A 57,671-nucleotide genomic window follows, 5' to 3' on the forward strand; every position below is an offset into this window, starting at 1 on the left:
TACCATATGGATGGTGCTTTGCCTGTCGTCTCTTTCATAAGAGCCGCGCAAAGTCTTGCCATCAATGGCGACGACTTCACCACAGGTTAACTTGTGCAAGGCTTTCATCCAGGCGAGAAAACAATCGCGGAATTCAGCGGGATCGATATTTGAAATCAGACGAGCAAAGGTATCATCAACGGGCACACCTTTTTCAAACAAGCCCTGTTTAAGGAACCAGTCATGGTGGCCCAGAACGTACTCACGAATGTCAGTCCAGCCCTGACCTCCCGCTATCACTGCGCAGATTGAAGCAAACAAAATATCAAACAGTGGGTAGTCCACTTTTGCGCTTTGTCGTTCGTCTCGGATGATACTGAAATGCGCTTTGATGGTATCTAAATTCATGGTCACTCCTCAAAAGAGGAGCATAAGGTCATAGTCGATTCGTCAGGGGCTTTGTTGAATAAATCGAACTTTTGCTGAGTCGAAGGACCAGAGCACACACCATCCTGATAACATAGGCAGTAATATGGCAAAGCAGAAGTTCAAAATAATCAACTGGAAAACCTATAACCACGCGCTCCGTCAACGGGGTTCTCTGATCCTACCCACGTAATGTGGACACTGCCCTAAGCGAGGTTCTGGTTTTCAAATTGTTCTGGGCTGAGACCGCCGCAAGCACTGTGGCGTCGCCACCGATTGTAATCACATTCGATATAATTAAACACCGTCGTCCGCATCATTTCCCTGATGACAACGCGTTCTCCGTAGAGACATTCCACTTTCAGTGAATGGAAAAAACTTTCCACACAGGCGTTATCGTAACAACAGCCCTTTGCACTCATGCTGCCCTGTAGATTATGTCGTTTCAGCAGGCTCTGGTAATCTCCTGAACAATACTGACTGCCACGATCGGTATGAACAATAACATTTTTCGGGCGCTTACGACGCCAAAGCGCCATTTCCAGCGCATCACAAGCCAGTTGCGCCGTCATGCGTGACGACATATCGACCAGCCAATCACCGCGCGTGACCACAGGTCAATGACCACCGCGAGATACAGCCAGCCTTCATCTGTGCGAAGATGCGTGATGTCGCCTACCCATTTCTGGTTCGGCCCGCTGGCGCTGAAGTCCTGCTTCAGTCGGTTTTCCGATACCGGCAGACCATGCTCACAGTAGCTGACCGGACTAAATTTACGGCTGGCTTTCGCTCGCAATCCCTGACGACGCAGACTGGCTACTGCGGGCAACCCGAAACATCCGACACATCACGTTGATACTGAACTCTGCCTGATGGTTTTCGATGAAGACATACATTATTTCAGGCGCTTCGCAAAGTATGTCGCGGCTTTTTGGAGGATGGCCAGTTCTTCATCGCGCTCCGCCAATTGGCGCTTGAGGCGGGCATTTTCGGCAGCCAACGCGTTTTCGCGCTCAGACGAGGTCAGTTGTTGCTGTTGCTTGCTGCGCCAGTTGTAGAGCTGGGATTCATACAGGCTGAGTTCACGAGCAACTGCAGCGACACCGATACGCGCAACCAGTTTCAGGGCTTCATTGTGAAATTCGGGCGTGTACTATTTACGGGATGTTTTGCTGGTTGGTGTTGTTTTTGTCATGAGTAATCACCTCTGATTGAGAGTTTACTCACTTAGTTGCCTGTCCACTAATGGTGGGTAAGATCAAAGTTGAACGTTCCCAAAAAACAGACAAAGTTGAGTTTTACGCTATCGTAAATCTGTCAGATGCTGACCTGAAGGAACGACTGGCTTACTATAACTGGGAACGTCCTCATAGCGCTCACAACGGTAAAACTCCGATGGAGCGCTACTTCGAACTTGCTGAGCAAACGCCATACTGCGATGCTGTTCACGCAAACTATCAGCCCAGCGAAGAGCATATGCAGGAACAGAATTACAAGCTGAGAAAATTGAAACGATGTCTATGAATCACACAGCTAAATCGTCTTTTTCAGCGATCCTTTCCAGTTAGATAACGTAATATCCAATCCCTTAATTTTCTCACACGATAATGAAGAGTATTGAGGTCGATGTGCTGGGGTAGGGTAGTGTTCCGTCGAGATCTCAGTCACCTGTGGGATTTTATCAATAACGCCTTGCTGTTCTGCCATTTCGAAGATGGTTTTTGCAAACTCATACCAACTCACCTCTTTATCCCCACAGTAGTGATAAATCCCACCTTCAGCATTTTTTTCAAGAAGAGAAATAATTGCCTGTGCGAGATCTCCTGCATAGGTTGGGCAACCACGCTGGTCATTGACAATACTCAATGTGTCCCGTTCTTTGGCTAACCGTAGCATGGTTTTCACGAAATTATTGCCGTATTCGCTAAAGACCCAGGCGGTACGCACAATAATTGCCTCGGGTGAAGCTTTTGCTACCGCCTGTTCACCCGCCAGCTTGGTTTTACCGTAAACACTTAGCGGATTGGTTGTACTGTCTTCGCGGTAAGGCTCTGTGGCATTCCCATCAAAAACATAGTCAGTGGAAACGTGGACTAACCGAATACCTTGCTTGCTGGCGACAATGGCTAAATTCTCTGGCCCTATAACGTTAATTTTTGCTGCGAGTTCAGGTTCTGATTCAGCTTTATCCACGGCGGTGTAAGCCGCTGCGTTTACGATGGCATCAGGTTGAAAATTTTTTACTACCTCTTCAACGCGTTCCAAATCCGTAATGTCGAGTTCCGCAGAATCGGTTGCTAAAATTTCCCATCCCACAGGTAAACGATCTTGAAAGCAGCGACCCAGTTGCCCGTTTGCCCCTGTCAGCAATATTCTCATTTGGTGAGATCCTTGAATAATTTTCCTAATTTATCTTTCTCAGAGAGCAAAGGGTCTGCTATTGGCCATTCAATGCCAACTTCAGGATCGTTCCATAACAGGCAACCTTCATCGCTAGGATCATAATAATCCGTACACTTATATTCGAAATCAGCGATGTCAGAGAGCACAACAAAACCATGTGCTAAGCCGGGCGGTAACCAGAACTGGGTTTTGTTTTCTTCCGACAGCGTTACACCGCACCATTCTCCGTAGGAAGGGGAGTCTTGGCGAATATCAACTACAACGTCAAATACTTCGCCGCGGACCACACGAACCAGTTTTCCCTGTGGATTCGTTTTCTGGAAATGCAGGCCCCGTAAGACGCCTTTACGTGAGCGAGAATGGTTATCCTGAACAAAGTCTACGTCGATATTCAGCATCTTCTGATAACGCTTCTTTTCAAACGTTTCGAGGAAAAAACCTCGTGCATCGCCGAATACTTTTGGCTGAATGATCTTTGCGCCGTGAACAGCAGTATCAATAATTTGCATGTTATTTTTCTGAAATGAGTTGGTTTAAATATTGCCCATATGACGTTTTGAGCATTACTTTGGCCTCTTCGGCAACTTGTTGGCGAGAGAGCCAGCCTTTGCGGAAGGCGATCTCTTCCAGGCAAGCAACTTTCAACCCTTGGCGCTTTTCGATGGTATGAATAAATTGTGAGGCTTCAATTAAGCTGTCGTGTGTGCCGGTATCCAGCCAGGCGAAACCTCTTCCCAGCAGCTCAACATTCAACGTGCCTTGCTCAAGATACATTTGGTTCAGCGTAGTGATTTCTAATTCGCCGCGGTGCGACGGTTTGACCTGTTTCGCCATTTCTACAATGTTCTTATCGTAGAAGTAGAGCCCAGTAACAGCCCAGTTTGATTTCGGTTTTGCGGGTTTTTCTTCTATCGACAGGGCTCTGAAATCTTGATCAAATTCGACGACGCCAAAGCGTTCAGGGTCGGTGACCTGATAGCCGAAAATCGTCGCACCTTCTTCTTTTGCCGCGACAGACTCTAGTTTTTTGCCAAAACTCTGTCCGAAATAGATATTATCGCCGAGTACCAGTGCACAGCGTTCCCCATTGATAAATTCTTCGCCGATGATAAAGGCTTGAGCTAACCCATCTGGACTAGGTTGAATCGCGTAGCTAAGCTCAATGCCAAAACGGCTCCCATCACCTAAGAGTCGTTGAAATGCAGGCATGTCTTCAGGCGTAGTAATAACCAGTATTTCACGGATACCTGCCAGCATAAGAACAGAAATCGGGTAGTAAACCATTGGTTTATCATAGATTGGCAATAGCTGCTTAGAAACGCCGCGAGTAATCGGGTATAAGCGAGTGCCACTTCCCCCTGCTAGCACGATCCCTTTCATCAATAACTCCACCTTTAATAAAAACTGTCTTTAAATAATCGCTCTAGTATACCACCCAGTTTCATCAGAATTGTCCTACCTGTCAGAAAAAGTAACTGATACAGAGCAAGTGTATCTTTGCGCTTGTGGCTCGGTAATCCCTCAGAAAAAGTCAGATACCAGAGATCGCTTTATGACTGATTAGGTGTAATCTTAGTGTCATGCGTGGTGTAGTGGTATTACGCTGCCAGATGTAAGTAAATAGATAAAAAAACCAAAACCATCAGATTGAAGAGAGTCAATCCATGACATCATTGAAAGCGATTATCCCTGTAGCAGGTTTAGGGATGAATTTGTTACCGGTGACCAAGGCCATCCCTAAGGAAATGTTGCCGCTGGTTGACCGCCCGGTGATCGAGAAGATCGTCAACGAGTGTGTGAGGGCGGGGATTAAAGAAATTGTTCTGGTGACGCATGCGTCTAAAAACGCGATCGAAAACCATTTCGATACTTCGTTTGAACTTGAATCGTTGCTCGAAGAGCGCCAAAAGCGTCAGCTACTGGATGAAGTACAATCTATTTGTCCAAAAGGTGTGACGATCATGAACGTTCGTCAGGGGGAAACGCTGGGATTAGGGCATGCGGTCTCCTGCGCGCGCCCAATCATTGGCGATAGTCCGTTTGTGGTGGTGTTGCCCGATGTAGTGCTGGATGAAAGCACGGCCGATCAGACGAAGGAAAATCTGGCGCTGTTGATCTCTCGTTTTGAAGAAACAGGGCGCAGCCAGGTGTTGGTGAAACATCGTCCTTATGAAGTGCTGCCAGAGTATTCTGTCGTTGATTGTGACAAACCGCTGGTGAACCCAGGTGATGCCGCTGCGATTACGTTGATGATTGAAAAACCCGAGGCACCGTCTGAAACCGGGTCTGACCTTTCCGCTGTAGGGCGCTATGTGTTAACCGCCGATGCCTGGCCATTGCTGGATAAAGCCGAACCAGGCGCCTGGGGACGTATTCAGTTGACGGATGTGATTGCCGATATGATTGCGACTCAACAGGTTGATGCCGTGCAGATGTCGGGCAAGAACTTTAACTGTGGTCGTAAGTTGGGTTACGCGCAGGCGTTTGTGTCCTATGGATTGCGCAATCCTGAGTTTGGTGCCGAATTTAAAGAAAGTATTAAGGCACTGCTGAAAAAGTAATATTGAGCGATAACTCGCTGCAAAACCGCAGATCGTTGAATCGTTCTGCGGTTTTTTCTTTTCCCTGCCATATGTTTCGATTGGGTGAGCTTTCGCTATCAAACCAATCACTACCCACTCGCGCAAAGCTGAGTTACCATGTTGCCCTGTTTTTAAATTGCTTGCGAGGTCGCAGCGCGAGGCGTTGTCGCCGTTGTAGGCAGGTTATCCTTCAGACAGGAGTTGCTTTAATGTCCAAACAGCAAATTGGCGTTGTCGGTATGGCGGTGATGGGGCGCAATCTGGCGCTGAACATTGAGAGCCGTGGCTATAGCGTTTCCATCTTTAACCGTTCTTCCGATAAAACCGATGAAGTTATCGCGGAAAATCCAGGCAAAAAACTGGTGCCTTCTTACACCGTTGAAGCGTTTGTCGAATCCCTGGAAAAACCCCGCCGTATTCTGCTGATGGTGAAGGCTGGTGAAGCAACCGATAAAACGATTGAATCGCTGAAACCTTACCTGGAAAAAGGCGATATTCTGATCGATGGCGGTAATACCTTCTATAAAGATACTATTCGCCGTAACCGCGAGCTGTCCGCTGAAGGGTTTAACTTCATCGGAACAGGCGTATCCGGTGGGGAAGAGGGCGCGCTGAAAGGGCCTTCTATCATGCCGGGTGGCCAGAAAGAAGCTTACGAATTGGTTGCGCCGATTCTGGAACAGATTGCTGCGCGTGCAGACGGCGAAGCCTGTGTGACCTATATTGGCGCGGATGGTGCGGGTCACTACGTTAAGATGGTGCATAACGGCATCGAATACGGTGACATGCAGCTGATTGCTGAAGCTTATGCATTGCTCAAACAGGCTCTGAATCTGGACAACGACGAGTTGGCTACGACGTTCTCTGAGTGGAACAAAGGCGAGTTAAGCAGCTACCTGATTGAAATCACTGCTGATATCTTCAAGAAAAAAGATGAAGAAGGTAAATACCTGGTTGACGTGATTCTGGATGAAGCGGCTAACAAAGGTACCGGTAAATGGACCAGCCAAAGTTCTCTGGATCTGGGAGAACCGCTGTCTCTGATCACCGAATCCGTTTTTGCCCGCTACCTTTCCTCTCTGAAGGAGCAGCGTGTTGCGGCGTCTAAAGTGCTGACAGGCCCGACAGCTCAGCCATTCGGTGGCGATAAAGCCGAGTTTATTGAGAAAGTGCGCCGTGCGCTGTATCTGGGTAAAATTGTTTCTTATGCTCAAGGCTTCTCACAGCTGAAAGCGGCATCAGACGAAAATAGCTGGGATCTGAACTACGGTGAAATCGCCAAGATCTTCCGCGCGGGTTGCATCATTCGTGCGCAATTCCTGCAAAAAATCACTGATGCGTACGATCAGAAAGCGGATATCGCTAATCTGCTGCTGGCACCTTACTTCAAGAAAGTGGCTGATGAATACCAACAGGCGCTGCGTGACGTGGTTTCTTTCGCTGTTCAACAAGGTATCCCGACCCCAACGTTCTCTGCGGCCATTGCCTATTATGACAGCTATCGCTCAGCCGTGCTGCCCGCTAACCTGATTCAGGCTCAGCGTGACTACTTCGGTGCGCATACCTATAAGCGTACGGATAAAGAAGGCGTATTCCATACCGAGTGGCTGGAATAGTCATTTCTTATGCTTAGGTAATGTTTTTTTAATAAAACGCCAGATTAGGAAATGTCTGGCGTTTTTATATTGCTGAATGAACACATAGATATCATTAGGATATCTATGACTTTTTTTCTGAAATACTGTAAATTTCATTAAAGAAATCTGCTTTTTTACCGAGATCATTGCTGTTTATTATATCGGGATCTTGCTATTTTTAACGTTGTTGCAAAAATTGGGCTGTAGTTTTGCTTTCTGGTGTTGCTTATCAGAGTGAGTTTTATCTCATAGAGAGTTTCAGCGCCATTGCATTGTAACTGATTACTGGGGGAGATCCCGGTAGCGGTCAGTAACAAGGTGAATAGCATGTATTTGCCATCGTGCTGACTGGAATGAAGGACGGGGTATGGTCTTTTCGACGGTACTCCACCCTGAAGTACTTCATGTTAAAAAGGAAATCGTAATGAAGAAAACGTTAATCGCGCTGGCCGCTGTTCTGGCCATGTCGTCAAATGCGTTTGCTGTTGATGGTGTCTCCAGTGCCACCGCTGCGGGTACCTCTACCACCACGACCACCAGCGCTGCTGCTGCGGGTGCGGCGGGTGCTGGTGGTGCTGGCTTTGCTGCTGGTACCACTGCTCTGATTGCTGTCGGTGCTGCTGCGGCGATCGGTGTTGCTGTTGCGGTTGCTGTTTCCAGCAACGATAACAGCACGCCAGCGACCACGACGACAGGGACCTGATGTCTCGCTAATCCCAAGGCCACTTCGGTGGCCTTTCTTTTTCCAGGCTGCGCTGTTCAACGAGAACTGCATTTCATGACAAAAATAAAACGAATGGCGAAGGCGAGAGCGCTGATTGCCATACCTCTTTTATCGATTGTGCTGGCTGGCTGCTCCCAAAATGTGGAGCAGGTGGGGAAAACGTTCAAACTGGCGTTTTTTGGGCAGGATGACACCCATGTGACGGCCAAACAGGTTGCCAATACGCCCTATGCCTCGGCTTATCTGAAAGTGGGTAAAGCGCCGCAGGCGTTTGTGGTGCTCGCGTTTGTCGAGCAGAATCAGTTGAAATGGATCGGGGCCGATAAAAATATGGTCTCGACCCAACATGGTCGTTTAGTGAAAACGCAGGGCTTTGGTGAAGACATTATCTATGTGGATAACCTGCAACAGGACCCCCTGACGTTAGGCCTATTGAAGGCATCGACGCCAATGACATGGCAGAGCCGGGTTGAGTGGGCTCAAGTCTTCCGCGGTGGTTACGAAACCACGTCCGTTTTTCAGGCTCGTGGCAAAGAAACGATAAAAATTTTAGACACCTCGCGTGAGCTGCTGCGTTTTGATGAACGAGTGACCGTCCCCACCTTGGATGAATCTTACACCAATAGTTACTGGCTCGATCCGGCTAACGGCAGTGTAGTGCAAAGCCAACAGTATATGGGGCCGGGCATGGCATTGGTTACATTCACCGTATTAAAACCCTACGTACAATAAGGGGCTGCAATGTTGGCACTCAATCGTATCGCTACCTTGTTGCTGCTGGTTTCCGGCCTCGCGACGGCGGCGCAACTGACGGTGAAATCCCCTCAAGAGACGATTGCTGTCGTTAAACTGGACGATGGTACGCGGCTTGACAAATTTTATGAACAGGTGTCCTGGCCACAGAACATCAACTGGAAAACGGCATTTATTTCTGATTTCGCGACGACGCAGAAGATACGAGCGCAGGGCGATGTCTTGCTGCAAAAGCTGGCAGAGCTGGAAACACGCTGGCGCAACTCGGGCGATGGCGATCTGGCGATCTCAGCCTGGCTGCTGAGAAAGTCCATCAGTCCGATCAATGTTGCGGGGCGTATCCGTACCGATCTGGACCCTGACCGTGTACGTGTCTATATCCAGAATAACCGCCCTTTGGTAGGGGAATATGCGCTGTATGTGGCGCCTCATGATGACAGCGTGTCTCTGATTGGTCTGGTGAATACCTCTGCTGATGTTGGAGAGTTGGAAACATCGGGGAAAGTGGCGCTGCGTGCCGGGTGGTCGGTTGAAAATTATCTCTCTGGACGTCGGTCTCTTGCGGGGGCTGATAACAGTTACGGCTATCTGATTGGGGGAAATGGCACGTGGCGTAAAGTACCGCTGGCGCTGTGGAATCGTCAGCATATTGAACCTGCTGCGGGCGAAACGATCTTTATCGGCTTCGATCCTTCTGTTTTACCTCAGGATATGTCATCACTTAACGATCAGCTTGCTGACTATCTGGCTAACCGGACCCCACTCGAATGACCAAGAACAGAAACGTTAAATTAAGCTGTCTGTCGTTGGCGATTGGCGGCATCTTGAGTGCACAGACAATGGCGGCGGAGACAGAAAGCAGCCGTGCTGTAACCAATCAGAATACGCGTTTTCAGCCTGTGGGGGTATCACAGACTGATTTTGGCGGTACGGGGTTGTTGCAGATGCCGACGGCGCGTATGGCGGAAACGGGCGAGTTTAGCCTCAATTACCGTGACAATGAGGAATACCGACGCTATTCCCTATCCCTCCAGCTCTTTGACTGGCTGGAAACGACGGTGCGTTATACCGATACGCGCACGCGGCCATACAGCCAAAGCACTGCTTTTAGTGGCGATCAGACGCAAAAAGATAAAGGCTTTGATATAAAAGCGAGGTTGTGGCAGGAAAGCTACTGGCTGCCAGATGTGTCGCTGGGGTTGCGTGATATTGCGGGAACGGGGCTGTTTGATAGCGAATATTTGGTAGCGAGTAAGCGTTTCGGTCCGTTTGATTTCACCCTAGGTATGGGGTGGGGCAATATGGCTGAGAGCGGCAATATTAAAAACCCGGCATGTTCATTCAAAGCTAGCTTCTGCCAGCGTAGTACTTCTTTTAAAGCCGGTGGGGGACAGTTTGAATTTGAGAACTTTTTCCACGGTTCGGCCGCGCTGTTTGGTGGGATTGAGTACCAGACGCCGTGGGACCCGTTGCGTTTAAAGCTTGAATATGATGGCAATGACTATAGCCGTGAATTTGCTGGTGCTATTAAGCAGGATTCCCCCTTTAATATCGGTGCGGTCTACCGTATTGGTGACGCGTTGGATACCACGCTGTCATGGCAGCGCGGCAATACTCTGATGTGGGGTTTTACCCTACGTACCAACTTTAACAGCCTGAAGCCGAACTACTTAGACGATGCGCCACCGGTCTACGCGCCGGTGAAGGATGGTAAAGGCACCAACTGGCAGCTCGTTTCGAAGGAGCTGAATGATAAGGCCGGATATAAAGACGCTGATATCTACGCGGATCAAAAACAGGTCACCATTGTTGCTGAGCAAACAAAGTATCGTGACAGCGAAGAAGCAACACAGCGCGCCGCTACGGTATTGGCAAACCATGTTCCGGGCGGTGTTGATGAATATCACATTGTCCAGCGTAGCCAGCGTTTACCGATTGCCAGCACGGAAGTGGATGCCAAAGCCTTTAGTCAGGTGCAATTATCAGCCGTTCCGCTGGGTCAACCGGAACCTGAAACACATCGTAAAGAGCCGGTATCCGACGTGCGTGGTCAACAGGTGCTGTTTGCAGAACCCGATCGCCTGACGTATTCATTAGATCCCTCATTGGTGCAGTCTTTTGGTGGTCCTGAATCCTTCTACATGTACCAGATTGCGCTAAAAGGTAACGCTGACTACCGCCTGAGCGATCACTGGAGCGTGGGGGGAACCGCAACGCTGAATCTGGTGAATAATTATGACAAGTTCAATTTTAAAGCACCACCGGCTGATGGGGCTGCGCTGCCGCGCGTCAGAACCTGGGTGCGTGAATATGTCACCTCCTCGGATCTGTTGTTGACCAACCTGCAATTGACCCGCAGGGATAATCCAGCGCAGGACTGGTATACCCAGGTTTACGGCGGCTATCTGGAAATGATGTATGCGGGTGTCGGATCTGAAGTGCTGTATCGTCCGTTTGGTAAAAGCTGGGCGCTGGGGCTGGACGTCAACTATGCCAAACAGCGTGACTGGAACGATATCATGAGAATGGCCGATTACGATGTGGTAACCGGTCATCTGACGGCGTACTGGGAACTGCCGTTTGTGGAAGGTGCAGTCGCGAAGGTGAGCGTAGGTCGTTATCTGGCTGGAGACAAAGGGGTAACCCTCGATCTGTCTCGCCGCTTTGACAGTGGAATTATTGCCGGTGCTTTTGCGACCAAGACCAACGTCAGCGCGGCGGAATATGGTGAAGGGAGCTTTACCAAAGGCTTCTATGTCTCGATACCGTTTGACCTGCTGTTCACCGAACCAACGGTGAAACGTGGCGCTGTTGGTTGGGTACCGCTAACGCGCGATGGTGGTCAGATGCTTCAGCGTCGCAGCCCGTTGTATGACGTTACCGCTCACTAACCGTTCTTAGTTCGTTTAGGGTGAATCAAGCCCGTCATGGTGAATGCCATGGCGGGCTTTTTTGTGCGCGTTTGCTTTACAGATCAGTATTGCCATCTAATAACCAATGTAAACTATTTCATTTGGTCATTGTTTGTATCCTAATCACCAGAAAGCTAATGTTGTGCTTCTGGGGGGGTATTCCGAAGTCGCTTGTAATTTAGCGACTTAATAGCGAATGTCGCGACAGACTGGGCACTTTTTAAGAAAAAGTGTGTCCTGTGAGTAATGATTGAAATAGTTACGTCATGGAAGATTCATATTGCGAAACCTATTATCTCCTGCCGCGATGGTGAAATAAAAATATAGCCATAGACCTTCATGGTAGTGCTGACAGGAGAATGCAATCCGATGAATTTGCCTATTTCCGCTGTTATCTCGTTAGTGATGAGCTCTGTTTGGTGTGTTCCTCTGTATGCCGTAACGCAGGACAATCCTCTTGGTATCTATCAGTTGATTCAGGAGAGGATGGTGCTCATGAAAGATGTTGCGGGGTATAAGGCTCGTCAACATCTACCCGTTGAGGATCTGAAGCAAGAGGAACGTATTTTGAGTAAGGTACAGGAGCAATCTGTTGCCGTTGGTTTATTCCCTCAGAGTACACAGCTGTTTTTTACTTCATTAATGAATGCCAGCAAAGCCATTCAGTATCGCTACATGGCGGACTGGCTTGCGACACCGGAGAACGGCTGGACGCCCCTTTCGTTGAACGACACGATCAGACCCACGTTACTCACGATTGACGACCAACTCTTGGTCAGCATTAAACGTTACCTCGCGGATGGCGGGCATTTTGCGCCTCAGCAAGAGGACGCTTTTCTTTCTTCTATTAATGTTGAGCATCTGTCACAGAACGACAAACGCCAGATTTATGCGGCATTGAGTCAAATTGAACCAGACGGCAAGTAGCCGAGTGGGGGAGAAGACGATGACTTATCAATTATTGAAAGGGAGCGAGCGCGGACATATCGCTGATGCAGCGTACCGCGAACGCTGTAATATTAATGAAAACGTCAGAGTCATGCTGGTGCTGCGTTTTACTATGCCAGATGATGAATATTACACCGAATTGCACGATAGTATCGATCCGCAATTTGGTGGGATCAACGCCAACAGGCCGCTGTCGAGAGCCAGTTATGCCAGAAAATTCAGCGCTGATGAGGCCGATATAGAACATGTCCGTGCGTTTGCACGCCATTATCGGTTATCTATCGAACGTGAACATCCTGCCAGCCGTACCGTCTTTTTAACGGGGACAGTGGGGCAGATGGAGCAAGCGTTTCGCGTTAGCTTAGCTCGGTACGACCACAAGCAGGGAACATTTCGTGGGAGATCCGGAGGGATTTATCTGCCGGAATATCTACAGGGCGTCGTGATTGCCGTACTCGGTCTTGATGACCGTCTGGCAACGAATTGCTGCCTGCATGTGAATGAGGCGTTCTCTACTGTGGCAAAACGTCCGTCAGGTTACACGCCGCTAGAGCTGGCAGAGCATTATCATTTTCCAGAACATGACGGGGCAGGGCAGTGTATCGGCATTATTGAACTGGGTGGCGGATATCACTTACCGCAGTTGAATCACTATTTTAAACGCATGGGCGTTAACCCACCGCAGATTGTCGATGTTTGTGTTGGTGGCGCTGCGAATGCCCTTACATCGTCAGATGGCGGCAAAGAAGTGAACCCCATTGATATTGAAGTACAGATGGATATCGAAATTGCGGGTACGCTGGCACCAGCTGCTAAAATCGTGGTGTACTTTGCCCCGAACACCGATGCAGGGTTTTTAGAAGCGATCAATGCCGCGATCCATGATGAGAGAAATGCACCGTCGGTGATTTCGATTAGCTGGGGTGGCAGCGAGTCGAAATGGACGGCACAAGCATTACAGGTGTTTAATCAGGCTTTTCAAACGGCGGCGGCATTAGGCATTACGGTGTGCGTAGCTTCTGGCGATCAAGGCGCGAGTGATGGTGAACCGCATGGCGTGCATGTGAATTTTCCTGCTTCCAGCCCCTATGTTTTAGCCTGTGGTGGTACGCGATTGCAAAAAATGCAGGAGGAAATCGCGTGGCACAGCCGAGATGGTAGTGCGACAGGCGGTGGCGTTAGTCAGTACTTCACATTACCCAGTTGGCAGTTAGGACTGTCTCTGGTCGATAAATATGGTGGGCAGCATGCCCTACAATACCGTGGTGTTCCCGATGTCAGCGGCAATGCCGATCCCGAAACGGGCTATCTGGTTGAAGTCAACGGACAGGAAGGTGTGGTTGGCGGAACCAGTGCGGTTGCGCCGCTGTGGGCTGGTTTACTCGCGCGTATGCTCGCGTTGACCGAGTCGGTATCGCTATTTATTCCCCCGTTGCTTTATCGCAACCGTAATAGCTGCAAGGATATCGTGCGGGGGAATAATGGGGCATTTGTCGCTTCTGAAGGGTGGGATGCCTGTACCGGGCTGGGGTCGCCAGATGGCGTGAAGTTGCTGAGGCTGTTGAAGCGGCTCGTCAGACTCAATGGTGCGCGGGAGGCTGATGATGGGCGGTGAATCTGCATTTCAGGGAACATGGGGGCAGGAGACAAATCATGGTCAGGTGAGGCGATTATCGGTGATGTTCATCACAGATTGCCCGACCGTGGTTTGAGTCTACCGCAGTTAGCGGATATAACCCGATGATAAGGACGTGATCGGGCTAAGGCTTGAGCGAAACCTGATACGACACATGTTGTGTAAACATGTTCGTATCAGGTTTTTTTTTACCTAAATCCAGTTCGGTCGCGCGCCACCCGTAACATCAGTAATGTTTTGCTGACACTGTCTTGTTAAGAAAGAGTCTCGTTGAGAAAAGGAGAAAAACTGTGCAATACCGTCATCTTAAACGTTTCCCTGAAGGTTTTTTATGGGGCGCAGCGACATCGGCTTATCAGGTTGAAGGAGCATGGAATGAAGACGGCAAAGGGCCGTCGGTGATTGATGCCCGAACGTCTTATCCTGAAGGGACAACGGATTTTAAAGTCGCCAGCGACCATTACCATCGTTACAAGGAAGATGTCGCACTGTTTGCCGATATTGGTTTCAAAACTTACCGCTTTTCTATCGCCTGGAGCCGCATTATTCCTGACGGCAATGGCAAACTAAATCCAGCGGGCATTGCGTTTTATCACAACCTTATTGATGAGTTGCTGCATTACGGTATTGTGCCGATCGTCACCATGTACCATTTCGACCTGCCGCAGGCGCTACAGGAAAAAGGTGGTTGGTACAACCGTGAAACCGTGGATGCATTTGAGCGCTTTGCTAACGTGCTGTTTGATGAGTATGGCGACAAGGTGAAGTACTGGTTGACCATCAATGAGCAGAACATGATGATTTTGCACGGTTCTGCATTGGGTACGTTAGATCCTACGCTAGAAAATCCGAAGCAGAATCTCTATCAGCAGAACCACAACATGCTGGTGGCACAGGCAAAAGCGATGACTGCGCTGCATGAAAAAGTGCCCGGTGCAAAAATTGGCCCCGCACCCAATATCGCGTTGATTTATCCGGCTTCATCGAAGCCCGAAGATGTGATGGCCGCATTCAACTATAATGCGATCCGCAACTGGCTGTATTTAGATATGGCGGTATACGGGCGTTACAACACGGCGGCCTGGCGCTATATGGAGGAAAAAGGGTATACGCCGGAAATTTTGCCCGGTGATATGGATATTCTTGCATCGGCAAAACCTGATTTTATCGCGTTTAATTACTACACCTCGCAAACGGTTGAAGCCAGTAAAGGCGACGGTTCAGATGAGATCGCTCGCGGCGGCGACCAGCATCTGAAATCGGGTGAGGAAGGCGTACATCGTGGCGCAAGCAATCCATTTTTGCAGAAAAATGCCTTTGGCTGGGAAATCGATCCCATCGGCTTCCGCAATACCTTGCGTGAACTACACGATCGTTATCATTTACCCCTAATCATCACGGAAAATGGGCTGGGTGCGTTCGATAAGCTCGATGAGAGTGGCGAAATTCATGATGATTACCGTATTGATTATCTACAACGCCACATTGAGCAAATTCAGCTTGCGATTACCGATGGTGTAGATGTCTTCGGCTATACACCGTGGTCGGCGTTGGATCTCATTTCTACTCATCAGGGATGTTCGAAACGCTATGGTTTTATTTACGTTAACCGCGAAGAATTCGATCTGAAAGATTTGCGGCGTATCCGTAAAAAAAGCGCATACTGGTATGCTGATATTATTAAAAACAATGGGCTGGATAGCTCAGACGTGTAAATGATAAAAAAATATGCCTCGGTAATACCATGGTCGAGGTGCTAAACGGCAGGGGAGGCCTACGAGCCTTCCCGTCAGACAGGACGGCTGGTGCGATGATCATTGAAAAAATACTGAGCAATAACGCCGTGCTGGTGCTGGCAGATGATCGACGTGAAATTGTGGCGATTGGCAAAGGTGTCGGCTTTGGTAAAAAGGTCGGTGACCCTATCGATCCGCAGCGCATTGAAAGTCAGTTTGTGAAGAAAAGCGACGGCATGGCGGATGTGCTGTCACAGCTGCTGGCGGACATTCCTCCTGACTGTCTGACGGTAACGCAGCAGATTATTACGCTGGCGCAAAAAACGCTGCGGCTTGATGTGCAGGACACGCTGTTTCTGGCATTAAGTGACCACATCAACTTCGCTATTCAGCGCTATAAGAAAGGGCAGACGATAAAAAATCTGATGTTGTGGGATATTCGCCAGTTCTATCGCGGTGAATTTGCCGTTGGGCTGGAGGCTTTGGAGCTGATTCGCGCCAGGCTGGATATCGATTTGCCGGAGGATGAAGCGGGGTTTATTGCGCTGCATCTGGCGAATGCGGCGAATAACAGCGATATGCAGAGTACGATGCAAAGTGCGGGTATCATTAAAGATATTTTGACCATCCTAAAGTACGATCTGCATATCACTTTTGATGAACATTCCCTTAATTATCAGCGTTTGGTTACGCACCTTAAGTTCTTCGCTTTGCGTTTATTAAATCGGGAAACGGTAAGCCACGGCGACGACTCTATCTATCAAGGGATTACCGAGCTGATGCCGCGAGCCTATGCCTGCGCGATGAAAGTGCATGACTATGTGGAAAAGAATTATGCCTGCCAACTGACTACCGATGAAATCATGTTTCTGACTATTCATATCAACCGGTTACATCCCTCCTCATCTTAATCACGCAGGTTATTGTGGTAGAGACACCTGCGGAATGAACGGTACAGGCCGAACCTCACGGGTAAGACCACCGTGGATTAACATTCGTGTTACTCTGTTTAGCCATTACGACACCCGTTCGTTATGTAATAAAATGAATGTAAAAACTACTCACTGTTGCTGACATGCTTTCAGCCATAATGTTCTTTCTCGCTATTAGTTAGTGAACCGCATGGGGGTCGTTATGTCAGCCTCGCTGCCGACGTTTTTGACGGTAGATGTACGTCGCTCAGGGCTACGCTTTTCTCAGCGTGTCTACATTCCGCGCATTGTCGGTACGACACTGTGTTCTCTCTTTATTTCTTCGGTGCTGATTACCAAGCCAACACCGGTGCTATTGTGGGGACTGCTCTTTCTCAATGTTTTTGCCTGGCCTCACCTGGCTTACATGTTATCCCGACGCTCTCGTGACCCTATGCGGCGCGAGAAACGTAATCTATTGATTGATGTGGTCTTTGGTGGCATCTGGATAGGGTTTATGGGCGTAAACCTTTTGCCCAGCGCACTGATTGTTGCAATGGTTGGAATGAACGGCACGGCTGGCGGTGGTATCAAGCTGTTTGTTCAGGGCATTGTATTACAGTGTGTCACCAGCATGCTGGTTCTTGCGCTATTTGCCGTACCTGTCTCGCTGGAGACTACGCCGATACAGCTTTATGCCTGTCTGCCTATGTTGCTGATCTACCCAATTTCTCTGGGCTATGTGACCTACACTACCGCGTTGAAACTGGCGGAACACAAACGTATGCTGATGGAAGTCAGCATCCATGACGGTATGACTAACCTCTATAATCGCCACCATTGGGAACACCTGCTGAAACATGAGTATGACATTTGTCAGCGTTATAAGCGGACGGCGACGTTGATTCTGTTCGATATCGATCATTTTAAAGCGTTTAACGATAACTATGGGCATAACGTCGGCGATCAGGCGATATTGTTGCTGGCACGTGAATTAACGTCCGGTTTTCGGGAAACGGATGTGATTGGGCGATTCGGTGGGGATGAGTTTGCCGTTATTTTACCGCAAACCCGAGCAGGGGATGCGCTGGATGCGGTGAATCGTATTCGAGAAAGTCTATCGTTGAAGTTTCTCAACCAGACACCTCAGCTGGCGGTTTTTGTCAGCGTTGGCATTGCGGAAATTTCGCCGGATATGGGGCAGTACATTGACTGGTTAAAAGCGGCGGATATGGCGCTCTATCGGGCAAAAAATAAAGGTCGCCGCCGAACTGAAGTGGCCTGAATCCACAAGACCCCTGTCTGATAGGTTTGTGTGCTGACGGCTACTAACAAAGAAGCCCTTATCGCCATCGAGGCAGTGATAAGGGCTTTTTCTATTATAAGAACGCGAATAACCTATTAATGTGGTAATGCTTCTTTTGGATGCAGCCCCAGGTTACCCGGAGACGGCTCGCCTTTCACCTCGCCGAGATACAGACCGATCTGAGCACGGAACGATTCTACCGCCTCCCGATCGCTCATGAAGTCGGCAAAGGCTTGTGGACTCGTATTCTTATATTCCCAGATAGGTTTATAGCCAGCGGGCGGTGCAACGTCAGTACGAACCGACCACATATACCAGACATTGCTCTGCGTCTCTTTATCCAACAGCCAGCTCAGGTACAGCTTGGCGCTTTCCGGGTGTTTAGCCTGTTTGAAAATGGCTGCACGTTGTGCCCAGGAGACGAACGGATCGCTCTTAGGCAGAACAAAACGGGAATTGGCATTCTGATCGGGAGCAAGCGCGCCGTCGGTTGAGAATGTCGCCGCAGATTTACCGCTTTCTACATCATCTGCCGGTGCCTGTGTACCACGCACGTAAACGGGATTCTGTTCTTTGAACTTCGCAACATATTCCCAGCCGTATTTATCCACGACCTGCTTAAACCAGAACAACACCGCATCGTCATCGTTCGGGTAGGTCAAGACAATGCTGCCTTTCAGATCGGGACGCAGGTAATCATTGGCTTCTGTCGGCCAGGCATTTTCAGCGATCAGCTTGGTATTGACCACATTACTGAATGCATCGACAAATACGCCGGTCCAGGCGCCGTCTTTATCTTTAAATGCTGGATACACTTTGTCCCAGCCAATAGGCTTGTAACTCAGCAACACGCCTTCTTTCTTCCAGCGCGGGTAATCTTGCAAGGTTTGTAGCTGTACCACATCTGGCACCAGCGTATTGGTTTCTAACTGGTTATCAATACGAGCATCGTGGAATTTACTGTAGTCCACAATGACGTTGAGTTTCATACCTGGAAAGCGTTTTTCAAACGCCTGTTTGATGCCATCCTGCTGACCCGGCGTGTCGCCGCCTGCGTAGACGGTAACCACACCGCCTTCCCGTAGGGCATTCTGATAAAGCTCGTTAATCGGGCGTTTATCAGCCTCTACTACCGCATAGCTGCTCGCTGCCGTCGCCATCAGCGCCGTGAATGCGACCACCTGTTTTATATTAAACATCGATTCCTCCTGAATGAGAGTCGGTATCTACCTATACCTCATTTACCTATTACGGCCGTAGGCCGGGATAAAGAAATATGGGTGATATCATTAAATGATTATCAGGTTGTTTAATTTGTTTGATAATCATTTGTCTGCTGATAAACATTTTTTCTCTTGCTATCAGCAGATTTTGAATATGTTATCTGATTTGATGGGATGATTGATAAAATTAAATTGAATTTTTTATTCAAAATAAATGAATAATAGATATAAGGAAAAAATGGGATATGCCGACAATCGAGTTAGGCCGCCAAGCGACCTAAAATCGGATGGGTTAACGCGAGGAGGTCGTGCCGTCAAACGGGTCCATCAAGAGAAATGTGCACTCGGCACGCTGGTGGCTATTTATCATGGGAACCAGACGCTGGAAGTGTTCAGTCTGGCAGTGAATGTCTAGCGCGGCTCTATCCGGCCAGGCTTCGATAAAGGTGAAATGCCCCGGATCTTTCTGATTGATAAAAAGCGCATAGGAGATGCACAGCGGCTCTTGTCGCGTTTTCTCTACTAATTCTCGGTACAGCGGCATGACTGCCTCAATGCTCTCCGGCTTAATAAAATCCTGTGCGATGACTTGAAGCATAAAATGGGTATCCTTACTTATTGATCTGACTAATTAAATGGCTCGTCTAGCCGCGCTGCTGCTTTTCGCTCTGTTCCGCGCCGTTTCCCTGCCGGTAGGCGAGCGATACCATCAATGACTGCACCAGACACAGCGTGGCAGACTGTGAACGGAACGCATCAACTTGCGCTTCCTTCACCACAAAACAAACGTCGCTGAGCGTTGCCAGCGGGCTGATCTGACTGTCGGTAATCACGATTTGCCGCGCGCCGGCTTTTGCTGCCATCTCGCTGACCATCACGGTTTCCTGTGAGTAGGGTGAGAAGCTGATAGAAACCACCACGTCGCGTGAGCTGACCCGGCTGAGCTGTTCGCGAAACATACCTCCCAGGCCGTTTACCAGAATCGCACTGCTTTCCAGATGGCTGAGCGCGTAGGTGAGGTAAGTGGCAACGCTGAACGAGCGCCGTAGTCCGACGATATAGATGGTCTCCGCCTGCGCCAGCAGATCGACGGCTTTTTGCAGATCTTCTTGCGGAGTACGTGCTGCCAGCTGTTGCATTGCCTGCGCGTTTGAGCGGGCAAATTCATGCAGAATATCCAGCGGCGTTTCTGGCACCGCATCGGCTTCCATCGCCCGAAACAGCCGCGCCCGGTCGGTATAGCTGGCGGTTTCCTCTACCAGATTCATACGGAACAGCTGTTTCATTTCGTTGAAGCCGCTGAAATCAAAGGCGTTGGCGAAGCGAATCAACGTTGAGGGGGGGACGTCGGCGCGTTCGGCGATCACCGCGACGGTATCGAATGCGATGCTGTTGGTATTATCCAGCACATAGTGCGCCACCTGTTGTAACCGCTTGCTGAGCGAATCATAACGCTCGCGGATCTGTTCCTGTAACTCTCTCAGGCTGGTTGCCATGGGCATATCGGGTTATCTCCCAAAGACGTATAAGAACCTATCCCATTAGGGCGATTTCATGACTGGCGCCTGAAACGGAACAGAAAATTCATTTCTGGATACGGTTGTTTTATCTGTACGACATTTTTGGCGGCACGCCTTTTATCGATACGGCTATTTTCAGAGGCTGCTCGCCTGTCTTTATGGACGGCTGTCTTCAAGTTTACATAAAAATTCGCAGCGGATCACAATAATCAACATTTATTTTATTTTTACGTTAAATGGAATATTCATTTCATATACTGTAATCCGATGTCAGCCGTTTGTCTCCTCAAAACCCACAAAGGTGTAAACATGGAAACCGTATCTAACTTCATTCAGGGGGCGATTGCCTCCAGCAACAGCCAACGCTACGCCGCGGTGTATAACCCAGCGACGGGCGAGCAGATTCGCCAGGTTGTGATGTCTGATAAGGCGGAAGTCGAGCAGGCGATTGCCAGCGCGGCGGCGGCATTCCCTGCGTGGTCAAAGCACTCTCCGCTACGCCGTGCGCGTGTGTTGTTTCGCTTTAAAGCGCTGCTGGAAGAACGCATGGATACGCTGGCCCGGCTGATTTCACAGGAGCATGGCAAGATCTATTCCGATGCCGTGGGGGAGGTGACACGCGGGCTGGAAGTCGTTGAATTTGCCTGCGGTATTCCGCATCTGCAAAAAGGCGAACACTCGGCGAATGTGGGTACTGGGGTGGATAGTCATTCACTCATGCAGCCGCTCGGCGTGTGCGTCGGGATTACGCCGTTCAATTTCCCAGCGATGGTGCCCATGTGGATGTTCCCGATCGCGCTGGCGACCGGCAATACCTTTGTGCTGAAACCGTCGGAAAAAGATCCGTCGCTCTCGCTGCTGCTAGCGCAACTGCTGAAAGAAGCAGGTCTACCTGACGGCGTGTTTAACGTCGTTCAGGGTGATAAAGAAGCGGTGGATGTACTGCTGACCGATCCGCGCGTGCAGGCGGTGAGTTTTGTGGGATCAACGCCAGTGGCGGAATATATTTATCAGACGGCATCGGCGCACGGCAAACGCTGTCAGGCGCTGGGCGGGGCGAAAAACCACTGCATCCTGATGCCGGATGCCGACATGGACATGGCTGCCAGCGCGATCATGGGCGCGGCGTTTGGCGCGGCAGGCGAACGCTGCATGGCGCTGTCGGTGGTGGTGGCTGTCGGAGATGACACGGCGGAAGCGCTGCATCAGCGTCTGAGCGCACAGATCAAAGCAATGCGCGTCGGGCCGGGCTTGGTGGATGGGCAGGAAAATGAAATGGGGCCGGTGATCAGCGCGCCACATCGGGCGAAGATTGCCGACTATATTCAAAGCGGCGTCGATCAGGGCGCGACGTTGCGCATCGATGGCCGCACGCTGTCTGTACAGGGGCACCCGCAAGGCTACTTCATCGGGCCGACGCTGTTCGATAACGTCACGCCGGAGATGAGGATCTATCAGGAAGAAATTTTTGGCCCGGTGCTGTCCGTCGTGCGTGTGCCGGATTACCAGACGGCGGTGACGCTGATTAATAACCATGAATACGGCAACGGTACCGCTATTTTTACCCGTGACGGCGAAACGGCGCGTCAGTTCTGCGAAGAGGTGCAGGCAGGCATGGTCGGCGTAAACGTACCGATTCCGGTGCCGATGGCGTTCCATAGTTTCGGCGGCTGGAAGCGCTCCATTTTTGGGCCGCTGAACGTTCACGGCAATGACGGTGTGCGTTTCTACACCCGCATGAAAACCGTCACCAGCCGCTGGCCCGCCAGCGTCCGCCTGGAACACCACACCAGCAGCTTCGTCATGCCCACGCTGGAGTGAGGATGTGTGTCACGTTAGTAACGATAACAAGAACCAGAAATGTGCTGCATCAAGAATGTGTAGTTTTAGGGGGAACACGGGGATGAGGTTCCCGCAGGGACGCCTCGCCCCGTGGTATACCCGTGTATCTCGATATTGCAGCAGGGATCAGTAATTTAATCCTCCCTTACGTGAAGGAGTAGATCAATGGATACGTGTCGCATCACCATGGCGCAAGCGCTGGTCAGGTTTCTCAACCAGCAATACCTCAGCGTAGACGGTGAAGAATCCCCCTTTGTGCAGGGCGTCATGACCATTTTCGGTCACGGTAATGTGCTGGGCATCGGTCAGGCGCTGGAGCAGGAGGCGAATCGTCTCACCGTGCATCAGGGGTGCAACGAACAGGGAATGGCGCATATCGCCGTCGGGTTTGCCAAACAGCACAAGCGGCGGAAAATCTATGCGGTGACTTCTTCTGTAGGGCCAGGGGCGGCGAATATGGTAACCGCGGCGGCGACCGCCACTGCCAACCGTATTCCGGTGCTGCTGCTGCCCGGCGATCTCTTCGCCTGCCGCCAGCCGGACCCGGTGTTGCAGCAGGTCGAGCAGTACCACGATCTGTCTATTAGTACCAATGACTGCTTTAAACCGGTTTCCCGCTATTGGGATCGTATTAATCGGCCTGAACAGCTGATGAGTGCGCTGATTAACGCCATGCGCGTGCTGACCGATCCGGCCGACACCGGTGCGGTGACGCTATGTTTACCGCAGGATGTGCAGGCAGAAGTCTGGGATTACCCAGCATCGTTTTTCCGCAAGCGCGTTCATCACCTCGAACGCCGCCCGCCGGATGCGGCACGGCTGGATGAAGCGGCGGCTCTGATTGCGAAAAAACGTCGTCCGATGCTGATTTGTGGCGGTGGTGTCCGTTATTCCGGCGCGCATGATGCGCTGGTGCAGTTTGCCGAGCAGTTTGCGATTCCGTTTGGCGAAACGCAGGCGGGCAAAGGCGCGATTGTGTCATCACATCCGCTGAACTGTGGCGGTATTGGCGTGACGGGGGGGCTGGCGGCGAATCGGCTGGCGCACGAGGCGGATCTGATTATCGGCGTCGGGACGCGTTTAACCGATTTTACCACTGGCTCCAAATCGCTGTTTCAGAACCCGAACGTCGAATTTTTACTGCTCAACGTTGCCGAATTCGATGCGTTAAAACTGGATGCGCTACCTCTGATCGCCGATGCGCGTATCGGGCTGGAGGCGCTGGCCGAACGGCTGGCGGCGGCATCGTATCGTAGCGGCTGGCAGCAGGCTATCGAACAGGCGCGTGCGGAATGGAACGACGAGCTACAGCGGCTGTTTACCGTGCAGGATAACGGTGAACGGGTGCCAGAGGTGGTGGATGGTCTGGCAGACAAGCTGGATGAATACCGTCAGACGCTGAATACCCATCTGACGCAAACGCGGGTGCTTGGCATTCTGAATGAGAAACTGGAGGATAACGCGATTGTGGTTGGCGCGGCGGGCTCACTGCCGGGCGATCTACAGCGCGTGTGGCAGGTGAAAACGCCAGACAGCTATCATCTGGAATATGGTTACTCCTGCATGGGATATGAGATTGCGGCGGCGATTGGCGCACGCCTTGCGGCACCGCAGCAGCCCGTCTACGCGATGGTCGGCGACGGTTCCTATTTGATGCTTCATACCGAACTGCAAACGGCGGTACAGGAGGGCATCAAAATCACCGTGCTGCTGTTCGACAACGGAGGCTTTGGTTGTATCAACAACCTGCAAATGAGTCAGGGTATGGGCAGCTTCTGTACGGAAAACCGCTACCGCGATGCGGAGTCGGGACAACTGCGCGGCGCACTCATTCCGGTAGATTTCGCCAAGAACGCGGAAAGCTACGGCTGCAAAGCGTGGCGGGTGCATGATGAAGCCTCGCTCAGGCAGGCACTGACGGAATCACGCGAACATCCGGGACCAGTACTGCTTGATATCAAAGTATTGCCAAAGACCATGACGCACGGCTACGAATCCTGGTGGCGCACCGGCACGGCGCAGGTTGCCGACAACCCAGAGATCGAGGCTGCCGCCAATAGCGTGAAAGCCGCGCTCTCCCGTGCCCGACAGTATTAAATGCTCCCCTTTCGCACTGTCTCTTATCTACAAATAACGCAAGGGCGCAAGTGAGGTTGGGCGTAATCCGGCGTAAGAAATTATGCTGAGGAGATAGCAGGCTTAGGATGAGCCGCATGGACGCGGCGAAAGCTTGCGCCACGCAGGGAGCGTGTCGCAAGCGGTCCGTTAAGCCTGATGCCGACGATGGCATCGCGCAGCGACATAATTTAGCCGGAAGCCTGGGTTCGCAGGGCGGCGGCGACTGAGCGCCCTGCGTCGGGCGCGTGCTACGAGGTAGCATGGAATGGCAGCATTGTGGCGCACGAAACCTTCTCCTCGTTCGCATAAAATTTGACGAAGGGACAGCCTGTATAGATGACGTTTGCGATCTTTAGTGCTGTCTAATCCTCCCTCTAGACGCTCAAATCGAACTGAAATATTCATTTCATTTTCAAACCACAGTTTCATTTTCTCTCCTATTTCGTTCCTGTGCTGCTTCAATCCGCTGACAGCCTTGTATAACTCCACCGACATACTCATTCGATGTGTGATTGGGGTTGCAGAAAACAGCGAAGATGTCATGAAAATGTTAACTGGCGCGCAAAAACATAATTTTCAATTTATACAAAACTGAAATAAATGTTTTATTTTATCTATCAGGATTCGCGGTAAAGAGCGGGTGATGATGGGGCTGGGGAGAATGCGACTAGCCGTTATCCGTCACTTTTTCAGTCTGGCATTACACGCCACTCAGGCAGCAAGGGAGCATCTATGTTTAACATCGCTTTACTGGGCGCGGGCCGTATCGGTCAGGTCCATGCAGTGAACATCGCGGCACACAAAGAAACCAACCTGTACGCGGTGGTCGATCCCAACCCGGCAAATGCCACGGCGCTGGCAGAACGTTATCATACCAAAGTAAAAACGGTTGACGAGGTTATGAACGATCCGGCGGTGCACGCCGTCCTGATTGCCTCCGCAACCGACACGCACGCTGACCTGATTGAGCTGGCCGCCAAACACGGCAAAGCCATTTTCTGTGAAAAACCGGTGCATCTGGATATTGCCCGTGTCCGTGACTGCCTGACCGTCGTCAAACAGCAGAACGTGCCGTTGTTTGTCGGCTTCAACCGTCGCTACGACCCGCAATTCCGTCGTGTCAAAACGCTGGCGGGTGAAGGCCGCATCGGCAAGCCGGAATCTCTCCTGATTATCTCCCGCGATCCATCGCCGCCGCCTGCTGAGTATGTCCGCGTTTCCGGCGGCATGTTCCGCGATATGACGATCCATGATTTCGATATGGCGCGTTTCATTATGGGCGAAGAGCCGGTGTCGGTCTTTGCACAAGGCAGTAATCTGGTCGATCCGGCGATTGGTGAAGCGGGCGACATCGATACTGCGTTTATCGTGCTGAAATTTGCTTCTGGCGCGATGGCGACCATCGTCAACAGCCGCCGCTCCGGCTACGGCTACGATCAGCGTCTCGAATTGCATGGCGCGAAGGGCGTGCTCAGCGCGGGTAACATCCGCGAAAACGTGGTCGAGCAGTGGACTGACGACGGCTGTCTGGCGGCAAAACCCGAATATTTCTTCCTACAACGCTATCACGCCGCCTACGCGGCAGAGTGGCAGCACTTTGTCGATGTGCTGAATGGCCGCACGCAGCCGGAATGCTCCGGTCTGGACGGTGAGCGTGCGCTGAATCTGGCGGATAAAGCCTTTGAATCACTGGCTCAAGGCAAGGAGGTTGCCGTGTAATCGTATCGGCATCGGCACATCGCGTTTTACCTGCTTTCAACCCTACACCCATACCCATAACAGAAGCAGAGAAAAGACATATGAAAAAGATCATCAGCGTTTCCGCAATCGCCATCGCACTGGGTCTGTCTGGTTTTGCTCAGGCCCAAAATGAACAAATCGTTTTCAGTACGCCGAATCTCGCTATGCCATTTGAAGTACACATGCAGCGCACCGCTGTTAAAGCCGCCAAAGAACTGGGCGTGAATTTGCAGGTGTTGGATGGGCAGGGTAGCTCACCGAAGCAGGCCGCCGACTTGGAAAATGCCATTACGCGTGGGGCACAGGGCTTTGTTGTATCGCCGAATGACGTCAACGCGGTGTCCAGCGCGGTTACCGATATTCAGGATGCCAAGCTACCGGTGGTGACGCTGGATCGTTCGGTAAAAACAGAAAAAGCGGTGCCGCACTTTGGGGCTAATAACTATAAAGGCGGTCAGGCGATTGCCGACTATGTCAAAACCAAATTCCCGAATGGTGCAGAGATTATTCTGCTGACCGGTCAACCAGGCTCTTCTTCTAACATCGAACGCACGCAGGGGATTCGCGACAGCCTGAAAGCAGGCGGCAGTAAATACCACATCGTCGCCGACCAGACGGGGAACTGGATGCGTTCCGAAGGGATGCGCATCGTTGAAAGTGTGTTTCCTTCGCTACCTAAACGCCCGCAGGTGATCCTCTCTGCGAACGACGACATGGCGCTGGGGGCGATTGAAGCGTTACAAGGGCAAGGTCTAAAACCCGGTGACGTAATGGTGACTGGCTTTGACGCCGTGCCGGAAGCGCTGGCTCGCGTACGCGACGGCTGGTTGGCGGTAACTGCCGATCAACGTCCGGGCTACGCGGTGACGACCGCACTGACGCAGTTGACCAATAACATCCGTAGTAAAGCGCCTATCACCGGGGCCGACTACCAACCGACCATGATTACCAAAGATAACCTGAACGATGCCGAGCGTATTGGCGAAGCGGGTAAATAAGTCGCTCTCTACATAACAGGTATTCAGCAGGCCGCGTCCGCGCGGCCTTGCCGGAGGAAGGTAAACATGACGGAACCCCTACTGAACATTACCAATTTGGCAAAGAGTTTCTCCGGCGTTTGGGCGCTGAGCAACGCGCAGTTGACCGTACAGGCGGGAGAGATTCATGCGCTATTGGGAGAAAACGGCGCGGGAAAATCGACGCTGTTGAAGGCGCTGGCAGGGGCGCAGCCGCAGACCAGCGGCGATATCTGGTTTGGTGGCGAGACGCTGTTACCGCTCGAATCGCCCGTTGAGCGCCAAAAGCGGGGGATTATCACCATTTATCAGGAATTTAATCTGCTGCCCAATATGAGCGTGGCAGAGAACATGTTCCTGGGACGCGAACCGCAGCGTAGTAGCGTATTCGTGGATGCGCTGGCGGTGAATCGCGAGGCGAAAGCGGTGCTGGATTATCTGAAATTGAACATTGCGCCGACGACGCAGGTCGCGCGTTTGAGCGTGGCGCAGCAGCAGATGGTGGAGATTGCCAGAGCGCTGACGCTGAACGCCAAGCTGATTGTGATGGACGAACCGTCGGCGGCGCTGAGCGACAGTGAAGTTGATAGCCTGCACCGCGTGGTGCGCGAGCTGAAAGGGCGCGGCGTGAGCGTGGTGTATGTCACGCACCGGCTGCACGAAGTTTTCCAACTGTGCGATCGGTTTACCGTCTTTCAGGACGGCCGCTATACCGGTTCTGGGGATGTCGCTAGCACCAACGTGCAGGAAATTATTCGCCTGATGGTCGGCCGTGACGTGGTGTTTAACCGCCGTCCGCCTGCGGAAACGCATCATCAGGATAAGCCAGTACGGCTGGCAGTGAAGGGCTTAAGCCGGGAAAAACCGCCGCTGGATGCGCACGGCATCGCGCTGAAGGACATCAACTTCCAGGTGCATGCGGGCGAAGTACTCGGTATTGCCGGGCTGGTGGGCGCGGGACGTACGGAAATCGCGCGTTGCCTGTTTGGTGCCGATGCGTTCTCTACCGGTGAATTTGTGCTGGATGACGAACCCTATTATCCCTCCACGCCGCTGCATGCGTTGTCGCAAGGCATCGCGCTGGTGCCGGAAGACCGTAAGAAAGAAGGTGCGGTGCTGGGGCTCTCGATCAGGGAAAACATCTCGCTCTCTAATCTCTCATCACTGATGCGCTGGCGCTGGTTTGTCGACATCCGTAAGGAAGACGACCTGATCGAGGCCTACCGTCAGGCGCTGCACATCAAGATGGTGAACAGCGAGCAGGAAGTGCGCAAGCTGTCGGGCGGGAACCAGCAAAAAGTGATTCTTGCCCGCTGTATGGCACTGAATCCCAAAGTATTGATCGTGGATGAGCCCACGCGCGGCATCGATGTCGGCACCAAGTCCGAAGTGCATCAGGTGCTGTTCGATATGGCGAAGCGGGGCGTCGCCGTGATTGTGATTTCCTCCGACCTGCCGGAGATCATGGCGATTTCCGACCGCATTATCACGCTCAGCGAAGGGCGGATCAGCGGGGAAATTCATGGCGATGACGCCACAGAAGAAAAACTGATGACGATGATGGCCATTTGCCACGACGCATTACACGCAGCATAACGGAGGTGACGCATGTCCCAGCAGCCGCTTTCTAAGAGTATTACGCCGTCCAATCCGCGTGGACGTTTTGACCCGATTGCCTTTTTTGAACGCTTTGGCGTGTTTATTTTCATGATTCTGCTGCTGATTTTCTTTCAGTCGCAGAACAGCAATTTCCTGTCTGAACGCAACATCACCAACATCCTGACCGAAGTCTCCATCTACGGGATCATGGCCGTAGGGATGACGTTCGTCATTTTGACAGCCGGGATCGACCTGTCCGTCGGCTCGATTCTGGCGGTGTGCGCCATCACGGCTGCCTCGGTGATTAAAGGCGACAACTTCACCACCGTCGATCCTGATGCCTGGTATGGCTTGAGCTGGCTGGTCGCGTTGGGCGTCTGTCTGGCGATGGGCACCTTCATTGGTTTCCTGCATGGGTTGGGTGTCACCAAACTGCGTCTGCCGCCGTTTATCGTCACGTTGGGCGGAATGACGATCTGGCGCGGGTTAACGCTGGTGATGAACGACGGTGCGCCAATCGCCGGTTTCGATCCCGGCTATCGCTGGTGGGGACGAGGCGAGATCTTGGGTATCTCGGTGCCGATCTGGATCTTCGCGCTGGTCGCCTTGCTGGGTTATCTGGCGCTGCATAAAACCCGCTGGGGTCGCTTCGTGTACGCCATCGGCGGCAACACCGAAGCCGCGCGTCTGGCTGGGGTGAATGTGCAGCGTGTACTGGTCAGTGTTTACGTCGTGATTGGCTGTCTGGCGGGGTTGGCGGGTTTTATTCTCAGCGCCCGTCTCGGCAGCGCAGAAGCGGTCGCGGGGATCACCTTCGAGCTGCGCGTCATCGCCTCGGTGGTCATTGGCGGTACATCGCTGATGGGCGGCTACGGCCGGATAAGCGGCACCATTATCGGCTCGATCATCATGGGGATTCTGATTAACGGACTGGTGTTGATGAACGTATCGGCTTACTACCAGCAGATTATCACCGGGTTAATTATCGTGCTGGCCGTGGCGTTCGACACCTACGCCAAGAGCCGTCGCGGCGCTATCTGAGCCGCACCCGTACCGACTCTTTTTTCGCACCGAGGTGGATATGAAGGATGTACGCATTGGGTTAATCGGCACCGGCTATATCGGTCGTGCGCATGCTATCGCCTACGCGCAGGCACCGACGGTCTTCCCGCTGAAAGGCAATCTGGTGAAGGCGATGCTAGCAGAAGTGTCGCCGGAACTGGCAGCCAAACGGGCGCAGGAGTTTGGCTTCCAGCGCTCAACGGGGGACTGGCGTGCGCTGGTGGCGGACCCAGACATTGACGTGGTGGATATCTGCGCGCCGAATTTTCTGCATAAAACGATGGCGATGGCGGCCATCCAGCACGGCAAGCACGTTTACTCGGAAAAACCGCTGGCGCTGAACGCGCGTGATGCCAGAGAAATGGTCGATGCCGCGCAGCAGGCCGGCGTGAAAACGCTGGTGGGCTTCAACTACATGAAGAACCCGACCTCACAGTTGGCCAAAGAGATTATCGCCAGCGGCGAGATTGGCGAAGTGGTGCATTTTTACGGCACGCATAACGAAGATTATCTGGCCGATCCGAACAAACCGGCCGACTGGCACTGTTTCAAAGAAACGGCTGGGCTGGGCGCGTTGGGGGATCTGGCGGCGCATATCGTCAACATGGCGCAGTATCTGGTGGGCGATATCGCCAGCGTCTGCGGCGATTTGCAAACGGTGATTACGCAGCGTCCAACGGCACCGGGCAGCAGCGAATTAGTAGAGGTGGAGAATGAAGATCAAGCACATGCGATGGTGCGCTTCTCCAGCGGCGCACGCGGCGTGATTGAAACCTCACGCATCGCCTGTGGCCGCAAAATGGGTCTGACCTACGTGGTCACGGGCACCAAAGGCACGCTGAGTTTCACACAGGAACGCATGGCGGAGCTGAAGCTCTATCGGCATGACGACCCAGAGAACCGGCAGGGATTCAAAACGTTGCTGACCGGGCCGCAGCATCCTGACTATGCGGCTTTTTGCGCCAGCGCCGGACACGGTATTGGATTCAACGATCAGAAAACGGTAGAGGTGCGCGATCTGATCGACGGTATTGCAGCTGGCGTCCCCATGTGGCCGGATTTCGAAGAGGGCTGGAAAGTCTCGCGAGTTCTGGATGCGATCGTGCAGTCACACGAAACGGCGCGCTGGGTGAATGTGGATGAGGTGGGCTAATACGCCAGCTGACGTGATTTCTTCTTTTTATACCCGTCATACTTCAAGTTGCATGTGCGTTGGCCGCGTTCAGTCACCCGAATCACTTACTCAAGTAAGCTCATCGGGATTCCTTCGCTTGCCGCCTGCCTGAAACTCGAATTATTTAGGGTATATAAGGCTTTTTTACGCGACTTTTTTACAGGATTGGCCGCTATGAGTAAGGAAAAGACGTTTGATGTGATTTGCATGGGGCGCGTTGCTGTCGATCTGTACGGGCAGCAAATCGGCGCGCGTCTGGAAGATATGGGCAGTTTTGCCAAGTATCTGGGCGGGTCGTCCGGCAACGTGGCTTACGGCACGGCGCGACAAGGGCTGCGTTCTTCTATGCTGGCGCGGGTGGGCGACGAGCATATGGGACGCTTCCTGCGTGAAGAGCTGAATCAGGTCGGCTGCGATACCAGCCATTTGATTACCGATAAGGAACGTCTGACGGCGCTGGTGCTGTTGGGCATCAAAGATCGCGATACCTTCCCGCTGATTTTCTACCGCGACAACTGCGCCGATATGGCGATCTCACCGGAGGATTTCACCGAGGATTACATCGCGTCGTCACGCTGTCTGGCGATTACCGGCACGCATCTTTCTCACCCTAATACGCGTGAAGCGGTGCTGACGGCGCTGCAATACGCGCGGCGCAACGGGGTGAAAACGGCGCTGGATATCGACTACCGTCCGGTGCTGTGGGGGCTGACGTCGCTGGGCGATGGAGAAACCCGCTTTGTTGAAGCGCAGGCGGTTACGGAGCAGTTGCAGCAGGTGCTGTCGCTGTTCGACGTGATTGTCGGCACTGAGGAGGAGTTCCACATTGCGGGCGGGAGCACGGATACCTTGCAGGCGCTGCGCACGGTGCGGCAGCACACGCAGGCGGAGCTGGTGTGCAAACGTGGGGCGCTGGGCTGCTCAGTGTTTAGTGACGCGATTCCTGACCATCTGGATAAAGGCATCACGATTAAAGGCGTGCGCGTGGATGTGCTGAACGTGCTGGGAGCGGGCGATGCGTTTATGTCCGGACTGCTACGTGGCTATCTCAATGGTGAAGGCTGGGAGAAAGCCTGTGCATACGCCAATGCCTGCGGCGCGCTGGTGGTGTCACGCCACGGCTGTGCGCCAGCGATGCCAAGCAAGATCGAACTGGATAACTATTTAGCACGGGCGGCGAGCGTGCCGCGTCCCGATCTGGACGAAGAGCTTAACCATCTGCACCGCGTTACGACACGGCGTAAACAGTGGCATGAACTGTGCGTGATCGCGTTCGATCACCGCAGCCAACTGGAAGACATGGCGCTGAACTGCGGCATGGAAATCAGCCGTATTCCGGCACTGAAAAAGCTGATTCTGCGTGCCAGCTATGACGCGGCACAGCAGGCAGGGCTGGAAGGTAAAGCCGGTCTGCTGTGTGACGGCACGTTCGGGCAGGATGCGCTGAATGACATCACCGGGAAAGGCTGGTGGATTGGCCGACCGATTGAGCTGCCGGGATCGCGCCCGTTAATGATGGAGCGCGGCAATATCGGTTCACAGCTGGTGAGCTGGCCGCTGGAGCACGTAGTGAAATGTCTGGTGTTCTTCCACCCGGAAGACGCTCACGCGCTACGGCGCGAGCAGGAAATGAAGGTGATGGAGGTCTATCAGGCCTGTCGTCAATCCGGCCATGAACTGCTGCTCGAAGTCATTCTGCCGGCGGGGATGCCGCATAGCGATGCACTTTATCTGCGCGCGATTCAACGCTTCTACAACCTCGGGGTGCGGCCGGACTGGTGGAAACTGCCTCCGCTGTCCTCCGAAGGTTGGGAACAGCTCACACCGCTGCTGGCACAGCGCGATCCCTACTGTCGGGGCGTGGTCATTCTGGGGCTGGATGCGCCGCTGGAAACGTTACAACAAGGCTTCAGCGCCGCCGTGGGTTTCCCGATTGTCAAAGGCTTTGCCGTCGGCCGCACCCTGTTTGCCCAGCCCGCGCAAAAGTGGCTGCGTAATGAGATCGACGACGCCGAATTGATTGAGCAAGTTAAACATAACTACCTGCAACTGATCGCCGTTTGGCGTCAGCGCGGTTAACCCGTTTTATTTATTTCAATAAAGGGACATAACATGACCGTTCAACTTGGTATTAATCCACTCACCTGGACCAATGACGATCTGCCTTCTCTGGGCGCGGACACCCCGCTGGAAACCTGTCTGAGCGAAGGACGGCAGGCCGGTTTTGCCGGTTTTGAATTAGGTAATAAATTCCCGCGCCAGACCAGCGTGCTGGGGCCGATCCTGCAAGCGCACGATCTGCGCTTAGTCTCCGGCTGGTATTCCGGCGAACTGCTTACTCGTTCAGTAGAAGAAGAGATTGAGGCGGTGCAGGGGCATCTGGCGCTGTTGCGCGATCTCGGTGCGACGGTGCTGGTGTTTGCCGAAGTCACGGGCGCGATTCACGGCGACCAACAGAAACCGGTCCATCTGCGCCCACGTTTCCCCGAAGAGCGCTGGCCGGAATACGGCAAAAAGCTGACCGAGTTTGCGCGCTACACGCAAAGTCAGGGCGTGCAGATTGCCTATCATCACCATATGGGCACGGTGATTGAAAGTGCACAGGATGTGGATAACCTGATGGAGCACACCGGGCCGGAAGTTGGGCTGTTGCTGGATACCGGACACTTTACATTCGCGGGTGCCGATCCGGTGGCGGTGGCGAAGCGCTGGATTAACCGCATCAATCACGTTCACTGCAAAGACATTCGTCCAGACGTGCTGAAAGACGTGAAAAACCGCAAGACCAGTTTTCTGGACGCAGTGCTGAGCGGCGTCTTTACCGTGCCGGGCGACGGCTGCGTGGATTATCCTGCGGTGTTTAGCATCCTGAAAGCCAATCATTACAGCGGGTGGCTAGTGGTCGAAGCGGAACAGGACCCTGCCGTCGCACATCCGCTCACCTATGCAACACTGGGCTACAATAATTTGCAGCGTTTCGCCCAGCAGGCGGAATTGATCTGATTCGTGGTGATATCCCCCGCATCTTCAAGCTGCCAGTAGATCAACGTGCAGGCAGTTTGAAGTCGGGGGAGATAAGGAGGCAAAAGATGTCCCGACTGTTATCACGCCATCGTGTCCCTGACGAACACGGACGGACGCAGCACATCACGCCGGAAACGGCGGGTTGGCGCTACGTGGGGTTCGAGGTATATCAATTGGCACCGGAACAAGTGCTATCGCTGCCCGCCAGCGATAACGAACGCTGTCTGGTGCTGGTCAGCGGCAAAGCCACGGTCTTCACGCCGAGCGAGTGCTTCGAGCAAATTGGTGACCGAATGAGCCCGTTCGAGCGCAAAAAGCCCTATGCGGTCTATGTCACGACTGGCGAGGCGATTACGGTGACGGCACACACGGCGCTGGAGCTGGCGGTGTGCGCCGCACCGGGATTCGGCACGTATCCGACTCGACTGATCGCGCCGCAGGATATCGACGCCGAGCAGCGTGGTGTCGGCAATAACCAGCGCTATGTGCATAATATTTTGCCGGAGGACAAAGCGGCAGACAGCCTGCTGGTGGTCGAAGTGTACACCGATGAAGGTTGCACCAGCTCTTATCCCAGCCATAAGCACGATGTCGATAATCCGCCGCAGGAAACCTATCTGGAAGAAACCTACTACCATCGTTTGAATCCAGAACAGGGATTCTGCCTGCAACGCGTCTATACCGATGACCGTTCATTAGATGAATGCATGGCGGTCTACGATAGAGATGTGGTGCAAGTGCCGCGCGGCTACCATCCGGTCGCCACCATTGCAGGCTATGACAGCTACTATCTGAATGTGATGGCTGGCCCGACGCGCCAGTGGCGTTTCACCTGGGAAGCGGATCACCAGTGGATCAACAGTCCCGAGTATGCGGAGAAGCACAGGCAGGGATAGAAATAATCGTATTGCCGCAAGGTGATAGTGAACGTATCTGGCATAGCGCCTCTCTGTTTTGCGGGACGTATGCCAGTTTTACGTTTGGTCAGTGCATTTTCTCATTTAAACCTACCGTTTCTATTGGGCTACTCGTTATATTGCCTCGCAAGCATCATAAGGAATGACGGTAAGGGAATTCATGGATGACATAAAAATCTCTGCGTTAGCGGAGGCTGTTGCTGAGGCGATAAAGGATATTGTTTATAACGCGATAACTGCTGGTCTGATGAAATCGGTGACCCCAGCCGTATTTTTTACGGCAGGTTCTCCCGGTGCTGGCAAGTCTGAGTTGATTCGCCAAAGGCTCCGCGTTTTTTCTAATATTCTGGTGATAGATGCTGATGAATTTCGTCGGCTATTGCCTTACTACGAAGAAACCAATGCGCCACTCTTTCAGCGTGTGCAGCATCGAATCTTGTTGAATATGTCTACATAAAAGCGTCAGCCGAAGGCTTAGACATCATCATGGATTCAAATTTTGCGAGTTTTAAAAACGCTGAGTTTAATCTCTCTTTGGCTTTAGAACGTGGCTATTTAACGGCTATTGATTATGTCTATTTGGATCCTGCTCTCGCTTGGGTGTATGCCAGACAGCGAAAGCGTAAGGTACCGTTGAGTGTACTAAAGAATAACTTCATGAAGTGTCGCTCGACGATCAAGAAGGTATTGAAAGATGAACGATTTACCGGAAGGGTGCAGGTTACGGTGTATTATCGTGAAAAAGACTTTACGCAACCCAATAAATTTAACGTCACTCGTATCAGAAATATTAAAACAGAGACAGAATTTTTGAACTCGCATCGCTGTCCCTACACTAAACTTGCCCACCTTAATGTCATCGCTGTATAATAAATATCCAGATTTAAGGAGCGATTATGTCATCAAAATCCGAAGTCATACGGGAGAGAAATACGTTTTCTCTTGCTGAACTCTATGGTGACGACATTTCCCCTGATGCCGCAGATGCTGACATGGTTGCTTTCGAGCGTTCGATGAATGATATGCTCCCTGCATTGCTTTCCGCTAATGCAGAGAAAGCGGGTCTCTCCACCGTTCCGCTGAGAAAAAAACTTGTCGCTGCAGCTAAAACTGATGATGTTGCCTTAGTTGAACATATTGTTTTGGTAGAAAATTCAGGAATGCACAGGGATAGTGAAACAAGGCGTCGACGGAATAAATCGGTATTCTCTTCCAGATTCAAAAGTAAGTAATAAATCGGCTTCACATCAGAAGCCGATTTCAATTCATCGAACCGCATTACCATTCTCTTTATCGTTTACTCTACTTCTAGCGTCATTCCCGCCATTCCAACGTGCCTGCTTTCAAATAACCAATATGGCTGGCCATCAGCTCGGCTTCTTGTTCGCTGTGTGTGACTAAGAGTGCGGTTTGTCCGGCATCGCGTAGGATGTCGCGTACTTCCTGTCCCAGCCGTTTGCGGCTGTCGGGGTCGAGGCTGGATAGCGGTTCGTCGAGCAGCAGCACGGCGGGTTGGGGAGCTAGCGCCCGCGCGAGTGCAATACGTTGCTGCTGTCCGCCGGACATCTCATGCGGGTAGCGCTGTGCCAGTGAGACGAGATCGACCAGCTCAAGCATGGCGCGGACGCGCGACTGCTGGAGATCTTTCGACTGTTTTCTCAGGCCAAAGGCAATATTCTGCGCGGCGGTCAGATGGGGAAACAGGGCATAGTCCTGAAATACCATCCCGACGTTGCGCTGTTCCGGTGGCAGATGCATGTCTGGGCCCGCCACGCAGCGCCCGTCGACGTGAATCGTTCCCTGAGTCAGGTGCTCAAAACCGGCAATCGCGCGTAAAGCCGTCGTTTTACCGCATCCTGATGCCCCCAGCAGGCAGGCCAGTTCACCGGCGGCAACTTCCATGGAAAAACCGTTCAGCACGTGATGAACATTATGCTTGTGCCCGTAGGCAACGTGGACATTATTCAGAACGAGTGTAGCCTCAGACACCTTGACTCTTCCTCATGATTTTCATTCTTTCTCAACCGACGTTTTTAGCTGGCTGCGAGCCAGCAGCACAACGGGCAGCGTACCCGCCAGCACAATCAGCAGTGCGGCAATCGCTCCTTCTTCGTAGGTGCCTCTGGCGGCTTCGGCATACAGAACGGTCGCCAGCGTTTCGAAATTGACGGGGCGCAGCAGCAGCGTGGCGGGGAGCTCTTTCATTGCGTCGGCAAACACCAGCAGCGCACTGGTCACCAGTGCGGGGCGAAGCAGGGGAAGATGCACGCGGAAAAAGGTGACGAATTCACTTTCGCCCAGCAGGCGCGATGCCTGTTCCATCACCGGAGGAATGCGCGTCAGTCCGGCATCAAGCGCACCAATTCCAATCGCCATAAAGCGAATAGCGCAGCAGATCACCAGCAGGATACCGGCGGAAAGCAGCGGCAATCCTTTATAGCCTATCAATTCAGCGAGAAAATTATCCGTCGCCATACCGGGTGTCAGCATGCCAATCGCCAGTACCGTACCGGGAACGGCATAGCCCAGCGAGGCAATTCTCAATAGGGTGCGACGGCGCTCCGGTGAACGGTCAGCGATGGCGGAATGACGGGCATACCACGCAATAATCAGGCTGACAAACGTGACGACCAGCGTGACGCCAACGGCCAGCAGAAGCGAGTTCTGCAATGACTGTATCAGGCCAGCGGAGATCGTCACGCTATCGCCCAGTCGCTTGGCACTTTCCCATGCCAGAAAGAGGGCCGGAGCGATGAAGCCGAGCAGGATAGGCAACACGGTCGCACAGGTCGCCAGCCAGGCGCGTACCCCTTTCAGCGGTGCGGGTAGAATGCCGCGCATCTGTCGGCTGGTGCCGTAGCGCTGGTTTTTCCGGCCGTAATATTCCAGTGTCAGCAGCAGGATAACCACCGTCAGCATCGTGCAGGCAATCTGCGCAGCGGCGGGTAAATCCGAACGGGTGACCCAGGTGGTGTAAACCGTCACAGTCAGCGTATTGACCCCAAGGAATTCGGAAGCGCCAATATCATTCAGCGTTTCCAGCAAGGCCAGGCTGGTGCCAACGGCCAGCGCAGGGCGCGCCATCGGCAAGGCGACGTGCAGGAAGGTGCCTGTTGCGCTCAATCCCAGCGTGCGTGCGGCTTCCAGCAGGTGTGCGGGCTGGCTGATAAACATTGCGCGCATCGTTAGATAAACGTACGGATAAAGCACCAGTCCGAGCAGCAGAATAGCGCCCGTCATGGAGCGCAGATCCGGCAGGCGGAACTGACGCGGGCTGTCGTAGCCCAGCACACTGCGGATCGCTTCCTGAATCGGCCCTATAGGATGCAGCAGATCGAGCCAGGCAAAAGCGACAATGTAGGTTGGCATCGCCAGCGGCAGCAGCAGCGCCCAGCTAACGAACTGTCTGCCGGGGAAATCAAATGCCGTCACCAGCCAGGCGCAGCCTGCGCCAATCACCATGACGAGCGCACCGACGCCGACGAGCAGAATCAGCGTGTTGAGTGCGGCATCGGGCAGCACGTAGCGCATCAGGTGATCCCAATGGCCGACGCCTGCGCCAGCGGCTAGCCAAAGCAGGGAAACCAGCGGGGCCAGAACACCGAGAGCAATGACCACGGCAGCGATGCGAAGCGGAGAAAAAAAGAGGCGCGGCCGCCCGAAGGCGCCGCGCAGGGTTGACGAACTGGTCTTATTGATCGAATCCAACTTTATCTACCAACTGACTGGCCTGTTTACGGAATTTAACGATGTCGGTCAGCGGAATGCTATCCACAGTAACTTCACCAATCGTGCTGCCAATGGTGGAATCCAGCGTGACGCCTTTGCGAACCGGATATTCATAGTTTGCCTGTGCGTAGATCTGCTGAGCCGGCGCGGAGACCAGATATTCCATCAATTTCACGGCTTGATCTTTATGCGGCGCGTGGCGTGCAACGGCTGCACCGCTGATATTGACGTGTGTGCCGCCGTTTTCAAAGGTAGGCTGAACGACTTTGATGGCATCGCCCCATTTGCGGGCGTCGGTGCCTTCTTTGGCGTTCTTCATGTGGCCGACATAATAAGAGTTCGCCAGACCTACATCGCAGATGCCGCCGAGGATATCGCGCGCAACGTCGCGGTCACCACCGGTGGCTTTACGCGCCAGATTGTCTTTCACACCGCGCAGCCAGGTTTCGGTTTTGGCTTCACCGTGGTGGGCAATCATCGCGGCAACCAGTGCGGTATTGTAAGGGTGTTGACCCGCGCGGATACACACTTTGCCCTTCCATTTCGGATCGGCCAGATTTTCGTAAGTAATGCCAGTCAGAGGCAGCGATTTTTCCGCATAGAGCACGCGAGAGCGCATTGACAGACCAAACCATTGGTTATCTTTGTCGCGCAGTGCCGCCGGGATAGCCTCGGTTAATGCACTGGACTGGATCGGCTGTGTGACACCGGCGTCTACCAGATCGATCAGGTTACCGGCATCAACGGTCATCAGTAGGTCAGCCGGTGAGTTTTGGCCTTCTGCCTTCACTCGTTCCAGCATGCCGTCCTTGATGAACACAGTATTAACTTTAACCGACGTCTCTTTGGTGAACGCATCCAGCAGCGGCTGAATCAGGCCGGGTTCACGCGTGGTGTAAAGCGTCAGAGAGTCATCTGCGGCAGCAGCAGGCAGAGCATAGGCAACCATTATCGATGAGGCCAACGTCAGCAGGCGCGCTTTTTTGCGCAGAACAGACAGCGTTTTTGACATGTTATTATCTTCTCCAGAGTGAATGTGATGCGTAACTGAATAAAACAAGGAGATATTTTCGGCAGGTGACTAAAACAATATATGATAATCACTCTTGTTTGCAATCTCATTAACGTGGTTTATTCACTATCGTGATGGGAGTCAACATACTCACTCCTCAGGAGCGATCTCGGTTTTATTTGTCAGCATCTTGATAAAAACTGTAATGATTGGCTGTCTTGAGTAAGGTTGTTGCTACGGCGTCTGGCTTTCGGCCAGCCTGCTGATATGCATGGTCAGCCAGGTGAGCTCTTCTTTCGGCAAGGCCATCTTGTATTTTTCCTGCACGTAATCCCTGATGGCCCAAGAGATCGCCATCGCTTCAGGGTAGTGTTTCAGCAGTTCCTGATAGAAATCGTCCGTGCGCCCCGGTGCGATTTTGCGGGCAATCACGCGTTCGGAGAAATAGCGCAGATGGGTGATAAAGCGCAGGTAATCGACGGCGTTGACATCGATATTCTTGTTTAATTTGTAGCGGACAATCTCCGCCAGACGATTCACCAGTTGAACCTGCTGGTGGGCATCGGCAATTTCGGCGCTGCCAGCGGCATTGATGAGGTGAAACGCGATGTTGATGGCTTCGTCATCGGGTAGCGTCACGTTAAAACGCGCCGACACGCGATCTTTTGCCTGCACGCCGAGGGCGTACTCTTTTTGGTAATAGCGTTTCACTTCCCAACTGAGCTTATTGATGAAGTGGTTGCCCGTTTTACAGCGTTCAACCGCAAAATAGAGATGTTCCGCCAGCGTAAAGAACAGCACCGAATTCAGCTTTTCGGCGTACTGACTTTGCGCCAGCGTGACGATCTCATGGGTGATGTCAAAAAAAGCCGCAGGAATCGTATCGGTCAAGGAAAGGAAATGCCGTGATTTCAGGTTTTCCAGCGGAATGAAAACCTGCTCAACGTGCGTCACATCAATCAATGAGCCGGGTCTGGCACCAAATCCGATGCCTTTACCCAACAGGATCATCTCCTGCTGTTCATGATCGACTAACAGCATGCTGTTGTTTAAGGCTTTTTTCACTTTAATCACGCGAGATTCCTCGTCACTCTCGTTCCCTGCCATTACATACCTAACCTGCGGCTGAACCTATCTGTCAGGTGAGATCGCTGCCGTTGGTGGCGATGACTTTTTGATACCAGTAGAACGAATCCTTTCTCAGACGTGCCAGCGAACCGTTGCCTTCGTCATCCTGATCGACATAGATAAAGCCATAGCGTTTGGACATTTGTGACGTGCCCGCGCTGATGATGTCAATTGCTCCCCAACTGGTGAACCCCATCAGTTCAACGCCTTCGCCAATCGCTTCACGCATTTGCTCGAAATGTGAACGGAAGTAGTCAACGCGGTAAGGATCGTGGATTTTGCCGTTTTCGACAACGTCTTTTGCGCCCAGCCCATTTTCGACAATAAACAGCGGCTTTTGGTAGCGATCGTAAAGCTCCAGCAGGGAGATTTTCAGCCCGACCGGGTCGATCTGCCATCCCCAATCTGAGGCTGGTAGGTACGGGTTTTTCACGCCCAGAACGGTATTCCCTGGGATTCTCTCGGCGTCCGGTTGTGTGGATTCAGTGAGTGACATGTAATAACTGAACGACACAAAATCAACGGTGTGTTGCTTAAGAATGGCAAGATCGTCGGGCTGCATGGTGAGGTGAATGCCACGTCGTTCAAGGTCGCGCTTAATGAGCGGCGGATATTCACCGAACACCTGTACATCGGCATAAAAGTAGTTTTCGAGATTCTTTTTCAGCGCGGCTTCGACATCTTCCGGGCGACAGGAGTGTGGATAGGTCGTCAGCTTGGTCAGCATGCACCCGACCTGACTGCCAGGGATTTTTTCATGGCAGTCGCGGGTCACGAGGGCAGAAGCAACAAATTGGTGGTGCAGCCCCTGATAAATATCCTGCTTGGCCTGTCCCGGCGCGCTTTTCTCTTCGCGAATACCCGCGGTGGTGAATGGGTGGCGATGGATACTGTCGATCTCGTTAAAGGTCAGCCAGTAGCGCACCAGATCCTTATAGCGATCGAAGCAGACATTGCTGAAGCGTACGAAGGCATCCAGCACGTTGCTGTGCACCCAGCCATTGTATTTCTCACTCAGCGCCAGCGGCATTTCGTAGTGTGAAAGCGTCACCAGCGGTTCGATGCCGAGTTTGCGCATCTCGCGGAACAGATTGTCGTAGAACTGTAAGCCCGCTTCATTCGGTTCACTGTCTTCTCCGGTCGGGAAAATACGTGACCAGGCGATGGAAACACGCAGCACCTTGAAGCCCATTTCGGCAAACAGCGCCAGATCGCCTTGGTAGCGGTGGTAAAAATCGATACCGCGCCGTTTGGGGTAGAACGCGTCATTTTTTCCGTTGAGCGCATCAGCGATATTTTCGTCCGTCAGCGCCATGTGGGCATGGTAATTTTTCAGATCGAGATTCGGCTTCCAGGTAATGGCGTCCGCGACCGACGGCCCCTTGCCGTCTTCATTCCATGCGCCTTCGGCCTGATTTGCGGCAATCGCGCCGCCCCATAAAAAGTGTTCCGGGAATGCGATGTTTTTATCCATTACACAGACTCCTTTAAGGTCATGATGATGGTGTGGGGATGGATGACGATGTCAGTGGCTTCCGGTATCACGCGAAAGCGCTCGCTGTTGGTGATAACCATCATGACGACGGGATCGTAACCCGCAGCGATGAGGCTATCGAGGTCAAATTCAACGAGGACATCGCCGGTATTAACCTGTTGACCGGCCATGACTTTCGGCTGAAAGCCCTGACCATTGAGTTTGATGGTATCAATGCCGATATGGAAAATTAGCTCGGCACCGCTATCGGTGAGCATGCTGACGGCGTGGCCGGTTTCAAATACGTTCTCAATGGTGCCGTTCGCGGGTGCATAAAGCACACCTTTCTCTGGGATGATGGCGATGCCGTCACCCATAATGCGTTTGGAGAAAATCTCGTCATTCACGTTGTCCAGCGGAATCACTTTTCCTTCAATCGGGCTGGTGAACTGGGATTCGGTAATCGTGTGATGGCTTTCTTCTACGGTGACGACAGGCTTCTCTTCTCGCCAGAGGAACAGGGCGGAGAGAAAGGCGATGACAAAAGAGAGCACGGCACCGGCGATGGCATAGACGATGTTCCAGCTGTTTTCCGGTGAGATAAACATGGAGATGCTAGCCAGACCGGGGCCAACCAGCGCAAAGGCTTCAATCGCCATCCAACCGATAAACGCACCGCCGACCAAGCTACCCGCAATCACGCTGTAGAGCGCCTTTTTATTCAGCAGCGTAATTCCGTATAGCGCGGGTTCGGTAATGCCGAACAGGGCAGAAATACCGGCTGAAATCGCCGTTGATTTTAGCGTTTTGTCTTTGCTCTTGAGCGCAATCGCCATACAGGCACCCGATTCGGCAATGTTGTGTGCGAGCGACGCAGGCAGATAGAGCATCTCCTTACCAAACTGGCTCATGGAGGACACGGCATAGGGCAGCATCGGCTTATGCATCCCCGACGCCACCATGAAGGGCAGTGCAGCGGCGAGCAACCCCGTCGCCACAAAGCCCAGCTTGCTGTACAGCCAGAGGATCACGCTAGCCAGACCCGCCCCGAGTTCATAACCGAGCGGGCCAAGAACCAACAGCGTGACGGGAACAGTGACCAACAGCGACAGCATCGGTGACAGGAAAATACGCAGGGAGCTCGGCGAGTAGCGGTTGAAGAGCTTTTCGGTTTGCGCATAGAAAATGACGCACAGAATCGCTGGGAAAACCTGTGAGGCGTAAGCGACGTTTTTCAGGTCGAGAGAGAGAAATTCTGCGCCTTCCGCCAGCTGTTTCGACATGGCAGGCAGCACCATGACAGAGACGGCGGAAACGGCGACCAGCACATTCACTTTCAGCTTCATCGCGGTGGTGATGCCCACCAGAATCGGCAGAAAATAGAGCGGAGCGGAACCGATGTTATCCAGCACTTTGTAGGTTGAGCTGTCTTTGGTGAGCCAACCGAGCAGATCCAGCAGCAGTAACAGCGACTTGAGCACGCCGCCACCGGCAATCGCAGGCACCAGCGGCTGAAAAACGCTGATGATAAAATCAATAACAAAAGCCGTGCGGTTGGTTTTTGCTGGCGCGGCGCGGCCTGTTTCCTTCCGACCTGCCGCGAGGTTCTGCACCGCTTCGTACACCTGCATCACTTCGCTGCCGATAATCACCTGACACTGTACGTTAACCCGAACGCCCAGCACGCCCGGTACCTTTTCCAGCTCGTTCTGGTTTACCTGGCTGTTGTCATAAAGGCTTAGCCGTAGCCGTGTAGAACAGTGTTCAATATGCTCAATGTTGTCAATTCCACCGACTAACGTGATGATTTTTTCAGCGGTAGTGGCATAGGCTGTCGCGTTATTATCTGCTGCTGTGTGGCTCATACGACGATTCCCCTGATCCAGAAACGAAAAAAGACCTGAAGCTCTTCCCATGATGTTGAGTGGGAGAGCTTCAGGTCTTGCCTAGAAAACTAGTTACACGCCTGTGCTGCTGTTGTAAGTCTTCGCACGTGGGAAAGTCAAACAGATCGTGCAGCCCTGATAGGTAAGTGTGATGGCAATAGCAGAATGGAGGACTTAGCCTGACAGCATCGATGAATCTCAGGCATGTTGCATAAAACATGGCGCTTTTTAACCGATTATAGAAAACAGAACGAGATAAACTCGCCGAGTGCAAATGGGTGAGTGAGAGGCGAAAAGCGCGTAGGATTTCTGTCGTAATAGGAGCGTCGCCCGTTTGCACTGACGATAGGTTGGCGGACGTCATTTTTTAGGTAGTTGATTGTTTTTTATTAAAAATATACACCGTTGGGATTTGTTGTTATGACTGATAATTTGCTTTATCACCTTTCGAACACATTACGTTCAGAGGCTTCCTTCGAGGGGCTCGTTCGCCAGTTATTAGTCATGCTGGAGCTGGTCACCGATCTGGAATCGACCTACCTGACGCAGGTTGACACCGAAGCGGGTTTTCAAAATATCCTGTTTGCTCACAACACGAAAACGCTCAATATTCCTGAAGGGATCTCGGTTCCGTGGCACGACACGCTGTGCAAGCGTGCGCTGGACGAAGGGCAAAGCTATACGTCTAATGTGGCCGAATGCTGGGGGGATTCTGAGGCGGCGCAAGCGTTGGGCATTATGACCTATGCCAGTACGCCGGTACGTATGGAAGACGGGCAGTTATATGGCACGCTCTGTGCCGCAAGCTCTGACCATAAGCCGCTGACAACCAAAGGTGAACAGATCCTAAGTTTATTCGCGCAGCTTATTGCTCAGCAGGTGCAGAAAGAGTGGTTGGTGCAGCAGTTAACGGCTGCCAATGCCGCATTACATGAATATTCTTACACCGACTCACTGACCGGGTTGCTTAATCGTCGTGGCGTGTTTTACTCGCTGGAAGCGATGTTTTCTCAGGCCGGGAATGACCACCAGCAGGTGTTGATTGTGTTCATTGACCTCGACGGCTTTAAAAAAATTAACGACCAGTTCGGCCACGAAGCCGGTGATATTTTCTTGCAAGAGGTGGGGCGACGCTTGCTGGCGTGGGGGAATCCGGGTGATGTCGTCGGGCGTCTTGGTGGCGATGAATTTGTCTTTGCCCGTATGGTCAACGTTGCGCCGGGAGAGAATGCACGCGTGATTGCTTCCTTCAGAGACGACATTACGCCTTTGTTACAGGGGAGCTATTCTCTCGGTAAGGCCAGTTCGCTCGGTTCGGTCAATATTGAATATCTAGGCGCAAGCATAGGGATTGTCACGGCAGATCCTTCCGTCGATGAACCGGATGGTGTGATCCGCCGAGCGGATGCTGCTATGTACGCCAATAAAGTCACACGAAAAAAAGATCAAACCCGCGCTTTTGACGTCATCACAGCACAACCGTAAATGCCTGTGCAGGTGTAATTATCAGGCATCTTTGGTGGCATCCAGAGTGAGTTTGCCATCTTCTAAGTGAAGCTTGGTGGGGGAAAGGAGCTCAAACAGGCGGTTGAATGGATCGGCGTCTTTGCCTGATTCCCCTGTCATAAAGTTGAAGTCCATTTCTATCAGGTACTTCAGACGTGGTACATAGCCTTCAGGTGCCTGTGCTTGTTCGATTAATGGCAGACTCTCATGGTGATCTAACACCATTTTGAAAAATTCGGTTTGTTTAAACTCGCCGCGATTCCACTCCAGTTTGCTTTGTGCTATGGCCATTGTGCGCCACACTTGCTCCTGGTCATAAGCCTCGCTCCAGGCTGCACGCCGCTCATTCACTGTAAAGGTTCCGCTGTCGTCATAGGTAATCAGCGCCAGCTGTTCACGAGACAAGCCTTTGAAGGGGTTACTTCCTTGACCATTGGCATACGCTGTCGCTTGTTTCGCTCTGGCTAATCGCTCGGGGTCATCACTATTGGGGACTTCCGCATCGTGTACTTTCTTACTACTGACATAGCCCATGCCGACCAGTTCATCATCCACGCTTCTGGCTCTGGCTGCCAATGTACTGCGGTCGCTTTTGGCGTCTCTGGCTTCGGCTCTGATGGCGGCATCGCTGAGTTGCCTCGCGAGTGTTGACACAGAGCTGGTTTGGTTTGGTTTATCTGGATCTATGGAGGACGAGGGTGACTGAGTGTTTGTTGAGAGTGCCTTTGTTTTTTTGGTTATGCCTGCTTCTGTCAGTTGATTAACAGTGGATGTTGTTGATGTTTTCTGGATATCAATCATTCAGTGCCTCGCTGTTCTCGGAGGATGGGATAAGCCCATCATGCGGAATACAAAGCTGAGTTCTATCACCGTAAAAGCTAAGTAAACCGATTTTTCATAGAGTAAATCGGCATTTAATAGAAATGGTTTAATTTTTTATGGTTATTTTGATGATGATTTCTAGCGGGTGAGAGCATATCCACCACCATGTTTTACCGGGGGGCGAGAGCGATAAATAGCGTGCGGAATTACATAGCTGACTCATAATATATGGTTGTGAATAGTTATTTTTAGTAACCAATGTAGGGTACAGGGGCGCTTGTTAAGTCAAAAGACATCCAGCGCCTGTTTTTTAAATGGTAGGAGTACGAAAGGTAATGCTTAAATAACCGGCGCTGCGGAAAATCGATACACATACAACTTGAAGTACGACGAGTCTATACTGTTTTACCAGCCGCAGACGTTAGTGTCTTCATCTGCATCGTAACCACGCACGATATTAACCAGTTCTTTTACCGTTTCAGCGGAAACAGTCTTATCTTTTAATCCTTCAAGCGCAGAGAAATCTTTGTCAACGGCTACGCCATTGTTATTATTCGTCACCATCAGCAAGAAACCTTTTTTATTTTCACTGGTTAAAGACAGTTCATTAATCAATTCCTCAACTGCGCCAGCAGCAAAGTCTGGTACATAAAAAGCCATCGGTTTAAGATAAACTTTTTCTACTTTTTCATTATTATCGCGGTTCAATAGCGTTAATGAGTACCCTTTATTTTCAGCTGTCATTTTTTACCTCAACCTTCTATCAGAATTTTTGGATCGACATAAAAGTCTACATTAAATAACGTATCATCAGATAACGCTTCAATTCTATGCCACTTTTCTGGAGGGAATACGCCAAATTGCCCCGCTTCAATCGTCAGCGTTTCAATTGGCTCGGGACTCGTCTCATCGGCATAGCCATAATAACGAATCGTCCCTTGCATTACGCACAAACGCGGGTAAACACCTTGCCGTGTTCCTGCGTCTAAATGGCGCTGCCAGATTGACGCTGGGGCCGTTTCTTTTGTCCAAAAAGGGGTTGTGCGGGTATGAACATAATTCGCTGGTATAACAATTCGTTCCATGTTTAAACCTCATGCTTTACCCAGCCACATTGCAGGGCGGGAAGGAAAAAACCATATGGTGCATATCATATACCTCTTTTAATGTTTGTGAATTATTTTCTGCTCATTAATTTTTTACAATACCGCAACACTTCGCGGAAAGGCCGTATTATCAAGGATCAATGTTTCCCACGTCGGTTATTTTTTTCCGTCGATGCGTTGAGGTAAAAACTAACATCAAGGAATAGTTACATTAGGTTATTTTTTGATGGTCTACTTATTAGGGATATTGAATTGAATAAATCATCCTTACAGCTACTCAATTGGAGTTATTGTTAAAGGGAAATCAAAAGAGTAGAAATGAAAAAATATAACGCCACTCTATGATGAGGTCTGAACTCAAATGAAAAAGAATGTGAAACTCAGTTCGTTTTATTATGGCTTCCCGGTTTTCCTTGTTACGACGACGGATAATAGCAACGGAGAAGTCAATGTTGCTTCTATATCGTCGTCAATTTCTCTCGGTGATAAAATTATTATCGGTGTCACGAAAGGAAGTAAGACCTACAGTAATTTATTATCCGGCTCTGATGTTGTCATCAATATTCCTGATTACAAACTGTGGGAGAAAGTTGAAGCGCTGGGTAAGCTGACTGGAAGCGATGTGCTATCTGAAGGTCAGATTAAATGGGGCGTTCAGGTCTGCCACGACAAATTCTCCAAAGTCGGCCTTCACACTGAAGCTTCTACCGATATTACGCCGCCTCGGGTGCTTGAATGTCCTATCCAGGCGGAATGTAAGACCGTCAGCACGACAGACAAAGGGCGTTTTATTCTGGTCGAGTTGGACATCATCAATGTTTGGGTGGATAGCGAATTATTAGGATCAAATGATGTCATCGACTCGTCAAAATGGAAACCTTTGATCTACAACTTCCGCGAATACGATACGACGGGTGACGCATTAGGTTTTAATTTTAAATACGGCCATTAATTTTATCGAGAGAGCGCTGCCTCGGTGTTTACTGATGGTGCGCTCTCTCATTCTTTAATCGTTAATACTCTACGACATCAGCCGAAGCCATGATTGCTGTGTATTACGGTAAAGGGCCATCCAATCGCCTCGTGGTGAACACCGATATTTTTGATTTTTATACTATCGTCGGCGCACCCGCGTTTGAAAACTCACACAAGTTTGCTGAAGAATTTGTGCCAGCGGATATGGCTGCGCTTCAACACGTTCTTTTCGACCACATTCTGAACGACTGGCGAGATGTGTTTTCCTGGAAAATCCAGCGTCCGACACTGGTGGTATCCGGTGAACACAGTAACTGGGTGGAAAGTCAGCGCTGGATCGCGGAAACCGTACCCGATGGTCAGGCGCTGATTTATGGTAAAAATGAAAATAGCGATCACTTCCTGCATCTGAAGGAACCGCTGAAATTCTCTGAGCAGCTTAAAAGCTTCCAGCAGGGATAAATTCAGTCACACTGAGGATTGTCATTTATTTTTCCTCTCCTCTGTCAGGAGGTCACCCGTCGGCAAATCTGAGAAGGATGAATCACTTTCTGGGGATTGTGCTTCCTGACTGAGAATTCGTGAGCGGCAAACCGCTAGAATTTCATCGGCGAGGGCGGAATCATCTGGGCAGGCACGTGACAACACCAGAGCGCCAACAAGGTGAGCAAGGGCGCTAATTCTTTTGGCGCGCGCGTCGTCTCCCGACCCATTCTCGCTTTCTAATGTTGCCAGTTGATTCTCAATTCCAGCTGCGAAACTTTCCTTAATTGACGCTGACTGGCGTGCTGAATCCACACCAAGTGCTGACATCACACAGCCATTTCCCATCGAATCACGATGCTTGCGAGAGAGATATTGCTCTACAAAACCCGCCATATCGACACCCACGGTATTTTCTATCGAATGCGAAAAACCGCAACTCATCGCCTCCGACATCAAATCTGCCTTGGAGCTAAAGTGTTTGTAAAATCCGCCGTGCGTTAAACCCGCGGCTGACATGAGTTCTGCTATACCCACGCCGTCATACCCCCGCTCACGAAACAGCACCGAGGCAGTCTCAACGATACGCATTCGATTTTCGCGAACCTGCTCTTTCGAAACTTTCATCGCTTTAGGGTCCTCTCTTAAAAAGTTATGTCACAAGTATACATTGATGATGATCGTAATCAAACCGTTTGACTTTTTAGATTACGATCATCATCATTATGTTTAGCGTTTCACAAATCACTATCAAATGAAGAAGATCAACTTATGACTAAAGCTTCAGTTCTCATTACGGGTGCTTCTACAGGCATTGGCGCGGCTTACGCTGAGCGATTTGCACGCCGAGGCCACGATCTTGTGCTGGTCGCCCGCGACAAAGCAAAATTAGAGACACTTGCCGATCGTCTGCGACAGGAAAATGGCATTTCTGTCGGTGTTTTGCCTGCTGACCTCACGCAAACGAGTGATTTAGCCGTGGTCGAAGCTCGCCTGCGGGAAGATGCGCAGATTGGCATTCTTATTAATAACGCGGGTATCGCACAGTCAGGCGGCTTCACCGAGCAGACGCCTGATTCGATAGAACGCCTTATCGCACTTAACGTCACCGCCCTGACCAGACTGGCCAGTGCTGTGGCACCACGATTTGTGCAAGCGGGTGAAGGATCGATCGTCAATATCAGCTCTGTAGTCGGCTTAGCCCCTGAGTTTGCCATGTCGATCTATGGCGCAACGAAAGCCTTTGTGCTTTTCCTGTCTCAGGGAATGAATGTAGAGCTGTCATCTAAGGGCATTTATATCCAGGCGGTACTTCCTGCCGGTACTTATACGGAAATTTGGGACCGTGCAGGTATCGACATCAGTAATTCTCCAAAATTCATGGAAGTGGGCGAGTTAGTGGATGCCGCACTGGTTGGCTTTGATCGTCGAGAGCTCGTCACCATCCCACCATTACACAATGCTGCACGCTGGGGTGCCCTTGATGCCGCGCGACAGACGCTGCTTTCGGACATCAAACAAGATGAAGCCGCAGAGCGATATAAAACCCTTTAGTCAATGAGTCGCACTCTGCAGGACGCTAATAATAGTCTTTGGCTGTTTTGCAGAGGAGTAACCCCCAAACCACTTATGAAGGTCTTATTTCAGCATGACAAATAAACGTGTAGCGCTTGTTACGGGGGCCTCATCAGGAATTGGTGAGGCATCGGCTAACAAACTATTAGCCGCAGGGTATACGGTCTATGGCACGAGTCGGCGCGGCTCTCAGGCCGGTAAGCATTCCTTCCCTTTATTGGCGCTTGATGTCACCGATGACGCGTCCGTAGAGGCTGCTATTGATGAGCTGCTGCGGCGGGAAGGTCGGATCGATATTTTGGTGAATAATGCAGGCTTTGGTATTGCGCCAGCGGCAGCAGAAGAAAGCTCGATCGAACAGGCTAAGAGCCTTTTCGACACGAATTTCCTCGGTATAGTCCGGTTGACTCGAGCGGTCGTTCCCCACATGCGCCGTCAGGGCAGCGGTCGCATCATCAACATCGGTTCGATATTGGGAACGGTTCCGTTGCCGTATGTGGCGCTTTATGCAGCCAGTAAACATGCGGTCAAAGGGTATTCGGGATCACTGGATCATGAACTACGGACTCAAGGCATAAGAGTGTCTGTTATCGAACCTGCTTATATAAAAACCCAGTTTGACGTCAATAACATAGAGCCGGACGCGAAGCTTGATGAGTATGAAGGTATTCGGGCTAAGCTGACGAAAGTTGTTGGTAAGGCGATGGCTGAGGCGGAAAGCCCCGAGATAGTGGCAGAAGTCGTCGTTAAAGCGATTCAGAGTTCACAGCCTAAGTTACGCTACACAGCGGGGAAATTGGCAGGTCAGTTGAATTTTTTGCTTAGATTTTCGCCCGCAAAATTCCTCGACAACGTGGTACGTAATAGTCTTCAGCTTGATACGGCGGGATAAATAAAAATGAATAATAAGACGATGAAAGCCTTCACGTTTAAACGCTATGGTAAGCATCCTGAATTGGGATTCGATGACGTAGATTATCCTTCGCTCAACGCTGATGAAATCCTGGTTAACGTTTACGCTGTGGGGCTAAACCCTATCGACAATATGATCCCTACCGGAATATTTAAGCCAGTTCTGCATTTTACGCTCCCTGCAACATTGGGCAGTGACCTATCCGGTGTCGTCATTGCAGTGGGGAGCAGCGTGACTCATTTCGCGCCAGGTGATGAAATTTTTGCCAGCATTTTCGATAGGGGAACGGGCTCTCTCGCCGAATTTGCCGTAGTGCCTGAGAACGCGGCGGCCATGAAACCAGCAAACCTGGATTTTGTACAGGCGGCTTCGCTCCCAATGGTGAGCCTCACATCCTGGCAGGCACTGATCGAGCGCGCCAAACTCCGGCCTGGTCAGAAGGTTTTGATCCCAGCAGGTTCGGGGGGCATTGGTACCTTTGCAATCCAACTGGCGAAACACCTTGGCGCAACGGTGGGAACGACCACGAGTACAGGTAACGTCGAATGGGTAAGTCATCTTGGTGCAGATGACGTGGTTGACTATAAAAAGCAAGATTTCGAAAACGTGCTGAGTGGCTACAATATTGTACTAGGCACTCTCAGAGGTGATGCGATTGAAAAATCCATCAACACGCTTAATCCTGGAGGAATAATTGTTTCTCTCATCGGGCCGTTAGATGCCGCGTTCGCACGGGCTCGGCGATTAAACTTTTTTCTGACTTTTGTTTTCTGGTTGATGAGCCGAAAGATTATGCGTCTTTCGAAAAAGCGGGGCACTGCCTACACATTTCATTTCGTTCGACCTGATGGTGCTCAACTGGCCCAAATTGGCAAACTCCTTGAAACGGAACAAATCAAGCCAGTGGTTGACAAGGTGTTTTCTTTTGCTGAAACAAAAGATGCACTTACCTATCTTGCCCAAGGGCATGCAAAAGGAAAAGTTGTCATCAGGATGCAGGGGTAGCTTCTTTCCGTTAATAACAAAGTCATCATGCTATGAACCTGAGATTCTTAAGGCGTTATCAGAAGGCGTTACGTTTTACGTTGCGGATTTTTGAGTCGTTAAGAGACATTTGGGGGGTACGCCGTCATGACCCCAAACCTGGCCACCAAATTCTCCCGATGATTAGTGAAAACGAAATGTACACCGGGAACGATTTTCAGGTGGAACGTATTGAATACAGTGCTAAAAAGCAAAAATCCCGCTTAAGTTTCCTTAAGCGGGATTTTCTATATATGGCTCCTCTGACTGGACTTGAACCAGTGACATACGGATTAACAGTCCGCCGTTCTACCGACTGAACTACAGAGGAATCGTGTTGACGGGGCGCATAATAACGGCGTGTGTTGCACATGTCAAAGGCGTAAACCACAAAATTGCACTGTTCGGTGAGAGAATGCGCAATCTGCCGATATTTTTGGCAAATATCGGCATTGCAGCGTATTTATCTATCGTTACGGCTGGTTTATTGGCGTTTTTTGTTTATCGGAAAAGGCATATAGCGGTCCTTTTCCTGACAGAGTGAATAGAGATATCGCCGTAAAGGAGAGGGCGATGCCGCCTAAAATCAGGTAAGTGCCATGAAAGCCGATACTGTCATACATATTGCCAGCAAAGATGGACATGAAAATGATTGATATCTGTTTGAAGAAACAGAAGCACACCAGATAAATGGTCGCGGAAAAGCGGACTTCAAAGACAGTGGTAATGTATTTGAAGCAACCGACAATCAGGAAAGGAACTTCAAACATGTGCAGCGTTTTCAGCACAATCACTTCCAGCACGGAATTGGCAAAGGCCGAGCCAATAATGCGCACGGACATAATCGTTCCTGCGATGAGCAGGGCGTTTTTACCACCGATACGGTTCACAATCAGCGGGGCGAAAAACATGATGCTGGCATTAAGCAATTCACCCAGCGTGGTGACGTAGCCAAATACTCGCGTTCCTTCCTGTCGGGTCTCGAAAAATGAGGTGAAGAAGTTGGCAAATTGCTGATCAAACACATCATAGGTGCAAGAAACGCCGACAACATAGAGCGTCAGGAACCAGATTTTGCGTTCTTTTAGCAGTTCGGCTGCCATTTTCAGGTTGAACGGTTTCTGGTTGGAGCCTACCTGATCGGCAACGAGAGCGCTGGAGGAAGCCTCTGGTTTCGCCAGCAGCAACAGGATGGCGAGGATGACGGCACAGCCGGACCCCAGCCAGAAAACGAACTGGTTATTGATGGTAAACATAATACCGACGATAGATGCACAGAGCGCCCAGCCGAGGCAGCCGAACAGACGCGCACGGCCAAATTCAAACTGGCTACGGCGGCTGACTTTCTCGATATAGGCCTCAATAGCTGGTGCACCGCCGTTGTTGATGAAGCCCAGATAAATCCCACCGACGATAGAACCTAAAACGATGTTGTATTTTAGTAATGGGCCGAAAACATAAATAAAGAACGGAGCAAAAAACACCAGCATAATGGTAATAATCCATAGCAGGTGTTTTCTCAATCCTAATTTATCGGAGAGCAAACCAAATATGGGTTGAAATAATAAAGCGAAAAAGGAAATGCAGGCGAAGATAATTCCTGTGTCGCTTTTACTTATTTGGTTAATATCATGCAGCCAAATAGGGAAGAAGGGGAAGTAAGCCCCCATGATGAAGAAATAGAAAAAGAAAAACAGGCCGAATATCCAGAAATTCTTATTATGTAGGTAGTACATGTTACGTTCTCCGATATGCATTATACCCGTTATACTTCAAGCCGCATGTGTGTTGGCTTCCCTGGTTGACTCAGCTCGCAGTGGGCCTTGCCCTAAAGGTGCAACGCATCACGTTGTCCAACACGCTGACGTTTTTGTCACGCAACTTGAATTATTTAGGGTATATATCCGCAGCGTTTATTTTGACGGCGGATATATACCTGCTGGATACAACCAGGATGAAAAGAGGCGGTATAACCGCACACTTTCGTTATTTTCAATGCTACTTTTTCATATCAATACGGTTAGTGATGTTGAATGGCGACGCGATAGTGATAATGCGTTGCTGTTAGCAAATCGTCGCGATGGACACTAGGGCTCCAGGAGTCATCGCCACCAATTCCCATGTGGAAGCCATCCAGATTGAGCCAAACGCCTTTTTCCTTTTCTAATAAATGATGGTGGGTACACGTCATCAATTGTGCTAGCCCGTAGCGGCTTAACCCAAAGTGGAAGTGTCCGGCGATCGTCCATTTGCCATAGGTCAGCGTACGCGTGTTACAGCGCAGCCCGTTTTCCGTTGGGAAAATATAAGGGGTGTGAAGGTCATCCAGCGGCAGATTCCAGTGCCCATGCTGTGCCGCGAGCTGTCGGTCTGGGTAATTTTCATGTGGCCCAAGCCCGACCCAACTGACCTGAGGTGCGACGTCGGCTAACTGGCAGCTCAAGCCCACTCTGGCGAGTGACGGCAGTATCGTGGCGGCATCAACATCGACATCCACGGTCATCACGCCATGTGCATCAATCTGCCAGCGCTTTTTACTCCGCAGCAGGATCTGTCCGGTATGGCGGAATACGTGCTCGGTGACAATGTGTACGGCATCGGTGAGTTGGTCAGCCTGAATGGCAACACATTGCGTCTGCAATTGATAAAGTCCGGCCGATTTCCAACGTTCGGCCCAGGCGCGCGGATCGATACGATCGACCTCGCTGATACCGATGTCGTTATCCAGCGGTGCGCGAACAAACTGATCCTGCAAGGGGGTTAACAGCGTTGGGGTATCCGCCGTCCACCACTGTTCCAGCCAGCCGCTCTGGCGGTTAAAGCGCCAACGCTGTTCGCCCTGAATGATGTCAAAGTACGCATCGGACGAGTGCAGAACAGGAGGTTTCTTCTGTCCAGAGCAAGGTGCCTCGGGAAGATTAAGCGGTGCAGGAAGTTGCCACTGATCCCAGGCGCAGCGGTGATTGGCTTCTGACCAGGCGGTGGCTTTCGGCTGTACGACTTCAACATTAAGCCAAAGCTCCCCTGCACGATCGACTGTGGGAAGTGCTTCCAGCAGTGTCAGAATCTGGGTGGTCTGCGGAGCGAGCGTCAGCGGCAGAGAACCTTCTGCGAGCGTCTTATCATTCAGCGTAATGCTCCAGTTCAACTGCTCGTTGTCCGTATGGCGAAACAGATATTCGCTGGTGACGTGTAATTCACACGGCGCTTCAGCTTGCCAAGCGAATTGAATATGCTGCTGCGCCCGCTGGGCTTCATACAGGCTGGGATGCGGGGTGCGATCGGGAAAAACCAAGCCGTCCAGACAGAACTGGCGATCGTTAGGCATGTCGCCAAAATCTCCGCCGTAGGCCCAGTAGGCATTGCCTTGTTCGTCGCGGCGGGTCAGCGCCTGATCGACCCAATCCCAAATGAATCCACCCTGTAACCGAGGATATTGGCGGAATGCCTGCCAGTAGCGGGCGAACCCTCCCAGACTGTTGCCCATTGCGTGTGCGTATTCGCAAAGGATGAGCGGCCGATGTTCATCCGGCATGCTGACCCATTTGGTGATCGACCATTTGGGTACGCTGGGGAAGGGCTGGTCTTCATCAACGCGGGCGTACATAGGGCACACAATGTCGGTTGCATGGCTATTGGCACCGCCGCCTTCGTAATGCACGGGGCGAGTCGGATCGTGGCGTTTGATCCACTGGTAGAGTGCATCATGGTTTGCGCCGTAGCCGGATTCGTTCCCCAATGACCAGATAATGATGCAGGGATGATTACAGTCGCGCTGCACCATCCTTGATACGCGTTCGCTGTAGGCTGGCAGCCAGACGGGATCGTCCGACAGACGATTCATCGGCTGCATGCCGTGCGTCTCAATGTTCGCTTCATCTACAACATACAGACCGTAGCGATCGCACAGCCGATACCACAGCGGATGGTTAGGATAATGTGAGCAGCGTACGGCGTTAAAATTATGCTGCTTCATCAGCATAATATCGCGCCGCATCGTGTCTTCATCCATGACCTGACCGTGCTGTGGGTGATGCTCGTGACGGTTAACGCCGCGGATCAGCAGCGGTTGACCGTTCAGCAGCAGCAGGCCGCTGCGGATTTCAACTTTTCTGAAACCGACATCATAGGCCTCCGCTTCGATCAGTTCGCCTTCTACGGTTTCCAGTGCAATGACGGCACGATACAGGTGCGGCTGCTCGGCGCTCCACAGGTCGGGCTGTGGCACGTCGATGCGGAGAAAAGATTTGTCATGATAGGCCCCGCGCTCATCGACAATATCGCTGCCGAACGCCTGTCGCGTACCACCGATGAGCTTATTACCACGCCAAAGCTGTGCGTGGATGCGATGGTTTTTGGCCTCAGCTTCAGAGAGCGTTGCCTTCACCTGAATATCCAGCGTGCCGTGGCGGAAATCGGCGCTGAGCGGCGTAGTGAGCTGGATATCGCTAAGGTGGACCGTCGGTTTGTGCAGAAGTGTAACGTCGCGGAAAATACCGCTCATACGCCACATGTCCTGATCTTCCAGATAGCTGCCGTCAGACCAGCGCAACACCATTACCGCCAGCCGATTCTCTCCGGTCGTCAGATAGCGACCAATATCAAACTCCGCAGGTAGGCGACTATCCTGCGAGTATCCCACCCAGTGGCCGTTACACCAGAGATAAAACGCGGAGTTAACACCATCAAAAATAATCCGCGTTTGTCCGCGACTGATCCAGTCGTGATTGACCTTAAAAGTGAGCGAGTAACAACCTGTGGAATTGTCTTCTGGCACATAGGGCGGGTTGACGGGGATCGGGTATTTTACGTTGGTGTAAATCGGGGTGTCATAGCCCTGTAGCTGCCAAT

At 51.6% G+C, this 57,671-nt stretch carries 49 protein-coding genes, 1 tRNA gene and 2 pseudogenes (1 of these 52 running past the window's edge); 31 read left to right on the forward strand and 21 right to left on the reverse strand.

Annotated elements, in window-relative coordinates; genetic code table 11:
* Both EDI29_RS10290 and EDI29_RS10295 read right to left on the reverse strand, forming a co-directional pair.
* The coding region (locus tag EDI29_RS10290; protein ID WP_137740833.1) for an ISAs1 family transposase at positions 1-387 on the reverse strand (387 nt) is incomplete at its 3' end.
* Positions 388-611: 224 nt separating this feature from the next.
* Positions 612-1,531, reverse strand: a pseudogene (locus tag EDI29_RS10295) (IS3 family transposase).
* Between the two features lie 134 nt (positions 1,532-1,665).
* Between EDI29_RS10295 and EDI29_RS10300 the strand changes: the two are divergent.
* Positions 1,666-1,929 (forward strand): annotated as a pseudogene (locus EDI29_RS10300) (integrase core domain-containing protein); the annotation flags it as partial.
* Between the two features lie 9 nt (positions 1,930-1,938).
* Here the strand turns inward: EDI29_RS10300 and rfbD are convergent.
* The 3 genes from rfbD to rfbA are packed head-to-tail and all read right to left on the reverse strand — an operon-like array spanning position 1,939 to position 4,188.
* Positions 1,939-2,784, reverse strand: coding sequence for a dTDP-4-dehydrorhamnose reductase (gene rfbD / locus EDI29_RS10305; RefSeq protein WP_137740834.1), 846 nt, complete (start codon positions 2,782-2,784; stop codon positions 1,939-1,941).
* Positions 2,781-3,317 carry a dTDP-4-dehydrorhamnose 3,5-epimerase gene (rfbC, locus tag EDI29_RS10310; protein WP_137740835.1) on the reverse strand — a complete coding sequence of 179 codons (537 nt, stop codon included), beginning with the start codon at positions 3,315-3,317 and terminating at the stop codon, positions 2,781-2,783. Before rfbC ends, rfbD begins: the two co-directional genes overlap by 4 nt.
* 1 nt (position 3,318) lies before the next feature.
* Entirely contained in the window at positions 3,319-4,188 is an 870-nt protein-coding gene (rfbA, locus tag EDI29_RS10315) for a glucose-1-phosphate thymidylyltransferase RfbA (protein WP_137740836.1), read from the reverse strand.
* 284 nt (positions 4,189-4,472) lie between these two features.
* Here rfbA and EDI29_RS10320 point away from each other — a divergent pair, with 284 nt between their 5' ends.
* The 11 genes from EDI29_RS10320 to adrA all read left to right on the forward strand — a co-directional run bounded on the left by EDI29_RS10320 (position 4,473) and on the right by adrA (position 17,932).
* The gene (locus tag EDI29_RS10320) at positions 4,473-5,369 is read left to right on the forward strand and encodes a sugar phosphate nucleotidyltransferase (protein WP_137740837.1); all 897 of its coding nucleotides are present in this window, start codon (positions 4,473-4,475) and stop codon (positions 5,367-5,369) included.
* Between the two features lie 230 nt (positions 5,370-5,599).
* The gene (gene gndA / locus EDI29_RS10325) at positions 5,600-7,006 is read left to right on the forward strand and encodes an NADP-dependent phosphogluconate dehydrogenase (protein WP_137740838.1); all 1,407 of its coding nucleotides are present in this window, start codon (positions 5,600-5,602) and stop codon (positions 7,004-7,006) included.
* 445 nt (positions 7,007-7,451) lie between these two features.
* The gene (locus EDI29_RS10330) at positions 7,452-7,730 is read left to right on the forward strand and encodes a hypothetical protein (protein WP_137740839.1); all 279 of its coding nucleotides are present in this window, start codon (positions 7,452-7,454) and stop codon (positions 7,728-7,730) included.
* A 75-nt stretch (positions 7,731-7,805) separates the two neighbouring features.
* Entirely contained in the window at positions 7,806-8,483 is a 678-nt protein-coding gene (locus EDI29_RS10335; RefSeq protein WP_167494498.1) for a YjbF family lipoprotein, read from the forward strand.
* Positions 8,484-8,492: 9 nt separating this feature from the next.
* Positions 8,493-9,275: a capsule biosynthesis GfcC family protein gene (locus EDI29_RS10340; protein ID WP_137740840.1), complete on the forward strand. Its 783-nt coding sequence runs from the start codon at positions 8,493-8,495 to the stop codon at positions 9,273-9,275.
* The gene (locus EDI29_RS10345; protein ID WP_137740841.1) at positions 9,272-11,395 is read left to right on the forward strand and encodes a YjbH domain-containing protein; all 2,124 of its coding nucleotides are present in this window, start codon (positions 9,272-9,274) and stop codon (positions 11,393-11,395) included. Before EDI29_RS10340 ends, EDI29_RS10345 begins: the two co-directional genes overlap by 4 nt.
* A 390-nt stretch (positions 11,396-11,785) precedes the next feature.
* Positions 11,786-12,343, forward strand: a complete 558-nt coding sequence (locus EDI29_RS10350; RefSeq protein WP_137740842.1) for a chorismate mutase — start codon at positions 11,786-11,788, stop codon at positions 12,341-12,343.
* Between the two features lie 19 nt (positions 12,344-12,362).
* Complete coding sequence (locus EDI29_RS10355) at positions 12,363-13,979, forward strand: S53 family peptidase (RefSeq protein WP_137740843.1); 1,617 nt, start codon at positions 12,363-12,365, stop codon at positions 13,977-13,979.
* A gap of 311 nt (positions 13,980-14,290) precedes the next feature.
* A complete protein-coding gene (locus EDI29_RS10360; protein ID WP_137740844.1) occupies positions 14,291-15,715 on the forward strand; it encodes a glycoside hydrolase family 1 protein in 1,425 nt (474 codons plus the stop codon).
* A 95-nt stretch (positions 15,716-15,810) separates the two neighbouring features.
* Positions 15,811-16,647, forward strand: coding sequence for a BglG family transcription antiterminator LicT (gene licT / locus EDI29_RS10365; RefSeq protein ID WP_137740845.1), 837 nt, complete (start codon positions 15,811-15,813; stop codon positions 16,645-16,647).
* 223 nt (positions 16,648-16,870) lie between these two features.
* Positions 16,871-17,932 carry a diguanylate cyclase AdrA gene (adrA, locus tag EDI29_RS10370; protein ID WP_137740846.1) on the forward strand — a complete coding sequence of 354 codons (1,062 nt, stop codon included), beginning with the start codon at positions 16,871-16,873 and terminating at the stop codon, positions 17,930-17,932.
* Between the two features lie 116 nt (positions 17,933-18,048).
* Here adrA and EDI29_RS10375 read toward each other — a convergent pair whose 3' ends face one another.
* From EDI29_RS10375 to EDI29_RS10385, 3 genes are all read right to left on the reverse strand, one after another.
* Positions 18,049-19,152 (reverse strand): ABC transporter substrate-binding protein, encoded by a 1,104-nt coding sequence (locus EDI29_RS10375; RefSeq protein WP_137740847.1) that lies wholly within the window; start codon positions 19,150-19,152, stop codon positions 18,049-18,051.
* 316 nt (positions 19,153-19,468) lie between these two features.
* Positions 19,469-19,774 (reverse strand): putative quinol monooxygenase, encoded by a 306-nt coding sequence (locus tag EDI29_RS10380; protein WP_137740848.1) that lies wholly within the window; start codon positions 19,772-19,774, stop codon positions 19,469-19,471.
* 46 nt (positions 19,775-19,820) lie between these two features.
* Positions 19,821-20,678 (reverse strand): MurR/RpiR family transcriptional regulator, encoded by an 858-nt coding sequence (locus EDI29_RS10385; RefSeq protein WP_137740849.1) that lies wholly within the window; start codon positions 20,676-20,678, stop codon positions 19,821-19,823.
* Positions 20,679-21,005: 327 nt separating this feature from the next.
* Here EDI29_RS10385 and EDI29_RS10390 point away from each other — a divergent pair, with 327 nt between their 5' ends.
* The 13 genes from EDI29_RS10390 to EDI29_RS10450 all read left to right on the forward strand — a co-directional run bounded on the left by EDI29_RS10390 (position 21,006) and on the right by EDI29_RS10450 (position 36,420).
* Entirely contained in the window at positions 21,006-22,517 is a 1,512-nt protein-coding gene (locus EDI29_RS10390) for a CoA-acylating methylmalonate-semialdehyde dehydrogenase (RefSeq protein ID WP_137740850.1), read from the forward strand.
* A 186-nt stretch (positions 22,518-22,703) separates the two neighbouring features.
* Complete coding sequence (gene iolD / locus EDI29_RS10395; RefSeq protein ID WP_137740851.1) at positions 22,704-24,635, forward strand: 3D-(3,5/4)-trihydroxycyclohexane-1,2-dione acylhydrolase (decyclizing); 1,932 nt, start codon at positions 22,704-22,706, stop codon at positions 24,633-24,635.
* A gap of 753 nt (positions 24,636-25,388) precedes the next feature.
* Entirely contained in the window at positions 25,389-26,375 is a 987-nt protein-coding gene (gene iolG / locus EDI29_RS10400) for an inositol 2-dehydrogenase (protein WP_010308440.1), read from the forward strand.
* Between the two features lie 80 nt (positions 26,376-26,455).
* The gene (locus tag EDI29_RS10405) at positions 26,456-27,394 is read left to right on the forward strand and encodes a substrate-binding domain-containing protein (protein ID WP_102116574.1); all 939 of its coding nucleotides are present in this window, start codon (positions 26,456-26,458) and stop codon (positions 27,392-27,394) included.
* 66 nt (positions 27,395-27,460) lie between these two features.
* Positions 27,461-29,008, forward strand: a complete 1,548-nt coding sequence (locus tag EDI29_RS10410) for a sugar ABC transporter ATP-binding protein (RefSeq protein ID WP_137740852.1) — start codon at positions 27,461-27,463, stop codon at positions 29,006-29,008.
* Positions 29,009-29,020: 12 nt separating this feature from the next.
* A complete protein-coding gene (locus tag EDI29_RS10415; RefSeq protein ID WP_010281439.1) occupies positions 29,021-30,052 on the forward strand; it encodes an ABC transporter permease in 1,032 nt (343 codons plus the stop codon).
* A gap of 40 nt (positions 30,053-30,092) precedes the next feature.
* Positions 30,093-31,226, forward strand: a complete 1,134-nt coding sequence (locus tag EDI29_RS10420) for a Gfo/Idh/MocA family protein (RefSeq protein ID WP_137740853.1) — start codon at positions 30,093-30,095, stop codon at positions 31,224-31,226.
* A gap of 195 nt (positions 31,227-31,421) precedes the next feature.
* Positions 31,422-33,326, forward strand: coding sequence for a bifunctional 5-dehydro-2-deoxygluconokinase/5-dehydro-2-deoxyphosphogluconate aldolase (locus EDI29_RS10425; protein ID WP_137740854.1), 1,905 nt, complete (start codon positions 31,422-31,424; stop codon positions 33,324-33,326).
* 33 nt (positions 33,327-33,359) lie between these two features.
* Positions 33,360-34,250, forward strand: a complete 891-nt coding sequence (gene iolE / locus EDI29_RS10430) for a myo-inosose-2 dehydratase (RefSeq protein ID WP_137740855.1) — start codon at positions 33,360-33,362, stop codon at positions 34,248-34,250.
* Positions 34,251-34,336: 86 nt separating this feature from the next.
* Entirely contained in the window at positions 34,337-35,167 is an 831-nt protein-coding gene (gene iolB, locus EDI29_RS10435; protein WP_137740856.1) for a 5-deoxy-glucuronate isomerase, read from the forward strand.
* A 181-nt stretch (positions 35,168-35,348) separates the two neighbouring features.
* Positions 35,349-35,645 carry a zeta toxin family protein gene (locus tag EDI29_RS23120; protein WP_167494499.1) on the forward strand — a complete coding sequence of 99 codons (297 nt, stop codon included), beginning with the start codon at positions 35,349-35,351 and terminating at the stop codon, positions 35,643-35,645.
* Positions 35,642-36,058: a zeta toxin family protein gene (locus tag EDI29_RS23125; protein ID WP_395303346.1), complete on the forward strand. Its 417-nt coding sequence runs from the start codon at positions 35,642-35,644 to the stop codon at positions 36,056-36,058. The genes EDI29_RS23120 and EDI29_RS23125 overlap by 4 nt, the downstream gene beginning before the upstream one ends.
* A 26-nt stretch (positions 36,059-36,084) precedes the next feature.
* The gene (locus tag EDI29_RS10450; protein ID WP_137740859.1) at positions 36,085-36,420 is read left to right on the forward strand and encodes a hypothetical protein; all 336 of its coding nucleotides are present in this window, start codon (positions 36,085-36,087) and stop codon (positions 36,418-36,420) included.
* A gap of 82 nt (positions 36,421-36,502) precedes the next feature.
* Here EDI29_RS10450 and EDI29_RS10455 read toward each other — a convergent pair whose 3' ends face one another.
* The 6 genes from EDI29_RS10455 to EDI29_RS10480 all read right to left on the reverse strand — a co-directional run bounded on the left by EDI29_RS10455 (position 36,503) and on the right by EDI29_RS10480 (position 44,396).
* Positions 36,503-37,177, reverse strand: a complete 675-nt coding sequence (locus tag EDI29_RS10455) for an ABC transporter ATP-binding protein (RefSeq protein WP_137740860.1) — start codon at positions 37,175-37,177, stop codon at positions 36,503-36,505.
* A 21-nt stretch (positions 37,178-37,198) separates the two neighbouring features.
* The gene (locus tag EDI29_RS10460) at positions 37,199-38,896 is read right to left on the reverse strand and encodes an ABC transporter permease (protein WP_137740861.1); all 1,698 of its coding nucleotides are present in this window, start codon (positions 38,894-38,896) and stop codon (positions 37,199-37,201) included.
* Positions 38,880-39,929: a Fe(3+) ABC transporter substrate-binding protein gene (locus EDI29_RS10465; RefSeq protein ID WP_039535423.1), complete on the reverse strand. Its 1,050-nt coding sequence runs from the start codon at positions 39,927-39,929 to the stop codon at positions 38,880-38,882. Before EDI29_RS10465 ends, EDI29_RS10460 begins: the two co-directional genes overlap by 17 nt.
* A gap of 234 nt (positions 39,930-40,163) precedes the next feature.
* On the reverse strand, positions 40,164-41,003 hold the full coding sequence (locus EDI29_RS10470) for a PRD domain-containing protein (RefSeq protein WP_137740943.1): 840 nt from the start codon (positions 41,001-41,003) through the stop codon (positions 40,164-40,166).
* Positions 41,004-41,067: 64 nt separating this feature from the next.
* Complete coding sequence (locus EDI29_RS10475) at positions 41,068-42,531, reverse strand: glycoside hydrolase family 1 protein (protein ID WP_137740862.1); 1,464 nt, start codon at positions 42,529-42,531, stop codon at positions 41,068-41,070.
* A complete protein-coding gene (locus EDI29_RS10480; protein WP_137740863.1) occupies positions 42,531-44,396 on the reverse strand; it encodes a beta-glucoside-specific PTS transporter subunit IIABC in 1,866 nt (621 codons plus the stop codon). The genes EDI29_RS10475 and EDI29_RS10480 overlap by 1 nt, the downstream gene beginning before the upstream one ends.
* Before the next feature lie 441 nt (positions 44,397-44,837).
* On the opposite strand from EDI29_RS10480, the gene EDI29_RS10485 reads away from it, so the two are divergent.
* The gene (locus EDI29_RS10485) at positions 44,838-45,902 is read left to right on the forward strand and encodes a sensor domain-containing diguanylate cyclase (protein ID WP_137740864.1); all 1,065 of its coding nucleotides are present in this window, start codon (positions 44,838-44,840) and stop codon (positions 45,900-45,902) included.
* Positions 45,903-45,923: 21 nt separating this feature from the next.
* Here the strand turns inward: EDI29_RS10485 and EDI29_RS10490 are convergent, their stop codons facing one another.
* The 3 genes from EDI29_RS10490 to EDI29_RS10500 form a co-directional block, all read right to left on the reverse strand.
* Positions 45,924-46,577 (reverse strand): hypothetical protein, encoded by a 654-nt coding sequence (locus tag EDI29_RS10490; protein ID WP_338325763.1) that lies wholly within the window; start codon positions 46,575-46,577, stop codon positions 45,924-45,926.
* Positions 46,578-47,150: 573 nt separating this feature from the next.
* Positions 47,151-47,489: a DUF1869 domain-containing protein gene (locus EDI29_RS10495; RefSeq protein ID WP_137740866.1), complete on the reverse strand. Its 339-nt coding sequence runs from the start codon at positions 47,487-47,489 to the stop codon at positions 47,151-47,153.
* 8 nt (positions 47,490-47,497) lie between these two features.
* Positions 47,498-47,830 carry a TehB family protein gene (locus EDI29_RS10500; protein ID WP_137740867.1) on the reverse strand — a complete coding sequence of 111 codons (333 nt, stop codon included), beginning with the start codon at positions 47,828-47,830 and terminating at the stop codon, positions 47,498-47,500.
* Positions 47,831-48,212: 382 nt separating this feature from the next.
* Between EDI29_RS10500 and EDI29_RS10505 the strand changes: the two genes are divergently transcribed.
* Entirely contained in the window at positions 48,213-48,803 is a 591-nt protein-coding gene (locus tag EDI29_RS10505; RefSeq protein WP_137740868.1) for a flavin reductase family protein, read from the forward strand.
* 89 nt (positions 48,804-48,892) lie between these two features.
* Positions 48,893-49,288, forward strand: coding sequence for an alpha/beta fold hydrolase (locus EDI29_RS10510; protein ID WP_193555655.1), 396 nt, complete (start codon positions 48,893-48,895; stop codon positions 49,286-49,288).
* 21 nt (positions 49,289-49,309) lie between these two features.
* Here EDI29_RS10510 and EDI29_RS10515 read toward each other — a convergent pair whose 3' ends face one another.
* Positions 49,310-49,936 (reverse strand): TetR/AcrR family transcriptional regulator, encoded by a 627-nt coding sequence (locus EDI29_RS10515; protein ID WP_137740869.1) that lies wholly within the window; start codon positions 49,934-49,936, stop codon positions 49,310-49,312.
* 144 nt (positions 49,937-50,080) lie between these two features.
* Here EDI29_RS10515 and EDI29_RS10520 point away from each other — a divergent pair, with 144 nt between their 5' ends.
* The 3 genes from EDI29_RS10520 (at position 50,081) to EDI29_RS10530 (ending at position 52,802) form a co-directional block, all read left to right on the forward strand.
* Complete coding sequence (locus tag EDI29_RS10520) at positions 50,081-50,863, forward strand: SDR family NAD(P)-dependent oxidoreductase (RefSeq protein ID WP_137740870.1); 783 nt, start codon at positions 50,081-50,083, stop codon at positions 50,861-50,863.
* Positions 50,864-50,957: 94 nt separating this feature from the next.
* Positions 50,958-51,776: an oxidoreductase gene (locus EDI29_RS10525; RefSeq protein ID WP_137740871.1), complete on the forward strand. Its 819-nt coding sequence runs from the start codon at positions 50,958-50,960 to the stop codon at positions 51,774-51,776.
* A 6-nt stretch (positions 51,777-51,782) separates the two neighbouring features.
* Complete coding sequence (locus EDI29_RS10530) at positions 51,783-52,802, forward strand: NADP-dependent oxidoreductase (RefSeq protein WP_137740872.1); 1,020 nt, start codon at positions 51,783-51,785, stop codon at positions 52,800-52,802.
* 273 nt (positions 52,803-53,075) lie between these two features.
* Here the strand turns inward: EDI29_RS10530 and EDI29_RS10535 are convergent.
* From EDI29_RS10535 to EDI29_RS10545, 3 genes are all read right to left on the reverse strand, one after another.
* Positions 53,076-53,151, reverse strand: a tRNA-Asn gene (locus tag EDI29_RS10535).
* A 142-nt stretch (positions 53,152-53,293) separates the two neighbouring features.
* On the reverse strand, positions 53,294-54,556 hold the full coding sequence (locus tag EDI29_RS10540; RefSeq protein ID WP_137740873.1) for an MFS transporter: 1,263 nt from the start codon (positions 54,554-54,556) through the stop codon (positions 53,294-53,296).
* A 284-nt stretch (positions 54,557-54,840) separates the two neighbouring features.
* Positions 54,841-57,671, reverse strand: the 3' portion of a protein-coding gene (locus tag EDI29_RS10545) for a beta-galactosidase (RefSeq protein ID WP_137740874.1). The gene runs 292 nt beyond the window's last position; the window shows 2,831 of its 3,123 coding nt (coding positions 293-3,123); its start codon lies beyond the right edge, outside the window; its stop codon occupies positions 54,841-54,843.

Origin of the sequence: Pectobacterium polonicum, assembly GCF_005497185.1 — a bacterium.
Taxonomy (GTDB): Bacteria; Pseudomonadota; Gammaproteobacteria; order Enterobacterales; family Enterobacteriaceae; genus Pectobacterium; species Pectobacterium polonicum.

What these genes read in the sequence shown, in the direction of transcription:
- EDI29_RS10425 (WP_137740854.1), top strand. Translation starts at nt 31,422, where the DNA reads ATGAGTAAGGAAAAGACGTTTGATGTGATTTGCATGGGGCGCGTTGCT.
- EDI29_RS10510 (WP_193555655.1), top strand. Translation starts at nt 48,893, where the DNA reads ATGATTGCTGTGTATTACGGTAAAGGGCCATCCAATCGCCTCGTGGTG.
- EDI29_RS10480 (WP_137740863.1), bottom strand. Translation starts at nt 44,396, where the DNA reads ATGAGCCACACAGCAGCAGATAATAACGCGACAGCCTATGCCACTACC.
- EDI29_RS10390 (WP_137740850.1), top strand. Translation starts at nt 21,006, where the DNA reads ATGGAAACCGTATCTAACTTCATTCAGGGGGCGATTGCCTCCAGCAAC.
- EDI29_RS10375 (WP_137740847.1), bottom strand. Translation starts at nt 19,152, where the DNA reads ATGTTTAATATAAAACAGGTGGTCGCATTCACGGCGCTGATGGCGACG.
- EDI29_RS10415 (WP_010281439.1), top strand. Translation starts at nt 29,021, where the DNA reads ATGTCCCAGCAGCCGCTTTCTAAGAGTATTACGCCGTCCAATCCGCGT.
- EDI29_RS10475 (WP_137740862.1), bottom strand. Translation starts at nt 42,531, where the DNA reads ATGGATAAAAACATCGCATTCCCGGAACACTTTTTATGGGGCGGCGCG.
- gndA (WP_137740838.1), top strand. Translation starts at nt 5,600, where the DNA reads ATGTCCAAACAGCAAATTGGCGTTGTCGGTATGGCGGTGATGGGGCGC.
- EDI29_RS10320 (WP_137740837.1), top strand. Translation starts at nt 4,473, where the DNA reads ATGACATCATTGAAAGCGATTATCCCTGTAGCAGGTTTAGGGATGAAT.
- EDI29_RS10495 (WP_137740866.1), bottom strand. Translation starts at nt 47,489, where the DNA reads ATGACAGCTGAAAATAAAGGGTACTCATTAACGCTATTGAACCGCGAT.
- rfbD (WP_137740834.1), bottom strand. Translation starts at nt 2,784, where the DNA reads ATGAGAATATTGCTGACAGGGGCAAACGGGCAACTGGGTCGCTGCTTT.
- EDI29_RS10530 (WP_137740872.1), top strand. Translation starts at nt 51,783, where the DNA reads ATGAATAATAAGACGATGAAAGCCTTCACGTTTAAACGCTATGGTAAG.
- EDI29_RS10500 (WP_137740867.1), bottom strand. Translation starts at nt 47,830, where the DNA reads ATGGAACGAATTGTTATACCAGCGAATTATGTTCATACCCGCACAACC.
- EDI29_RS10380 (WP_137740848.1), bottom strand. Translation starts at nt 19,774, where the DNA reads ATGCTTCAAGTCATCGCACAGGATTTTATTAAGCCGGAGAGCATTGAG.
- EDI29_RS10505 (WP_137740868.1), top strand. Translation starts at nt 48,213, where the DNA reads ATGAAAAAGAATGTGAAACTCAGTTCGTTTTATTATGGCTTCCCGGTT.
- adrA (WP_137740846.1), top strand. Translation starts at nt 16,871, where the DNA reads ATGTCAGCCTCGCTGCCGACGTTTTTGACGGTAGATGTACGTCGCTCA.
- EDI29_RS10515 (WP_137740869.1), bottom strand. Translation starts at nt 49,936, where the DNA reads ATGAAAGTTTCGAAAGAGCAGGTTCGCGAAAATCGAATGCGTATCGTT.
- EDI29_RS10410 (WP_137740852.1), top strand. Translation starts at nt 27,461, where the DNA reads ATGACGGAACCCCTACTGAACATTACCAATTTGGCAAAGAGTTTCTCC.
- EDI29_RS10330 (WP_137740839.1), top strand. Translation starts at nt 7,452, where the DNA reads ATGAAGAAAACGTTAATCGCGCTGGCCGCTGTTCTGGCCATGTCGTCA.
- EDI29_RS10485 (WP_137740864.1), top strand. Translation starts at nt 44,838, where the DNA reads ATGACTGATAATTTGCTTTATCACCTTTCGAACACATTACGTTCAGAG.
- EDI29_RS10385 (WP_137740849.1), bottom strand. Translation starts at nt 20,678, where the DNA reads ATGCCCATGGCAACCAGCCTGAGAGAGTTACAGGAACAGATCCGCGAG.
- rfbA (WP_137740836.1), bottom strand. Translation starts at nt 4,188, where the DNA reads ATGAAAGGGATCGTGCTAGCAGGGGGAAGTGGCACTCGCTTATACCCG.
- EDI29_RS10420 (WP_137740853.1), top strand. Translation starts at nt 30,093, where the DNA reads ATGAAGGATGTACGCATTGGGTTAATCGGCACCGGCTATATCGGTCGT.
- EDI29_RS10350 (WP_137740842.1), top strand. Translation starts at nt 11,786, where the DNA reads ATGAATTTGCCTATTTCCGCTGTTATCTCGTTAGTGATGAGCTCTGTT.
- iolB (WP_137740856.1), top strand. Translation starts at nt 34,337, where the DNA reads ATGTCCCGACTGTTATCACGCCATCGTGTCCCTGACGAACACGGACGG.
- EDI29_RS10355 (WP_137740843.1), top strand. Translation starts at nt 12,363, where the DNA reads ATGACTTATCAATTATTGAAAGGGAGCGAGCGCGGACATATCGCTGAT.
- EDI29_RS10335 (WP_167494498.1), top strand. Translation starts at nt 7,806, where the DNA reads ATGACAAAAATAAAACGAATGGCGAAGGCGAGAGCGCTGATTGCCATA.
- EDI29_RS10450 (WP_137740859.1), top strand. Translation starts at nt 36,085, where the DNA reads ATGTCATCAAAATCCGAAGTCATACGGGAGAGAAATACGTTTTCTCTT.
- EDI29_RS10340 (WP_137740840.1), top strand. Translation starts at nt 8,493, where the DNA reads ATGTTGGCACTCAATCGTATCGCTACCTTGTTGCTGCTGGTTTCCGGC.
- EDI29_RS10525 (WP_137740871.1), top strand. Translation starts at nt 50,958, where the DNA reads ATGACAAATAAACGTGTAGCGCTTGTTACGGGGGCCTCATCAGGAATT.
- EDI29_RS10345 (WP_137740841.1), top strand. Translation starts at nt 9,272, where the DNA reads ATGACCAAGAACAGAAACGTTAAATTAAGCTGTCTGTCGTTGGCGATT.
- iolE (WP_137740855.1), top strand. Translation starts at nt 33,360, where the DNA reads ATGACCGTTCAACTTGGTATTAATCCACTCACCTGGACCAATGACGAT.
- EDI29_RS10405 (WP_102116574.1), top strand. Translation starts at nt 26,456, where the DNA reads ATGAAAAAGATCATCAGCGTTTCCGCAATCGCCATCGCACTGGGTCTG.
- EDI29_RS23120 (WP_167494499.1), top strand. Translation starts at nt 35,349, where the DNA reads ATGGATGACATAAAAATCTCTGCGTTAGCGGAGGCTGTTGCTGAGGCG.
- iolD (WP_137740851.1), top strand. Translation starts at nt 22,704, where the DNA reads ATGGATACGTGTCGCATCACCATGGCGCAAGCGCTGGTCAGGTTTCTC.
- iolG (WP_010308440.1), top strand. Translation starts at nt 25,389, where the DNA reads ATGTTTAACATCGCTTTACTGGGCGCGGGCCGTATCGGTCAGGTCCAT.
- rfbC (WP_137740835.1), bottom strand. Translation starts at nt 3,317, where the DNA reads ATGCAAATTATTGATACTGCTGTTCACGGCGCAAAGATCATTCAGCCA.
- EDI29_RS10465 (WP_039535423.1), bottom strand. Translation starts at nt 39,929, where the DNA reads ATGTCAAAAACGCTGTCTGTTCTGCGCAAAAAAGCGCGCCTGCTGACG.
- EDI29_RS10540 (WP_137740873.1), bottom strand. Translation starts at nt 54,556, where the DNA reads ATGTACTACCTACATAATAAGAATTTCTGGATATTCGGCCTGTTTTTC.
- EDI29_RS10520 (WP_137740870.1), top strand. Translation starts at nt 50,081, where the DNA reads ATGACTAAAGCTTCAGTTCTCATTACGGGTGCTTCTACAGGCATTGGC.
- licT (WP_137740845.1), top strand. Translation starts at nt 15,811, where the DNA reads ATGATCATTGAAAAAATACTGAGCAATAACGCCGTGCTGGTGCTGGCA.